General features: G+C 65.8%; 53 protein-coding genes (2 of these 53 only partly in view). 27 read left to right on the top strand and 26 right to left on the bottom strand.

Annotation, left to right across the window (positions count from 1 at the left end; translation table 11 throughout):
* A protein-coding gene (locus ACIBJI_RS04270; protein ID WP_397082975.1) for a carbon-nitrogen hydrolase family protein crosses the window boundary here: on the top strand, positions 1-529 show its 3' portion. The gene continues 326 nt to the left of window position 1, outside the view; the window shows 529 of its 855 coding nt (coding positions 327-855); its start codon lies beyond the left edge, outside the window; the stop codon is at positions 527-529.
* An 11-nt stretch (positions 530-540) separates the two neighbouring features.
* Positions 541-1164, top strand: coding sequence for a phosphoribosyltransferase family protein (locus ACIBJI_RS04275; protein WP_364344213.1), 624 nt, complete (start codon positions 541-543; stop codon positions 1162-1164).
* 42 nt (positions 1165-1206) lie between these two features.
* On the opposite strand, the gene ACIBJI_RS04280 is transcribed toward ACIBJI_RS04275, so the two are convergent.
* Genes ACIBJI_RS04280 through ACIBJI_RS04295 form a run of 4 tightly spaced genes read right to left on the bottom strand, consistent with a single transcriptional unit; the run spans position 1207 to position 4490 of the window.
* Positions 1207-2079 carry an ESX secretion-associated protein EspG gene (locus ACIBJI_RS04280; RefSeq protein ID WP_364344210.1) on the bottom strand — a complete coding sequence of 291 codons (873 nt, stop codon included), beginning with the start codon at positions 2077-2079 and terminating at the stop codon, positions 1207-1209.
* Positions 2061-3350 carry a hypothetical protein gene (locus ACIBJI_RS04285; RefSeq protein ID WP_364344207.1) on the bottom strand — a complete coding sequence of 430 codons (1290 nt, stop codon included), beginning with the start codon at positions 3348-3350 and terminating at the stop codon, positions 2061-2063. The genes ACIBJI_RS04280 and ACIBJI_RS04285 overlap by 19 nt, the downstream gene beginning before the upstream one ends.
* Positions 3343-3720, bottom strand: a complete 378-nt coding sequence (locus tag ACIBJI_RS04290) for a hypothetical protein (protein ID WP_397082977.1) — start codon at positions 3718-3720, stop codon at positions 3343-3345. The genes ACIBJI_RS04285 and ACIBJI_RS04290 overlap by 8 nt, the downstream gene beginning before the upstream one ends.
* A gap of 47 nt (positions 3721-3767) precedes the next feature.
* A complete protein-coding gene (locus ACIBJI_RS04295; protein ID WP_364344201.1) occupies positions 3768-4490 on the bottom strand; it encodes an alpha/beta fold hydrolase in 723 nt (240 codons plus the stop codon).
* A 130-nt stretch (positions 4491-4620) separates the two neighbouring features.
* Here ACIBJI_RS04295 and ACIBJI_RS04300 point away from each other — a divergent pair, with 130 nt between their 5' ends.
* On the top strand, positions 4621-5538 hold the full coding sequence (locus ACIBJI_RS04300; RefSeq protein WP_396957155.1) for an SMP-30/gluconolactonase/LRE family protein: 918 nt from the start codon (positions 4621-4623) through the stop codon (positions 5536-5538).
* Between the two features lie 9 nt (positions 5539-5547).
* Here ACIBJI_RS04300 and ACIBJI_RS04305 read toward each other — a convergent pair whose 3' ends face one another.
* Together ACIBJI_RS04305 and ACIBJI_RS04310 are read right to left on the bottom strand one after the other, a co-directional pair.
* Positions 5548-5877, bottom strand: a complete 330-nt coding sequence (locus ACIBJI_RS04305; RefSeq protein WP_364344195.1) for an MmcQ/YjbR family DNA-binding protein — start codon at positions 5875-5877, stop codon at positions 5548-5550.
* A gap of 57 nt (positions 5878-5934) precedes the next feature.
* Positions 5935-6894 carry a helix-turn-helix transcriptional regulator gene (locus tag ACIBJI_RS04310; RefSeq protein ID WP_397082979.1) on the bottom strand — a complete coding sequence of 320 codons (960 nt, stop codon included), beginning with the start codon at positions 6892-6894 and terminating at the stop codon, positions 5935-5937.
* A gap of 89 nt (positions 6895-6983) precedes the next feature.
* On the opposite strand from ACIBJI_RS04310, the gene ACIBJI_RS04315 reads away from it, so the two are divergent.
* Positions 6984-8120, top strand: a complete 1137-nt coding sequence (locus ACIBJI_RS04315) for an epoxide hydrolase (protein WP_364344189.1) — start codon at positions 6984-6986, stop codon at positions 8118-8120.
* 4 nt (positions 8121-8124) lie between these two features.
* Here the strand turns inward: ACIBJI_RS04315 and ACIBJI_RS04320 are convergent, their stop codons facing one another.
* On the bottom strand, positions 8125-8877 hold the full coding sequence (locus tag ACIBJI_RS04320) for a hypothetical protein (protein ID WP_397082981.1): 753 nt from the start codon (positions 8875-8877) through the stop codon (positions 8125-8127).
* 198 nt (positions 8878-9075) lie between these two features.
* On the opposite strand from ACIBJI_RS04320, the gene ACIBJI_RS04325 reads away from it, so the two are divergent.
* Both ACIBJI_RS04325 and ACIBJI_RS04330 read left to right on the top strand, forming a co-directional pair.
* Complete coding sequence (locus ACIBJI_RS04325; protein WP_397082983.1) at positions 9076-10248, top strand: acyl-CoA dehydrogenase family protein; 1173 nt, start codon at positions 9076-9078, stop codon at positions 10246-10248.
* A 9-nt stretch (positions 10249-10257) separates the two neighbouring features.
* Complete coding sequence (locus ACIBJI_RS04330) at positions 10258-11403, top strand: acyl-CoA dehydrogenase family protein (protein ID WP_397082985.1); 1146 nt, start codon at positions 10258-10260, stop codon at positions 11401-11403.
* A 50-nt stretch (positions 11404-11453) separates the two neighbouring features.
* On the opposite strand, the gene ACIBJI_RS04335 is transcribed toward ACIBJI_RS04330, so the two are convergent.
* A complete protein-coding gene (locus ACIBJI_RS04335) occupies positions 11454-11930 on the bottom strand; it encodes a hypothetical protein (protein WP_397082987.1) in 477 nt (158 codons plus the stop codon).
* Positions 11931-12158: 228 nt separating this feature from the next.
* On the opposite strand from ACIBJI_RS04335, the gene ACIBJI_RS04340 reads away from it, so the two are divergent.
* Both ACIBJI_RS04340 and ACIBJI_RS04345 read left to right on the top strand, forming a co-directional pair.
* Positions 12159-12500, top strand: a complete 342-nt coding sequence (locus ACIBJI_RS04340) for a hypothetical protein (RefSeq protein ID WP_364344174.1) — start codon at positions 12159-12161, stop codon at positions 12498-12500.
* Between the two features lie 65 nt (positions 12501-12565).
* On the top strand, positions 12566-13399 hold the full coding sequence (locus ACIBJI_RS04345) for a GNAT family N-acetyltransferase (RefSeq protein ID WP_364344171.1): 834 nt from the start codon (positions 12566-12568) through the stop codon (positions 13397-13399).
* 47 nt (positions 13400-13446) lie between these two features.
* Here the strand turns inward: ACIBJI_RS04345 and ACIBJI_RS04350 are convergent, their stop codons facing one another.
* From ACIBJI_RS04350 to ACIBJI_RS04365, 4 genes are all read right to left on the bottom strand, one after another.
* The gene (locus ACIBJI_RS04350; protein ID WP_364344168.1) at positions 13447-14364 is read right to left on the bottom strand and encodes a hydroxymethylglutaryl-CoA lyase; all 918 of its coding nucleotides are present in this window, start codon (positions 14362-14364) and stop codon (positions 13447-13449) included.
* A 222-nt stretch (positions 14365-14586) separates the two neighbouring features.
* Complete coding sequence (locus tag ACIBJI_RS04355; RefSeq protein ID WP_364344162.1) at positions 14587-15795, bottom strand: CaiB/BaiF CoA-transferase family protein; 1209 nt, start codon at positions 15793-15795, stop codon at positions 14587-14589.
* 135 nt (positions 15796-15930) lie between these two features.
* Complete coding sequence (locus tag ACIBJI_RS04360; RefSeq protein WP_364344159.1) at positions 15931-16860, bottom strand: TauD/TfdA family dioxygenase; 930 nt, start codon at positions 16858-16860, stop codon at positions 15931-15933.
* A gap of 296 nt (positions 16861-17156) precedes the next feature.
* The gene (locus ACIBJI_RS04365) at positions 17157-17927 is read right to left on the bottom strand and encodes a deoxyribonuclease IV (RefSeq protein ID WP_397082989.1); all 771 of its coding nucleotides are present in this window, start codon (positions 17925-17927) and stop codon (positions 17157-17159) included.
* A gap of 130 nt (positions 17928-18057) precedes the next feature.
* Here ACIBJI_RS04365 and ACIBJI_RS04370 point away from each other — a divergent pair, with 130 nt between their 5' ends.
* From ACIBJI_RS04370 to ACIBJI_RS04390, 5 genes are all read left to right on the top strand, one after another.
* Positions 18058-19215, top strand: coding sequence for a serine/threonine-protein kinase (locus ACIBJI_RS04370; RefSeq protein WP_364344153.1), 1158 nt, complete (start codon positions 18058-18060; stop codon positions 19213-19215).
* 173 nt (positions 19216-19388) lie between these two features.
* Positions 19389-21218: a protein kinase gene (locus ACIBJI_RS04375; RefSeq protein ID WP_397082991.1), complete on the top strand. Its 1830-nt coding sequence runs from the start codon at positions 19389-19391 to the stop codon at positions 21216-21218.
* Positions 21194-21463: an isocitrate lyase/phosphoenolpyruvate mutase family protein gene (locus ACIBJI_RS04380; protein WP_397082993.1), complete on the top strand. Its 270-nt coding sequence runs from the start codon at positions 21194-21196 to the stop codon at positions 21461-21463. The genes ACIBJI_RS04375 and ACIBJI_RS04380 overlap by 25 nt, the downstream gene beginning before the upstream one ends.
* A gap of 294 nt (positions 21464-21757) precedes the next feature.
* Positions 21758-23113, top strand: coding sequence for a cytochrome P450 (locus tag ACIBJI_RS04385; protein WP_364344144.1), 1356 nt, complete (start codon positions 21758-21760; stop codon positions 23111-23113).
* 80 nt (positions 23114-23193) lie between these two features.
* Positions 23194-23775: a TerD family protein gene (locus tag ACIBJI_RS04390; RefSeq protein ID WP_364344141.1), complete on the top strand. Its 582-nt coding sequence runs from the start codon at positions 23194-23196 to the stop codon at positions 23773-23775.
* Positions 23776-23821: 46 nt separating this feature from the next.
* On the opposite strand, the gene ACIBJI_RS04395 is transcribed toward ACIBJI_RS04390, so the two are convergent.
* The 9 genes from ACIBJI_RS04395 to ACIBJI_RS04435 form a co-directional block, all read right to left on the bottom strand.
* Positions 23822-24307 carry a glutathione peroxidase gene (locus tag ACIBJI_RS04395; RefSeq protein WP_364344138.1) on the bottom strand — a complete coding sequence of 162 codons (486 nt, stop codon included), beginning with the start codon at positions 24305-24307 and terminating at the stop codon, positions 23822-23824.
* Positions 24304-25530, bottom strand: coding sequence for a cytochrome P450 (locus ACIBJI_RS04400; protein ID WP_364344135.1), 1227 nt, complete (start codon positions 25528-25530; stop codon positions 24304-24306). Before ACIBJI_RS04400 ends, ACIBJI_RS04395 begins: the two co-directional genes overlap by 4 nt.
* A 26-nt stretch (positions 25531-25556) precedes the next feature.
* Positions 25557-27152, bottom strand: coding sequence for a succinic semialdehyde dehydrogenase (locus tag ACIBJI_RS04405; protein WP_396957140.1), 1596 nt, complete (start codon positions 27150-27152; stop codon positions 25557-25559).
* Positions 27153-27252: 100 nt separating this feature from the next.
* A complete protein-coding gene (locus tag ACIBJI_RS04410; RefSeq protein WP_364344129.1) occupies positions 27253-28860 on the bottom strand; it encodes an acyl-CoA synthetase in 1608 nt (535 codons plus the stop codon).
* A 12-nt stretch (positions 28861-28872) separates the two neighbouring features.
* The gene (locus ACIBJI_RS04415) at positions 28873-30117 is read right to left on the bottom strand and encodes a hypothetical protein (protein ID WP_397082996.1); all 1245 of its coding nucleotides are present in this window, start codon (positions 30115-30117) and stop codon (positions 28873-28875) included.
* Positions 30111-30662 carry a nuclear transport factor 2 family protein gene (locus ACIBJI_RS04420; protein ID WP_364344123.1) on the bottom strand — a complete coding sequence of 184 codons (552 nt, stop codon included), beginning with the start codon at positions 30660-30662 and terminating at the stop codon, positions 30111-30113. The genes ACIBJI_RS04415 and ACIBJI_RS04420 overlap by 7 nt, the downstream gene beginning before the upstream one ends.
* On the bottom strand, positions 30662-30877 hold the full coding sequence (locus ACIBJI_RS04425) for a ferredoxin (protein WP_396957135.1): 216 nt from the start codon (positions 30875-30877) through the stop codon (positions 30662-30664). Before ACIBJI_RS04425 ends, ACIBJI_RS04420 begins: the two co-directional genes overlap by 1 nt.
* Positions 30874-31680: an SDR family oxidoreductase gene (locus ACIBJI_RS04430; RefSeq protein WP_364344117.1), complete on the bottom strand. Its 807-nt coding sequence runs from the start codon at positions 31678-31680 to the stop codon at positions 30874-30876. Before ACIBJI_RS04430 ends, ACIBJI_RS04425 begins: the two co-directional genes overlap by 4 nt.
* A complete protein-coding gene (locus ACIBJI_RS04435; RefSeq protein ID WP_364344114.1) occupies positions 31680-32885 on the bottom strand; it encodes a cytochrome P450 in 1206 nt (401 codons plus the stop codon). Before ACIBJI_RS04435 ends, ACIBJI_RS04430 begins: the two co-directional genes overlap by 1 nt.
* A gap of 290 nt (positions 32886-33175) precedes the next feature.
* Between ACIBJI_RS04435 and ACIBJI_RS04440 the strand changes: the two genes are divergently transcribed.
* From ACIBJI_RS04440 to ACIBJI_RS04485, 10 genes are all read left to right on the top strand, one after another.
* Positions 33176-34699 carry an aldehyde dehydrogenase gene (locus ACIBJI_RS04440; protein ID WP_364344111.1) on the top strand — a complete coding sequence of 508 codons (1524 nt, stop codon included), beginning with the start codon at positions 33176-33178 and terminating at the stop codon, positions 34697-34699.
* Between the two features lie 18 nt (positions 34700-34717).
* Positions 34718-35470, top strand: coding sequence for an SDR family oxidoreductase (locus ACIBJI_RS04445; protein WP_364344108.1), 753 nt, complete (start codon positions 34718-34720; stop codon positions 35468-35470).
* A complete protein-coding gene (locus tag ACIBJI_RS04450) occupies positions 35467-36369 on the top strand; it encodes an NAD(P)-dependent oxidoreductase (RefSeq protein WP_364344105.1) in 903 nt (300 codons plus the stop codon). Before ACIBJI_RS04445 ends, ACIBJI_RS04450 begins: the two co-directional genes overlap by 4 nt.
* 97 nt (positions 36370-36466) lie before the next feature.
* Positions 36467-36856 carry a carboxymuconolactone decarboxylase family protein gene (locus ACIBJI_RS04455; protein ID WP_364344599.1) on the top strand — a complete coding sequence of 130 codons (390 nt, stop codon included), beginning with the start codon at positions 36467-36469 and terminating at the stop codon, positions 36854-36856.
* A gap of 12 nt (positions 36857-36868) precedes the next feature.
* The gene (locus ACIBJI_RS04460) at positions 36869-38335 is read left to right on the top strand and encodes an FAD-dependent oxidoreductase (RefSeq protein ID WP_396957133.1); all 1467 of its coding nucleotides are present in this window, start codon (positions 36869-36871) and stop codon (positions 38333-38335) included.
* A gap of 11 nt (positions 38336-38346) precedes the next feature.
* The gene (locus tag ACIBJI_RS04465; protein ID WP_364344099.1) at positions 38347-38925 is read left to right on the top strand and encodes a TetR family transcriptional regulator; all 579 of its coding nucleotides are present in this window, start codon (positions 38347-38349) and stop codon (positions 38923-38925) included.
* A 78-nt stretch (positions 38926-39003) separates the two neighbouring features.
* Positions 39004-39822, top strand: coding sequence for an alpha/beta hydrolase (locus tag ACIBJI_RS04470; protein ID WP_364344096.1), 819 nt, complete (start codon positions 39004-39006; stop codon positions 39820-39822).
* Between the two features lie 54 nt (positions 39823-39876).
* Positions 39877-40302, top strand: coding sequence for an acyl-CoA thioesterase (locus ACIBJI_RS04475; protein WP_364344093.1), 426 nt, complete (start codon positions 39877-39879; stop codon positions 40300-40302).
* A gap of 81 nt (positions 40303-40383) precedes the next feature.
* Positions 40384-41160 carry an ABC transporter ATP-binding protein gene (locus tag ACIBJI_RS04480; protein WP_364344090.1) on the top strand — a complete coding sequence of 259 codons (777 nt, stop codon included), beginning with the start codon at positions 40384-40386 and terminating at the stop codon, positions 41158-41160.
* Positions 41161-41254: 94 nt separating this feature from the next.
* Positions 41255-43771 (top strand): FtsX-like permease family protein, encoded by a 2517-nt coding sequence (locus tag ACIBJI_RS04485; protein WP_364344596.1) that lies wholly within the window; start codon positions 41255-41257, stop codon positions 43769-43771.
* A gap of 215 nt (positions 43772-43986) precedes the next feature.
* On the opposite strand, the gene ACIBJI_RS04490 is transcribed toward ACIBJI_RS04485, so the two are convergent.
* On the bottom strand, positions 43987-44328 hold the full coding sequence (locus tag ACIBJI_RS04490) for an ADP-ribosylglycohydrolase family protein (RefSeq protein WP_396957127.1): 342 nt from the start codon (positions 44326-44328) through the stop codon (positions 43987-43989).
* Positions 44329-44545: 217 nt separating this feature from the next.
* Here ACIBJI_RS04490 and ACIBJI_RS04495 point away from each other — a divergent pair, with 217 nt between their 5' ends.
* On the top strand, positions 44546-45373 hold the full coding sequence (locus ACIBJI_RS04495) for a phosphatase PAP2 family protein (RefSeq protein WP_364344081.1): 828 nt from the start codon (positions 44546-44548) through the stop codon (positions 45371-45373).
* A gap of 1 nt (position 45374) precedes the next feature.
* Here ACIBJI_RS04495 and ACIBJI_RS04500 read toward each other — a convergent pair whose 3' ends face one another.
* The 4 genes from ACIBJI_RS04500 to ACIBJI_RS04515 form a co-directional block, all read right to left on the bottom strand.
* Positions 45375-46535: a VWA domain-containing protein gene (locus ACIBJI_RS04500; RefSeq protein ID WP_364344078.1), complete on the bottom strand. Its 1161-nt coding sequence runs from the start codon at positions 46533-46535 to the stop codon at positions 45375-45377.
* Positions 46536-46635: 100 nt separating this feature from the next.
* Complete coding sequence (locus tag ACIBJI_RS04505; protein ID WP_396957347.1) at positions 46636-49086, bottom strand: DUF5682 family protein; 2451 nt, start codon at positions 49084-49086, stop codon at positions 46636-46638.
* A gap of 84 nt (positions 49087-49170) precedes the next feature.
* Positions 49171-50253 carry an AAA family ATPase gene (locus ACIBJI_RS04510; protein ID WP_364344590.1) on the bottom strand — a complete coding sequence of 361 codons (1083 nt, stop codon included), beginning with the start codon at positions 50251-50253 and terminating at the stop codon, positions 49171-49173.
* A 14-nt stretch (positions 50254-50267) separates the two neighbouring features.
* The gene (locus tag ACIBJI_RS04515) at positions 50268-53117 is read right to left on the bottom strand and encodes a DUF5691 domain-containing protein (protein ID WP_364344075.1); all 2850 of its coding nucleotides are present in this window, start codon (positions 53115-53117) and stop codon (positions 50268-50270) included.
* A gap of 475 nt (positions 53118-53592) precedes the next feature.
* Here ACIBJI_RS04515 and ACIBJI_RS04520 point away from each other — a divergent pair, with 475 nt between their 5' ends.
* From ACIBJI_RS04520 to ACIBJI_RS04530, 3 genes are all read left to right on the top strand, one after another.
* Positions 53593-56019: an AAA family ATPase gene (locus tag ACIBJI_RS04520; protein ID WP_364344072.1), complete on the top strand. Its 2427-nt coding sequence runs from the start codon at positions 53593-53595 to the stop codon at positions 56017-56019.
* A 40-nt stretch (positions 56020-56059) separates the two neighbouring features.
* Entirely contained in the window at positions 56060-56566 is a 507-nt protein-coding gene (locus tag ACIBJI_RS04525) for a hypothetical protein (RefSeq protein ID WP_364344587.1), read from the top strand.
* Between the two features lie 253 nt (positions 56567-56819).
* On the top strand, positions 56820-56990 hold the start of the coding sequence (locus ACIBJI_RS04530; RefSeq protein WP_364344069.1) for a YchJ family protein. It continues 216 nt past the right edge of the window; the window shows 171 of its 387 coding nt (coding positions 1-171); it begins with the start codon at positions 56820-56822; its stop codon lies beyond the right edge, outside the window.

The raw sequence follows: 56990 nt of genomic DNA on the forward strand, positions 1-56990 counted from the left end.
GATCCGCAATACCCTCGTCGTGCTCGGACCCGATGCGAACCTGGTGACGAAGTACCGCAAGGTGCATCTCTACGACGCGTTCGGACATCTCGAATCCGATGTCGTCGAGCCGGGTGCGATCGAGGCCCCGGCCACCTTCACGGTCGGTGCTGTGACATTCGGCATGCAGACCTGTTTCGATCTTCGGTTCCCGGAAGGCTGCCGTCGCGTCGCGGCTGCGGGCGCGCAGGTGCTTGTGCTGCCGGCGCAGTGGATTCCCGGTCCGGCGAAGGTTGATCAGTGGACGACGTTGCTGCGTGCACGTGCCATCGAAAACACCGTCTACGTGGCCGCTGCCGATCAATGCGCCCCGCGTGGTGCTGGGGCGTCGATGATCATCGGCCCGACCGGTGCCGTCCTCGCCGAACTCGGTGACGAACCCGGCGTGCTCACCGCCGATATCGACCTCGAACAGCTCGCCACGGTTCGCCGCACCAATCCCAGCCTGGCATTGCGGCGATTCGCGATCACCGAGCGCGCACCGGAGTAGCGTTGATTCGGATGATCTACTCCGATCGGACAGCGGCCGGTCGCGCGCTGGGTTCGGAACTCGGCCACCTGCGTGCGATGCAACCGCTGGTGCTCGGACTGCCCCGCGGCGGGGTTCCGGTGGCGGCCGCGGTGCGCGAGGTCATCGGGGGCGATCTCGACATCCTGTTGGTCCGCAAGCTCGGTGTGCCGTGGCAGCCGGAGTTGGCTATGGGGGCCATCGGTGAGGAAGGTATCCGGGTCCTCAATGAGGATGTGTTGTCGCACACCGGGATAACGCCGCGTCAGGTCGCTGAGATCGAGGATCTGGAACGGGCCGAACTCGAGCGCCGACGTGAGGTGTGGCGCGGTGATGCCAAACCGATCCCGATCTCCGGCCGCACAACGGTGATCGTGGACGACGGCATGGCGACCGGGGCGACGGTGGCCGTCGCATGCCGGGTCGCCCAACTGCACCAACCGACGCGGATCGTCGTTGCGGTGCCGGTGTCGTCCTCCGAGGCGCTGCGCCGGGTGGCCGCAGAGGCGGATGAAGTGGTCTGCCCATGGGTGCCGCGTTCGCTCGGCGGCGTCGGAATGGCGTACCGCGACTTCCATCAGTTGGAGGACGACGAGGTCACCGCGCTACTCGCGTGAGGTGCCCGCCGTCTCGTCGACCGCACACGCTTTTGGTCACCTTCACCAACGCTCGGCCAAGGTGAGGGTGCGTTCGGCCGCGGTAACCATCGGCCGCAGTTGTGCGGTGAACCGCTGTGCGGTGACCGGCACGATATCGACATCGACCCCGGTGCGCACCGAGTACCTGCCGTCGCCGATCACGTCGATCCAACACAGCACCCCGAATGGATGCAGCTCGCCGTCGGCTCGGCGCACCGACACCACGATCTGGCCGATGCCGTCGCGGGATTGCCTGAGCAGCTTGCGAATTCGGGTCGGCGTGGTGGGTCCGGCCACCGGTACGGTCACCAGATCCCGACTGTCCTCGCTGACCCGGGCCAGCGGTGCGGTCAATTGCGGTGTGGTGCCGGGCGTATTCTCCGGCAGTACCGAAATCACCCGTGCGGAAAGATTTTTCACGCGATCGACGAACAGTCGGATATCGCTGCCGCGATCTGTGGTCGCGCCCGCGCGTTGCGCCGCGACCACCGCGATATCCCCGGCGATAGCACCGAGTACGCGCACCGGACGCGATTGCGCCGCGATGCTCGGCTGGTCGACTACGGGACCGGTCTGTTCGACCAAACCCGTCGCCGCGACCGTGCCGTCCTGCCCGACATCGACTCCGGTCGACGGCTCTGCGGTACCGCGCTCGCCGAAGACCTCGATGCGCACGGTGGGGCGAGCCAGCACCCGCAATGCGCCTTCCAGATCGGCGTCGAGGGTCTCCTCGCACCAACGGTTCAACGCGGGGAGTTGGGCGGTGCGCTCCGCGGTATCGCGAGCCGAGAGGCGTACGGCGAGTGGGTAGGGGATGCGGTCGCCATCGGTGCGGGCCCAGGCCATGGCGAACTGGTCCGGGGTCAGCGTCCAGTTCACTCCAGTTCGGTCCATTCGCCGACGACCGGGGGTGTCGTCGGATCCATATCGCCGATCAGCTCACCGCCGTCATCGGCCGGTTCCAGGAAGGTCAGATCGTCGTCGAAGAAGTGGTATTCGTCGTCGTACTCGTCCTCTTCGCGGGCTGCGCGGGCGGCGGCGGCACTGGTGCTCATGCCGGAGCGCGGGCTGTCGCCCGCGACCATGGCGCCGCCCATGAGTCCGCCGACCGCTCCCGCGCCGACGCCGTTGATCGCATCGCCACTCGCATCGCGTTTGCGCTCATCGCGTTTGCGCTCGTCGTCGGTGTTCGAGATGCCGGGAACCGTCGGAGCGACCATCGAGGTGGATGCGGCGGTGGTCACCGGTGTGGCGGTACCCGGTCGCACCGAGCGATCCGGTGTGGTCGTCGATGTGGTGGCTGCAACCGGGCTGGTCGATGTTGGGGAATCCGCCGTCGGCACAACGGGTTTCGCGGCAGCAGGTGCGGTGTCGGTGGCGGTGCTCACCGGAGTGACGGTGGTCGGGGCGCTCGCCGGTTGCGTCGTCGCCGGCTCGACGGTGGTGTGCGATGTAGTCGGCACCGGCGCGGTCGCCGAAACCGTTGGGGTGGTGAGGGTTTGCGTACCAGTGTCGAGAACGGTCGTGGTGGATACCTGAGCGACCGGTGTGGTGTCGGATGACTGCGGCACATCGGCGGTCACCGCATCCGGGAAGGCGGGCACACCGGAACCGGTCGAGATGAACACATTCGTGTAGATGCCGTCCATCGCCTGCACGACATCCTGGCGGGTGCCGTCGGCGGATTTCTGGGTGGTGGTGTTCTCGGTCGCCCTCGTCGGATCCAGCAGTGCACCAGCCAGATCCGTTGTTTCGCTGGACGGTTCGACCACGGCCGCGCGAAGTGCCTCGGCGGCATCGCCCGCCTGGCCGAGCCGCTGACCGACGGCGGCCATGATATCGGCGAGTTGCTGTCCGTGCCGCTCGAATTCGCGCACCGCAGCGGCCGCGGAGTCCGCCGCGGCACCGCGCCAACCGTCGGCCATCGCGACCCGAATCTCGCTGTGCGCCTGCGCTACGGCGGTGGCGAGTCCGGTCGAACTGCCTTGCCACGCCTGCTGTCCGGCCGCGAGGACAACCGGATTCATCAGCTGGACACCGTCGTGGATTTCCCGATGCGACAGATTGTCGAAGATTTCGACGGTCTGCGCGTAGTTGGGGTCGGTGTAGCTGGGGTCGGCATACCGAATGGGGGTCTTCTCACCGGAGTGCGGCATCTTACGCATGCGCGGCTCCCGCCACCTCGACCTGACCGACCGCGACTGCCAGATCCGTATCGGCCCGGGTGTATGCCGCTGCGGCCGCGCGGAAGGTCTGCGCGAGCGCCCTTGCGGCGTCGGCATACGCGCGCAATCGGATGATCGCGCCGTCGGCCTTGTCTTCGAAGCCACACCGCAGCGCCGCACCGGAATCGAAGCCGCCGAAGCCGGGAAGCGATGTGGCACCGCTCAATACGGCGATCTGGGCCTCGACCTCATCGGCAAGCTGTTCATAGCGCACGGCGCACTGCTCATGCGCACCCTCGGCGACCAGTACCCCATCGATCCAGAGCTGGCCATCGTCGATCGCTTGATTCAGCGCTGTCACGTCCGACATTTCGCCGCCCCCTTCCTCATCGTGCTGCCCGCGCAGCCGTGATCAACTCACCGGTGCGTCAACCCCACGACGACACCCTGCATCCAGTCCGCGATGTCGGCGGCGACCCGCGCTTGTACCGGCTCGTGCAACAGGTCGTGCCCGGCGTCGGCGTACTCACGCAAACTTACCCAATCGTGGCGACGAATCCAGCCCCTCATCGCATCGATCGGCGCCCTGCGGTCCTCGATACCGTGCACGGCGAGGATGGGCAGGGTGCTCGGCAACGGCGTGCCGGGTGCGCCGGGCGCGCCGCCGCCGAGCGCGCGCTTGGGCACTCCGGACAGCACCAGCCCGACCAGCTCGCTCGGGGGCAGGCTCGGCCACAGCGGGTACTTGGCCTCCAATCCGTGCAAGTCGTCGGCCGCGCTGGTTTGATCCGGCACCGCCGCGCCCAGAATTCCCAAGGCGGTGACCGCCCCGAGTGAGTGGCCCATCAGGATCAGCGGCGTACCCGGTAATTCCGCGCGGACCAGTTCGATCAACCGCATCGCATCGGCTACCAGTTCCACCAGCGTGCCGGGATTATTCGGATCGCCCTCGCTCAACCCGTGCCCCGAGGTGTCCAGCGCCCACACTTCGATCCCGGCCGAGGTCGGGATGCGAGCGAAGCGGTGGTAGTGGCCGCTGTGCTGGCCCATGCCGGGCAAGAGCACCGCCACCGCAACCGGGTGCTCGACCGGCCATCGCCGATAGTGCATACGCCCGCGCGCGCCATCGAAGAAAGGCATCTGTGAATACTGTCAAACTCGTCGACATACAGTCGAGTTCTTGACATAACTATGTCTACTTCGCGATGCATAACCGGCATGGGTGGCTAGACTTCCGGCCGAGGTTCCGGCAGGAGGGTCGAGGTTCGCTTTGAGAAAGCTCTATCGTCCGGACGCACGAGTGTGGGCGGTCGCCGCGCTCGCGCTGAGTTGCGCCGGTATCGGTGCGCCGTCCGCCATCGCCGAATCCGAGCAGGGCGCGGTCGCTGTATGCGCGTCGGCCCAGGCCGCGACCGCCGTGCCCGCGGGGCTGCCGGTGCTCGACTGGTCGGAGAACGTGGGGTACGACGCGCAGGGCAACCTATGGGTTTCGCGGCTGTACCGCAATGAGGTGCAGCGCTACGACAACGCGGGCCGGTTGACCGCGACAGTGCCGGTCGAATTTCCGGGCGCGATTCGGCTCGGGCCGGACGGACTGCTCTACGTCGTCTTCGGCGATTCACCGACAAGTGTGCTGCGCCCGGGCGGCGTGGTGCGCTTCGATCCCAACGATCCAAGGCCTGCGGTCTTCGCCTCCGGATTCACCATGCCCAACGGTGCCGCATTCGATGCGCTGGGCAATCTGTATGTCGCCTCCAGCCTCGGCGTGATCCGGATTCGTCCGGACGGCGGTGTCGACGCGGACTGGACCGCGTGGGCGAAGTACACCGGCGCCAATGGCATTGTGGTGCGGGATAATTCGATCTACCTGAGCATGAACGGCAATACGCTCGGCCGGATCGTGCGCTTCCCGATCGACGACCCGGGCCGCGTCACCGTGCTCGCCGACTTGACGGTGTCACCCGGAATACCGGATTTCGCAGACGATTTCGTCATCGATGACGCCGGTGTGCTCTACGTGACCACCCTGACCGGTCAGCTGATTCGGGTCGATCCTGGCACGAACACCGCATGCGCCGTGCTGACCGGCGAACCGATGACATCGGTGGTCGCCGTGCCAGGTCGTTCCGACGAACTCCTTGCCGGTACCGAGAGCGGTGCGATCCTGCGGATTCGCTTGCCGCGCTGAGCGAATCGGTCACTGCTCGATGAGGTCCGGTGGTGCTGCCTGCCGCCAGGAATCCAGCAGGATGTCGTACAGTTCGTCGATATCTTCCACGGCGCAGAGCCGGGCGCGGACCCAGGAGGAGGATGCCTCGTGCGGGGGAACCCAGAACTTGTCCGGTTCGGCGGCAATGAGTTCTTCGCGATCGTGTTTGGGGCAGCGGATGGCGAACGATGTCTGATCGCCGGGGATGGTGACGAACATTTTGCCCGCCACATCGAAGGTGGGATGGTTCCAGCGTTCCTTCTCCACGGTCTTGGGAAAGGACAACGCGATGCGGCGCACGTCGTCGGCGTCGAGCACGGTTCAGCCTCCGGTTCTGAAATCGGACTCCTATCGTGCACATCGCTTCGTCGGCCATCAAGTGACGGCATCGGTTATGCGGGACGCGATCGTACGCAACCGGTCCACCAGGGCGGGCGGCTCGTGGACTCGGAAGTCCGCGCCGAGGTCGATCAGGCGAGATGCCAACCAGGTCGGGTCGTCGTCGCGGGTGGCGTCCAGGCGGCAGGACTTGTCGTCGATGGCGGCGATATCGCCCGGGGAGTCGCCGAGACGGCCCGCCACCCGGCCGATCGGGGCGTGGATCGTGACACGGACGCGGAAGGACGGTGTGCCCCAATTGGTTCGGCGGCCTGCCACATAGGCGGCCGGATCCGCAGCGGGCAGTGCGCGCGGGCTGTAGCGGGCGCCGGTGGGCTGCGGTCGGTCGATGCGATCGACGCGGAAGATGCGCCAGTCCTCGCGGTCCACATCGTGGCCGACGAGGTACCAGCGGCGCCGTGACGGCACCAACCCGACCGGCTCGATATGCCGACGGGTTTCGGCACCGGATTCGCCCCGATACGCGAAACGTACCCGCTCCCTGTTGGCTACGGCTGCGGCCAGTGCGGTCAGCACCTCGGGATCGACGGCGGGAGCGTCGTCGGTGTGCGGCACCAGGGCGGTGCCGAGTACCCGTACCCGGCGGCGCAATTTCGCGGGCAGCACCTGCTCCAGCTTGGCGAGCGCGCGGACCGAGGCCTCCTCGATGCCGACGAGGGCCGATCCGGCAGCGACGCGCAGCCCGACCGCGATGGCGACCGCCTCTTCGTCATCGACCAAGAGCGGCGGCATCGCGGCACCGGCCACCAGGCGGTAGCCGCCCGTCGCACCCATCGTCGCCTCGACCGGATAGCCGAGTTCACGCAGCCGATCGATATCGCGGCGCACGGTTCGATCGGTGACGCCGAGTCGATCGGCGAGTTCGCTGCCCGGCCATTCCCGTGGTGTCTGCAATAGAGAGAGCAGGCGCAGCAGGCGGGCGGGTGTGTCGTTCATGATTTTCAGAATTCCAGATAAGTAGGACATAGATGGTCCTACTTGCCTCCTAACGTGGTTGCTGTCCCCGAGAGCTAGGAGTCATCCCGATGAACCAGATTCGCCCCTTCCGCATCGATGTTCCGCAGGCCGATATCGACGATCTCATCGACCGGCTGGCCCGCACCCGCTGGTCGGTGCAGCTGCCGGGCAAGGGCTGGGAGCGCGGGGTTCCGGTCGACTATCTGCGGGAGCTGGCCGAGTACTGGCGAACCGGATTCGACTGGCGGGCCCAGGAGGCGGCATTGAACGAGTTCCCGCAGTTCATCACCGAAATCGACGGCCTGGACGTGCACTTCCTGCATGTGCGTTCGCCCGAGCCGGATGCGCTGCCGCTGATCCTGACCCACGGCTGGCCCAACTCGTTCGTCGAATTCACCAAAACCATTGACCTGCTGGCCGATCCACGCGCCCACGGGCTCGATCCGGCGCAGGCATTCCATGTGGTGGTCCCGTCGGTGCCCGGTTTCGCATTCTCCGAAGGGCCCAAGGAGACCGGGATGACCGTGCGTCGGGTCGCCGAGATGTGGGTGGAGCTAATGGACCGGCTCGGCTACCGGCGCTATGGCACCCAGGGCGGGGATCTCGGGGCCTACGTCGCACCCGAAATCGCCCGTATCGCACCGGATCGCGTGGTCGGTGTGCATATCGATGGCGGTATCGGCATGCCGACCGAGGCCGATGTGCCGACGATGACGCCGGAGGAACGCGCGGAATGGGATCAGATGCAGGGCTGGATGTCCGGCGGGGTGAACCACCACGTGCTATTGCATGCCGCGCCACAGACTTTCGCGCACGCCTGGACCGATTCCCCGGTGGGCCTGCTCGCCTGGCTGATGCAGAAATTCAACGAGTTCACCCCGCTGGCCGACCTGGCCGAGGACGTCATGGACCGAGATCATCTGCTGACCAATATCAGCCTGTACTGGTTCACCAACACTGCGGGGACCTCGTCCTGGCCGATGTACAACGGCCTCGGCGATGGCGGATTCGCCTGGCCCACCGGCCAAAAGGCGGTGCCGACGGGCGTCTACGCGGGCGGCTCCGCACTCATGCTGCGCCTGGCCGAGCGCGACAACACGATTGCGCACTGGCCCGAGGGCAATACCGGAAACCATTTCGTGCCGATGGAACTGCCGGATATGCACGTCGCCGATATCCGAGCGTTCTTCGGCAAGGTAGCTTGAGCGCTCAGTTGTTCTGGTGCGCGATCTCGTCCTGCGAGACGGCGCCCGCGCGGTTCGGGTCGGCCGGTGCCACGGGTTGTGGCGCCGGCTCCTGGGTCGCGGCGGGCTGTGCCGGTGCCGGTGCGGGCGGCAGCACCGGAAGGTCCGGAACGTAGAACATCCCGACCGTCGGCGTCATCACACAGTGCGCGAACGGGTAGTCGATCATGCCCCACATCGAGGCGATGACTGTGCCGGGACCGCTGGTCACGGTCTTGGACAGCGTCGGCATGTTGTATTCGGTGCGGTCGTCGAGGGTGGTGAGGCCGCTCGCGCCGGTATTGACGTTCAGCCAGGCCACCACGAGACCGGAGGACAGCGGGGCGCCCGAATGCGCGGGCGTCGCGCTGAACCGCAGGGTGCCGGGCAGCGGATCCGCGGCGCCATTGGGGTTGGAGCCGTCGGTGGAGGCCGCCGCGATAATCGTGGTGACCGGGCCGACGCTGCCGCAGCCGAAGGTCGGCGCGGCATAGGCGAACGGTGTGAAGGCGGCCGAGACGTTGCGCAGTTCGGCGATATCCACCATCTTGGTGAACTGGTTCAGCGCGCCGACGCCCGCCTGGGCGGCCGGATCGGATCCGGCGTCGGTGCTGAGCTGTTCGAGTCCGGCGTCGACGGGGGATGGCTCGGCGACTGCCGTGCCGGTGAGGGCGAGGACCGCTCCGATGCCGAGAGATGTCACTGCGGCGGCCGCGCGTGCGATGGATCTGCCGTTCACTCGTTCTCCTCGATACCGAACACCGGGATAGTGCAGCAACGTACCAGCTCGTCGCTTACGCCGCCCAGGGACTCCCGACCAACCGCTGAGGCCCGACGCCCGACACATACCCGACCTACCCCTGTGACCCACTCGACAGCGGGAGATTACCGGGGGGTAGGTTTGACTCGGTTGTACGAGACACACCGGGAGATGTGTATGAAACTAAGTCTGACGCCCGACGAGGTGGGCTTCCGCGACGAGCTGCGGAACTTCTACCGGACCGAGATCCCCGCCGACATCCGTGACCGCGTCAAATACGGCCACGAACTGTCCCGCGAGGACATCGTCACTTCGCACAAGATCCTCAACGACCATGGTCTGGCCGTGCCGAACTGGCCGGTCGAGTGGGGCGGTAAGGACTGGACGCCGATTCAGCGTCATATCTGGCAGGACGAAATGCAGCTGGCCTCGGTGCCCGAGCCGCTGACGTTCAATGCCCAGATGGTCGGTCCGGTGATCGCGCAGTTCGGCTCACAGGAGATCAAGCAGCGCTTCCTGCCGCCGACGGCCGCGCTGGATATCTGGTGGTGCCAGGGCTTCTCCGAGCCCGACGCCGGATCCGATCTGGCCTCCTTGCGCACCACCGCGGTGCGCGACGGTGACTCCTACATCGTCAACGGGCAGAAGATCTGGACCACCCTCGGCCAGTACGCGGACTGGATTTTCTGCCTGGTCCGCACCGATCCGAACGCACCGAAGAAGCAGGCGGGCATCTCCTTCCTACTGTTCGATGTGAAGTCTCCCGGCGTCACCATCCGCCCGATCAAGCTCATCGACGGCGGCTACGAGGTCAACGAGGTCTTCTTCGAGAACGTGCGGGTACCCGCCGATCAGCTGGTCGGCGAGGAGAACCAGGGCTGGACCTACGCGAAATTCCTGCTCGGCAACGAGCGCACCGGCATTACCGGAGTCGGGCGCACCAAGGTCAAGCTCGGTGTCGCGAAGGATTACGCGCGCCAGACCAAGTCGGGTTCGGGCACCCTGCTCGAGGATCCGGTCTTCGCCGCGCGCATCGCCGAACTGGAGAATGAACTGCTCGCACTGGAACTGACCCAGCTGCGCGTGGTCTCCAACTCCTCGGACGGTAAACCGAATCCGGCCTCGTCGGTGCTCAAGCTGCGCGGTTCCGAACTGCAGCAGGCCGCGACCGAGCTGCTGCTCGATATCGCGGGACAGGACGCCCTCCCGGTCGATGCCGCCGATATCGCCTCGCCCGGTTGGGCACAGCGCAGCGGTCCCAGCTATCTGAATTACCGCAAGACCACCATCTACGGAGGCTCCAGCGAGGTGCAGCGCACCATCATCGCCTCCACGATCCTCGGATTGTGAGGCGCAGCCATGGATTTCGAACTCACCGATGAACAGGTCATGTTGCGCGACACGGTTCGCGACTTGCTGGCCCGCAACTACGATCCCGAGACCCGCCTGAAGGTCACCGACACCGAACTCGGCTGGAGCCGCGATGTCTGGAACCAGCTGGCCGAACTCGGCGTGCTCGGCCTGAGCTTCACCGAGGAGGACGGCGGCGTCGGCGCCGGTCCCGTCGAGACGATGGTCGTACTCGAGGAGATCGGGCGTCGGCTCGCACCCGAACCGCTGCTGGATGCGGTGCTGGTGCCGGGCGGGCTGGTAGCGCGGGTCGGCAGTGCCGAACAGCGGCAGCGGATTCTGCCCGAGGTGACGGGCGGCACCAAGCTGCTGGCGTTCGCGCACGCCGAGCCGGGTGTGCGCTGGCCGTCCACCGAACTCGCGACCACCGCTGTGCAGCAGGGGGATTCGTGGGTGCTGACGGGTCTGAAGAATCCGGTTCCGCACGGCGACAGCGCCGATGAGCTGGTCGTCAGCGCGGTGCTGCCGACCGGTGGTATCGGACTGTTCCTGGTGGATGCGGCCGGGGTGCAGCGCAAGTCGTACCGGACGCTGGACGGTCAGCGTGGCGCGCAGATCGAATTCGACAAGGTCGCGGGCGAATTGCTCGGTGACAATAGCGACGCCGCCGAGGCGGTGCAGGTCACGATCGGACACGCCCAAGCCGCGCTGTGCGCGGAATCCATCGGCGCGATGGAAGAGGCGCTGCGGCTGACGACCGATTATCTGAAGACGCGCAAGCAGTTCGGCGTCACTCTGTCGAAGTTCCAGACGCTGACCCAGCGGGCGGCGAATATGTATGTCTCGCTGGAACTGGCGCGCAGCATGAGCCTCTACGCGAACGCGTCGCTGGCCGACGCTGAATCTCTCGGCCACTCCGCAAGCTCCGTGGACGCGGTGGTTGCCTCGCGGGCGCGGCTGCAGGTCGGCCGGTCGGCTCGGCATATCGGCCAGGAGGCGATCCAGATGCACGGCGGCATCGGCGTCACCGCGGAATACCCGGTGAGCCATTACGTCGCTCGGCTCACCGCGATCGAGCGCACGCTCGGTGGTGGGTTGGAGCATCTGCGGGTGCTCAGCGCACAGGTCGGTGACTACGACCTGCCGGAGCTGTAGGGCTCGGTAGTTCGAACGGCGGCGCGTGCGAGGTACGCGCCGCCGTTTTGCTATTCGTCGTCGCTCAGGCCCGGCGAGGTGGCCGTCGGCACGCGGCGCGTCGTGGTCGGCGGATCTTCGGTGGGCTGGTCGACGGTGGTCGGACGCGGCTGGGTGTTGGGCAGCTCGAACTCGGTGTTGAAGCCGGGCGGCGGTACGGCTGCTGGAGTGGAGGTCCGCGACCCTCGGGTCGTGGATTCCGGCAAGGCCGTCGGCGGCACGGTGAAATCGACCGGCTTGCGCGGCTGTCCCGGCGCTACCTTCCAACTCGGCGAGGGCGGGATGATCACCTTCGGTGCCGCCGAGGTGGTGGTGCCGTAGCGCACGGCCGGGACCGCGTCGTTGGCGTCGTTGGCGGACTTGATCGGTGGGGGCGCGACGTAGGTGTCGTCCTTGCCGAGTCCGCAGGCTCCGATGAGAACGAGTCCGAGCGAGACCGCGCCCGCGGCGATCACCGGACCGGCGATCTTGGCCCTACTGCTCTCCATCGGTAACACTCCTCGTCGTTCGAGTGGGGCTCACAATAATCGAGGCCGGTCGCCCCGGCCAGATGAGGGAAACACGTTGGGCGCGCGGCAGTGCCAGCGCAGATTAAACAGCGGTGATTCAGATATCGAATTGGTCTCTTCGGCGTGTCGCGGGCACGTGTCGTGGTCGAACCACGTCTCGGGGCCGTAGCGTGTGATCAAAGTTACGCGTGAGACGCCAGTACCTAGATGAGAGACGCGCGGTGCAAATCGGGCGACGGCAATACTCTGATCGGCGTCATCGAGGAGTTGATGATGGGAGCTTACTCGACAACTCCGTTGCGAGCCTCCGCCGCGGCCGACGAATCGGCCGCCCCGGAAACCTCGCAGCAAGTCGTGTCGAACCCGCCGGGGCGCACCCTGTCCACGATTTTGTCGCGGATAACGGCCTGGCTGATTTTCATCGGCGGCATTGTCGGAGCCGTGCTCGGCATCGCCGGACTGCACGTCGAAATCACCGTCGCCGGACTGATTCTGGCGTGCACCGCCGGTCTGGTGCTGCTGAAGCTACGCGCGGACCGAACGAGCTGAACCGTGCCCGCGGCTGCGGGAAAATTGCGAGCGCACGGGGCTTTCGGGCTCTAGCGTGATTCGGTATGAGGATCGAGATCACCGCCGACGCCGCGCGGTTCCGGTCGCTGACCGAACCGTTTCTGCTGCGTGATCCGTTGCGGCACACGGTGATCGCCACCGGCATCGCCAACCACCTGACCGGCATGCAGGTAGACGCCGACCACTCGCGGTTCCTATCGGTCCACGACGAGGACGCGACGGTGATCGGTGTCGCCATGCGCGCGGCCGGACGCGGGATGTATCTCGGTGAGCTGCCCGTGGGAAGTGTTGTGCCCGTTGCCGATGCGCTGGCCGAGGTCGCCGCGGACGCGGACGGGGTCGAGGGCGCGACCGACGACGCCGCCGAATTCGCCGAGCACTGGGGCAAGCGGTACGGTGTCGGCTATCGGGAGGCGTACTCGACCCGCCTCTACCAGCTCGCGGACCTGAACTTTCCGATTGTCGCCGGATCAGCCCGCCGCGCAACCGATTCCGACGTCGGCCTGTGCGTCGATTGGGCCGAAGCCATGCGCCGCGAATCCGGTATGCCGCCGCCGAGCCTGACTGCCATCGCCATCCGGAACCGCATCTCGACCGGCCGCTGGTGGCTCTGGGAGCTCGACGGTAAACCCGTCTCCCTTGCCGCACACCAGGTTCCGGTCTTCGGATGGTCCCGAATCGGCCCCGTCTACACCCCACCCGGCCACCGGGGCCACGGCTACGCCAGCATCCTCACCGCTCACGTATCCCGCACCCTGCGGTGGCAAAACCTGAACGTCTGCCTCTTCGCCGACACCGCCAACCCCACCGCGAACCACATCTACCGAACCATCGGCTTCGAACCCGTCCGCGATTTCACGCACTACCAATTCACCTAGGCCACAATCGCTCCCTGCTCGCCGCGCGCCGAACTTTCCGCGTTTCTTTAGATTTCGACGGGGGCTGGGGTGACCCATTCGAAGGCGGTGGCTTTGGAGCGGGTGCCTTCGGCGGTGCGGGAGCGGTTGGGTTCGTTCAGGTCGGTGAGTAGGGATTCGGTGAGGGTAACCAGAGTGGCCAGGGCTGGTGGGGTGAACCAGTTGGGGCGGGTGGCGAAGAGGATGTCTTCGGTGGCGGTGTTGCCGCTGGCGCCGGGGGCGAAGGGGCAGCCGCCGAGGCCGCCGAGGGAGCCGTCGACCATGGTGGCTCCGGCCTGTAGGGCGGCAAGGGTATTGGCCACGCCCATGCCCCAGGTGTCGTGACCGTGGAAGACGATGCGGCGGTGTGGGGTTCGGCCGCGCACCGCCGAGATCAGCTCGGATACCTGGGTCGGGTGGGCCTGGCCGAGGGTATCGGCGATGACGATGTCGCAAGCGCCCTCGGTGCGCGGATCGTTGGCAATTGCCAGAACTCGCTCGGGATCAACGGGACCGTCGAAGGGGCAGGTGAAGCTGGTGGCAAGGCAGAGTTGGATTTCGCCGCCCGCCTCCCGCGCCAACCGAACCGCATCCGGCATGGCGGCGACACTGTCCTCGGTGCTGCGGCCGATATTGGCCTTATTGTGCGCGTCCGATGCGGAGAAGCAGTACTGGAAGTTGCGTACGCCCGCGGCGGCGGCCTTCTCCACATGGCGCGGCGTGGCCACCCAAACCCAACAGCGCTGCAGCTCTTCGGGGCTCAACGCGGCAATGAGATCCATGGTGTTGGCCATCGGCGGCACCAGATCGGGACGCGCCATCGAACCGATCTCCAGTGCGGGCACGCCGACGGCGAACAGCTGGCGCACGATATCCACCTTTCGCTCAACCGGCAGCACCTTTCCGGTCAACTGCAGCCCGTCGCGCAATGTCACATCGCGCAGCATCACTCCTCCTCCTGCGCATCCCGGACCGGCGGCGCCTGACGCACATGCGGCGGCACGCACATCACGCCACCGCAAGGCTTTTCGTTCGAAGCGGGGGTGGGATGCACTGTCGGACGCACGTGTCCGGGCGCACTCACTTCGCGCACACTGCGCCCCGGCGGTCGACGCCTGCCGTATACCCGTCGCGTCATACCGCCTCCACTTCATCGATACCGGCGCGCATCACGCCTCCAACCCGGCGATATCGGCATCGCTCATTCCGAGCAGTTCCGACAGCACCTCGCGCGTGTGCTCACCCAGGTCCGGACCGACATTGCGGATCGGCAGGGACTTTTCACCGATCACCGGCACGATGCCGGGAAAGCCGACCGTCTTCGGTTGCGGCGCACCGACATCCACCGGGAACGGCTGAATCATATTGCGCGCCTTGTACTGCGCGTCGACGACGATGTCTGCGGCAGTGTAGATGGGACCGCACGGAATGGCGGCCGCCTCCAATATTTTCAGCGCCTGGTCGCGGGTATGCCGCACGGTCCATTCGGCAATGGACGCGTCGAGCCGTTCGCGATTGCGCCAGCGTCCGGCGTTGTCCTGCAGTTCCGGATCGGCGGCCAGATCGGGACGGCCGATCACCTCCATATAGCGCTGGAAGATGGCATCACCGTTGCCGCCGATAATGATGCTCGTACCGTCGCTGGTCGGGTAGGCATTACTCGGCGCGATGCCCTCCATCCGCCCGCCGACCCGCTCGCGGTTGATGCCGTAGGCAAGATAGTCGGGCACGAGCGATTCCATCACCGACAGGATCGCCTCGTTCAACGCCACATCGATGACACGTTCCCCCAGCGGAATCGATGCGTTGGTGCGCTCCCGCTGGAACAACGCCATCACCGTGCCGAACGCCGCATAAATCCCCGCGATCGAATCACCGATGGACACACCGACCCGCACCGGCGGCCGATCCGGATCCCCGACCAGTTCACGCAGTCCGCCGACCGCCTCGGCGACCGCCGCGAACCCGGGCCGTGCGGCCAGTGGTCCGGTCTGGCCGTAAGCGGAGATCCGCGTGATCACCAGTTCCGGATTGACCTCGTTCAGCACATCCGGGCCGAGGCCCCACTTCTCCAGCATCCCCGGCCGGAAATTCTCCAACAGCACATCGCAATGCCGGAGCAGATCCAGCACGATGCTCCGGCCCGCTTCGGTGCGCAGATCCAGCGTGATCGACTTCTTGTTCCGGTTGATAGTGCGGTACAGCATCGAGGTATCGCCGCCGTAGAGCCGCCAGTTGCGTAGCTCGTCCCCGGCCTTCGGCCGCTCCACTTTGATCACCTCGGCACCGAAATCGCCGAGGATGCGACCAGCGGTCGGCGCGGCGATGTAATTGCCGAGTTCCAGGACGCGAACCCCGTCCAGCGGGCTGATACTCATGGGCATCAGTCTGTACCATCGCGCCGCCCGGCAGCGGCCCGACCTGGTACCTCGGCGAATGCGGGTAAAGCACCCGCACGGCCCCTCAACTGCCGCAGCACAATCGGAGGTACTGCGGCAGCCGTGCGATCGTCGTCACACTTCGAGCGGGGAAACTTCCTCGATGATCGAGTAGTGCTCGGCATTGCCATGGTGCGAGGTGCTCTTGACTCCGTCGACACCGACCGGGATATCCCCGGCGAGGGTGATCCGGGTCAGCTTGCGCGGCTGGTCGTCGTAGTCGTCGACGGCGTAGTGCTGGGTGGCGCGGTTATCCCAAATAGCGACGTCACCGGGCTGCCAGTTCCAGCGGGTGGTGTTCTCCAGCCGGGTCACCCGGTCTTGGAACAGGCGGAACAGCGCCTGGGACTCGCTGGTGGAGACCCCTACGAAACGCTTGACGAAGTGCCCGACCAGCAGTGCGCGTTCCCCGGTCTCCGGGTGCACCCGCACCACCGGATGCTCGGTCTCGTAGTAGTCGGACTGGAATTCGGCGCGGTAGGCATCGGTATTCGGGCCGCGCCGGTCGACGTCGGTTGCCGCGTAGTCATAGAGGTTGGTGTGCACCGCCCGCAGGCTCTCGGCCAGGCGCTTGAGCGGCTCCGGCAGCGAATCGTAGCCGGCGACGGTGGAGGCCCACGTGGTCGAGCCGCCGTAAGTAGGCAGGGTGACCGCGCGCAGGATGGAGGCCTTCGGGATCCGGTCGACGAAGGTGACGTCGGTGTGCCAGCTGTTGGCGCGGCCGTACTCCGAGTCGATGGCCAGGCTCTTGACACCGTGCGAGGTGACCGTCGGATGCGGGGTGGTCGGGGTACCGAGCAACTGCGCGAACTCGTACTGCCCGTCCTCGGTCAAATGATCCTGACCACGGAAGAAGATGACCTTGTGCTCGAGCAGCGCGCGCCGGATCACCGCGACGGTTGCCGCGTCCACATCGCCGCCGAGCCGGACATTGTCGACTTGGGCGCCGATGCGAGCGCCGGTTTTGGTCACGGTGGCGGTTGTCTGGGCGTAGTCGACCGTCATGAGATCACCTTCGCTGGTTGAAATCGGTTGATGCGCCATCGAGCACACCACCGAAACCTGCACCCCAACCAGGGTTTCCATCGCCCTGATCCCAACATGGCACCCCGCCGAACGTAGTCATGTGGCGGCTGCGCGCGTGGGCAGAGCCGCCATTCGACTCCCCTTTATGCGCTGTCCGCTCGGGTTGATGATTCAGCGTTCGGCAGGCTTGTGGCGGTCGCATGCGTCTGCGCGCGCCTTCTGATCTACGTCTTTCTTGCGCACACCCCGAATGGGGGTGGGGACGGGCGGGGCGATCAGCCGACGTGCTCGCGCAGGTACGCCAGGTCCTCGGCGACACCCTCGGCGGGCGTCTCCAGGATCACCGGAGCATCCGCCGTCCGGCACACCTCGGCCAGCAGCTGCGGATCGATCGTGCCGTCCGCGAAGTTGGCATGACGGTCTGCGCCCGAATTGAATTCGTCGCGGGAGGAGTTCAGGTGCACCAGGTCTATCCGGCCGGTGATGGCCTTGATCCGCTCGACGACGCCGACCAGATCCTCACCGCCCGCCCAGGCGTGGCAGGTGTCCAGGCAGAAGCCCGCGCCGAAATCGCCGACCGCGTCCCAGAGCCGGGCGATCGAATCGAAATGCCGGGCCATGGCGTGGTTACCGCCCGCGGTGTTCTCGATCAGGATCGGCACCGCGAAGCCGCCCTTGTCCTGCTGACGCTCGAACAGCTTGCGCCAGTTATCGATTCCGGTTTCCAGTTCGCCATCGGAGCGCACATGTCCGCCGTGCACCACCAGACCGAACGCACCGATATCGGCGGCGGCCTTCGCTTGCTGCGCAACCGCATTGCGCGACGGCATGCGCAAGCGATTGTTCAGGCTGGCCACATTGATCTGATAGGACGAGTGCACCACCACATCGATCGGACTGGCGAGGATCTCCTCGGTCCGCGGATGCGGGGTCGGTTTATCCCAACTCTGCGGGTCGACGACGAACAGTTGGATGACATCGGCGCCGAGTTTTTCACCGAAGCCGATCGGATCGCTGTCGAGCCGGACGTGTGCTCCAATGCGCATGGGGCCGAGCCTAACGACTGCCACCGACAACGTCTTCGCCCACCGCAACGAACATGTTGCGTCCGGGCCGTGCGAACAGATACATCGGTAGGATCCAGGTGCTCGACCCGATACGGGGGGTGAATCCACTGTGCTGCGAACTGGCGATGTTTTCGCTGGGTACACGATCAAACGCGTGCTCGGCCAAGGCGGTATGGGCACCGTGTACCTGGCCCGGCATCCGCGTCTGCCGCGCCTGACCGCGCTGAAATTGCTGAAGCGCGAACTGTATACCGATGCCCAGATCCGGCGCCGCTTCGAGCGCGAGGCCGATCTGGTCGCCCAGCTCGACCATCCGAATATCGTCACCGTCTACGACCGCGGCGCCGAGGATCAACAGTTGTGGATCTCGATGCAATTCGTGCCGGGCGCGGATGCCTCCTGCGCGGATGTCAACGTGCTCGCCCCCGGCCGCGCGGTGCAGATCATCGTCGATACCGCTGCCGCACTGGATTTCGCACACGGCAACGGCGTACTGCACCGGGACGTGAAACCGGCCAATATCCTGCTGGCCAAGGCCCCGATCGGACAGCCGGAACGGGTGCTGCTCACCGACTTCGGTATCGCGGGCATGCGCGACGGTGAATCCACGCTGAGTTCGGCCGGAACCATTACCGCCACACTGGCCTACGCCGCGCCGGAACAACTGACCGGGACGCCGGACTACCTGGCAGACCAGTACTCACTGGCCTGCTCGCTGTTCTGGATGCTGACCGGTGCCGCGCCCTTCCAGGGGGCGAATCCCATGGCCGTCATCAATGGGCATCTGTATGGGGCGATACCGTCGCTGCGTCGATATCGCCCCGACGTACCACCCGCGCTGGACGCGGTGCTGGCGCGGGCCATGGCCAAACGGCCCGCGGACCGGTTCGTCAGCTGCACCGAATTCGCGCAGGCCGCCCGTCGGGCGCTGCTGTCGTCGATGTCGCACCCGCATCAGGGGAACGGGTATCACGGTCCGTCGATGGGGCCCGGCACCGAGCATCCTCGCGAGGCCGGTGCGGCCCGAAACCCGGTGCCCTCTGCAAACGCGGTGCCTCCCAACACTTCCGGGCAAGTCGGCAGTGGCAGAACCGCGCGGCCGCCCGAGCCGACAAACCGCTCCGCCGCTGAGCCATCGAGAACATCTCAGCCGCGCCTGCCGCTGCCACCGCGCCGCTCACCGCGACCCGGCACCATCGCCCTGCCCGATATCCCACGTCGCCCCGGCAGAACGCCGCCCGGACCCGCGCCGCGCCCGCCGCCATAGCCGAAGACGATCGGATATCGCCTGCGATACCTATAAGTCGACGATAACCAGGGCTTAAGCGAATCCTGCTAAGGTTTCGATGTTTTCCGTGGTCAGAAGGTCCTGATCGCGCATTCTTATGCTGTACGCCTGTTCATCGGTGGGTCCCGGTGGCGGCGGGAAGTGGAGCAGACATGCTGGCCAGCGGTGACGTATTCGCCGGTTATGTCATCGATCGGCAACTGGGTCGCGGTGGCATGGGTTCGGTGTACCTGGCGAAACATCCGCGACTGCCGCGGATGACGGCGCTGAAGCTGCTGAATCGGGAGATGTTCTTCGATAAGGAGGTGCGGGCGCGGTTCGAACGGGAGGCGGATCTGGTCGCCCAGCTCGATCACCCGAATATCGTCACCGTCTATGACCGCGGCCTCGACGACGAGCAGTTGTGGATCTCGATGCAGTACATCGATGGCATCGATGCCGCGTCGGTCGATCCCAAGTCACTGCCGCCGGAGCGGGCAGTCCAGATCATCAAGGAGACCGCCGACGCGCTCGACTACGCGCACGGCATGGGTGTCCTGCACCGCGATGTGAAGCCCGCGAACATCCTGCTGGCCCGCTCCGGTGGCGGCCGCGGTGAGCGGGTCTACCTGACCGACTTCGGCATCGCGCGGCTGCGCGACGACACCGGTCACCTCACCCAGACCGGCACCTTCACCGCCACCCTCGCCTACGCCTCGCCCGAACAACTCACCGGCGCATCGCTGGATCACCGATCGGATCAGTACTCGCTGGCGTGCTCGCTGTTCTGGCTGTTCACCGGGTCCGGTCCGTTCGCTGCGACCAATCCGGCGGCGGTGATCCAGGGACATCTGCAGGCCGCGCCGCCGGCGCTGAGCAGTGTTCGCCCCGGCTTGCCCTACCAGTTGGACGCGGTGATGGCCAAGGCCATGGCCAAGCGGCCCGACGATCGGTTCGCCTCCTGCTCGGAATTCGCGCAGGCCGCCAAGCACGCACTGACCAATCCGAGCGTTCCGTCGATGCCGGTGGTCGGTGGACCGCGTCCGGGCACCGGTCCGGCGATTCCGGTGACAGGTGTGCCACGGCCGGTTACCGGCCAGCCGATACCGGTGACGAACGGGCCGTACCCGCAGACCGCCGGACCGTATCCGCAGACCAGCGGGCCGTATCCGCAGACAAGTGCACCGCACACTGTGCAGCCGCAGCCATTGGCGCCGACGACCGTCAATCCCGCATCGCAGGGCATCCCACATCCGCAGCCGGTGCAGACCGCGCCGACCCAACAGCAACCGCATCCGAGCAATCCGTACAACCAGCAGCCGCTCGGCTTCGCGACGCGGCCGCCGATGGGTGGACCGCGCCCGCCCGCGCCGCCGCAACGCAAATCGAATGTGGGGCTGATCGTCGCGCTGTGCGTCGGTCTGGTGATCCTGTTGGTGATCGTGGTCGCGATCATCGGTGCGCTGTCGAGTAGCGGTTCGTCGAACTCCGGCGGCAGTAGTACGACGACCTCGTCGAGTTCGTCCTATGGTGGCAGCGGCTCGGTGGATGCGACGGCGGCCGCGATCAGCAAAGAGTTCCCGCGCATGGTGCCCGCCAGCGAATCCGATTCGGTCGGCTACAACGGCGCGAAATGCAATGCTCACAAGACCGGCGACCTGACCCTGCCCACGCCGGGCACGCCGGACTTCGGCGCCTGGGCCGCGCAGTGGGATTGCTACGGCGGCGGTGACAACGACGACCCGTTCTACACGATCTACGTCTACAAGAACGCCTCCGACGTGCAGAAGGCGCTGAGCAACCTACCGTCGGACGCCACCAAGTCGACCGATACCAATGGCGGCAAGACCTACACCAACTACAAGTTCGTCAACGACGGGCCCAAGATCGTTACCGCGTTCACCGGCGACAGCAAGCGCGCCCAATTCCTCATGTACGCAGATGGTTTGGCGGGCGCTCAGGACAAGGTCCTGCGCTGGTGGCGTTCGGCCCCGCTGAACTGACAGCCGAACCGGGCGCGAGACTCGACGGTCCACTCAACGTGGTCATGGGTTTGACCGGCCATGCACTGTCCCTCGATGACCTGCGCGAGCGCGGCGTACGCCGAGTCACTGTCGGCGGCAGCATCTTCCGCGCCATGTATCGCCAATTGCTCGATACCGCACACGAATTGGCCGATCGTGGCACCTTCACCTACGCCGCCGAGCAACTCACCCAGAACGACCTCAACAACCTCTTCCGCCGCTGATCAGCGCTCCAGGTAGGGCGTTTGCGCTGATTCGTCGGCTCACGCACATCGCGCGGCATTCGAGGGGAACCGGCGGGCGTGAATTACGGCGAGTTCGATCGCCGGTAGAACCGACGCCCATGAGCCCCGCACTGCATATCACCCGGGCATTTATTTGCGGCAGCGCGTTCCCAGGCACAGGGCGCGGAGAGCATCCGAATTCGGGCGCGGAACCTTGCCTGCCCTACGTCACTCGTAGTACTGTCCAGACACATGTCCATCATGTGTGTGGACGGATATCCCAGGAGGATTTTCATGACCCTGGTCAAGCCGCTGCGGGTTTCTGGAGGCGAGCACGAGCACGGGCATCTCGAGGAATTCCGCGTGGATCCACTGGCTTTGATGCGGCGGGTGCGGGCGGAATGCGGGGATGTCGGGGCATTCGATCTCGCGGGGCGGCATGTGATTCTGCTGTCCGGCGCCGAGGCCAATGAGTTCTTCTTCCGGTCGGGCGACGAGGATCTCGATCAGGCCGCCGCCTATCCCTTCATGAAGCCGATTTTCGGCGAGGGCGTGGTGTTCGACGCCAGTCCGGAGCGGCGCAAGGAGATGCTGCACAATCAGGCGCTGCGCGCGGAGCAAATGCGCGGACACGCGGCGACCATCGGGCGCGAGGTCGAGCGCATGCTCGCGAACTGGGGCGATGAGGGCCAGATCGATCTGCTCGACTTCTTCGCCGAGCTGACCATCTACACCTCATCGGCTTGCCTGATCGGCAAACGCTTCCGCGATGAACTCGACGACCGCTTCGCCCACCTCTACCACGATCTGGAGCGCGGCACCGACGCGCTGGCCTATGTGGACCCGTACGCGCCGATCGAAAGCTTCCGCCGTCGCGATGCCGCCCGTGCCGAACTGGTCGAATTGGTGCAGGGCATCATGGACGGCCGCGCCGTGAATCCGCCGGCGAACAAGGAAGATCGGGACATGCTCGACATCCTGATCTCGATCAAGGATGAGCAGGGGCAGCCGCGATTCAGCGCGAGCGAAATCACCGGAATGTTCATCTCGATGATGTTCGCGGGCCATCACACCACCTCTGGCACCGCGGCCTGGACGGTTATCGAATTGCTCAGGCATCCTGCGGAATTGCGTCGGGTGGTCGATGAACTCGACGAGCTGTACGCCGACGGTTCCGATATCAGTTTCGGTGCGCTGCGCCAGATTCCGAATCTGGAGGCAGTGCTGAAGGAGACCTTGCGGCTGCATCCACCGCTGATCATTCTGATGCGGGTGGCGCAGGGTGAATTCGAGGTGTGCGGTCATCGCATCGCACCGGGCGATCTCGTGGCGGCGACTCCGGCCATCTCCAACCGGATTCCAGAGGACTTCCCGAATCCGGATCTCTTCGACCCGAAACGCTATATCGATCCGAATCAGGCGGATATCGTCAACCGCTGGACCTGGATTCCCTTCGGTGCGGGCCGTCACCGCTGTGTCGGTGCGGCCTTCGCGCTCATGCAGCTCAAAGCGATTTTCTCGATACTGCTGCGGGACTGGGAATTCGAGATGGCACAACCGTCCGACAGCTACCGCAACGACCACAGCAAGATGGTGGTGCAGCTGCAACAGCCGTGTGCGGTCCGCTACCGCAGGCGGCGAAAGGCATAGGCGAACACCCAGTTACGGGAGCGTGCGCGGGAAGATTCTGTGCCCCATGGACTTGGCGAATTCGCTTGTAATGTGAAGACATGATCACGCTCAAGAAGGAAGATGGTGCCGCGGATCTCAACGGCATCACCAAGCTGACGGTCGGGGTGAGTTGGGACCCGTCGGGGGGCACCAGCGGCGGCGCGCTCGGAATGCTGCGCCGCAAGCGCGGTGTGGATCTGGATCTGATCGCCATCCTCATGCAAGGCGCCGAGCCGGTGCGTTTCGCCGGTCTGGACTCGCTCGACCCGCTGGGCAACGGTTCGGTCCAGCACACCGGCGACGAACAGACCGGCGCCGCCTCCGGAGACGACGAATCGGTGCATGTCACCTTCGCGAATGTGCCCGAGGCCATCGACGCGATCATTTTCGTGGCCGCGGCTTTCAAGAAGGGCTCATCGTTCGAGAAGGCCAACAACATCTCGTTCAAGATCTACGACGCGTCCGGCGGCGGTACCGAGCAGGTGGCCGATATCTGGCCGTCGCTGCTCGGCACGGACAACGCCAATGCGGTGGCCAAGGCGTTCCGCAACGGCGGAAGTTGGCAGCTCGAGGTGCTCAACCGCAAGGGCAAGATCAAGCAGGGCGATAAGCAGGCCCTACTGCACTTCGCCATGGCGTGAGCATGCGCGCCGGAGCTCTGGCGAGGAGCTCCGGCCGCTGCTGGTGCTACAGAACGGCTTCGACGGCCGAAACGACCGCGGCGTCGTCGGGTGTGGTGCGCGGCCGGAACCGGCCGACCACCGCACCTTCGCGATCGATCAGGAATTTCTCGAAGTTCCACTGGATATCACCGGCAGTGCCCTCGCCATCCGCGGTCTCTACCAGTGCCTGGTAGAGCGGATGCCGGTCCTCGCCGTTGACATCGGTCTTCTCCAGCAGCGGAAAGTCGACGCCATAGGTGGTCGAGCAGAATTCCGCGATTTCCTCGGCGGTACCCGGCTCCTGGCCCATGAACTGGTTGCACGGCACCCCGACCACGCTGAAACCGCGTTCGCCGTAAATTTTCTGAAGTTCGACGAGCCCGGTGTACTGCGGTGTCAGCCCACACTTAGAGGCCACATTGACCAGCAGTACCGCCTTGTCTCCGACCAATTCGCCCAGTGTTGCCGGGGCGCCGGAGAGGGTACGTAGGGGAATGTTGCGGATATTCATTCGTATCGCACCTGCCAGTTCTTGATTCCGTTGATCCACCCCGATCGCAACCGTACCGGATCGGCGACCTGGCTGATCTCGGGCATCTCATCGGCGATCGCATTGAACATCAGGTCGATCTCCAGTCGCGCCAGATTCGCCCCGACGCAATAATGCGCACCGGTGCCGCCGAATCCGACGTGCGGATTCGGATCGCGCAATACGTCGAAGGTGAACGGATTTTCGAAGGCGTCCTCGTCGAAGTTGGCCGAACTGTAGAAGATTCCCAACCGTTGGCCCTGCTTGATCTGCTGTCCGCCGAGTTCGGTGTCCTGGGCGGCGGTGCGCTGGAAGGCATTCACCGGGGTCGCCCAGCGCACGATCTCATCGGGTGCGGTGCGCGGCCGCTGCGCCCGGTACAGCTCCCACTGCTGCGGATGGTCCACGAAGGCCTTCATGCCGTGGGTGATGGCATTGCGGGTGGTCTCATTGCCCGCGATGGCGAGCAGGATGACGAAGAAGCCGAATTCGTCCGAACCGAGTCCTTCGCCGTCGACATCGGCATGCACCAATTGGCTGACGATATCGTCGACCGGACAGGCGCGCCGCTCTTCGGCCATGTTCCAGGCATAGCCGAGGATTTCGGCGAAGGCGGTGGTGGCGTCGCCGTATTCCGGATCGTCGTAGTTCAGCGTCTGGTTGGACCATTCGAACAGCTTGTGGCGGTCGTCATTCGGTACGCCGAGCAGTTCCGCGATGGCCTGCAGCGGCAGTTCGCAGGCCACCTGCTGGACGAAATCGCCGCCGCCGCTTCGCTTGGCCTCGTGCACGATTCGCGCCGCGCGTTCGGCGAGCGTGGCGCGCAGGCCCTCCACCGCACGCGGGGTGAAGCCCTTGGAGACGATCCGGCGGATCTTGGCATGCTTGGGCGCATCCATATTGACCAGCAGCGCACCGGTGAGTTCGATCTGCTCCGGAGTGACATCGTCGGGCAGCCGGATGATCGCGCCCTTCTGTGCCGAGGAGTAGATTTCCGGGCTGCGCGAAATCTCCTTCACGTCTTCGTGTTTGCTGACCACCCAGTAGCCGCCGTCACGAAAGCCGCCCGAGGTCGCATCCGGCTGCGCGCACCACCACACCGGCGCCGTGCGGCGCAGGGTTGCGAATTCCTCGACCGGCATGCGGTTTTCCCACAGCCCCGGGTCGGTGAAATCGAAGCCTGCCGGGAACGCGGGCGCTGCCATAGCTACCTCCTGGGGTGAAAAGTGTTTCAGCGCAGCCTGAGTCGGCGCATGAGTCGTAGCGTCGTCAGCGTCGTCTTCAGTTGCTTCTCGTAGGGCAGGCCCGCGCGGGCCGCCATGACCTGGCGCTTCTGCACGCCGATATTCACGGTGTCGGTGTATTTGAGCAGGCCCTGATCGCCATGCCTGGTGCCGACGCCGGATTGTTTGACGCCGCCGGACGGGGTGCCCTTGGCGGCGTAGGTGGTCACGAAGCCGTCGTTGATATTGATATTCCCGGCCTCGAGCTGCGCGCCGATGCGGTTGGCGCGGGCCAGGTCTCGGCTCCAGACGCTGGCATTCAAACCGTAGGTGGTGTCGTTGGCGAGCCGGATGGCCTCCTGCTCGTCGGTGAACCGGTAGACGCTCACCACCGGACCGAAGGTTTCCGCGGTCGCGTGCGTCATCTCCGGGGTGACATCGGTCAGCACGGTGGGTTCATAGAATGCCGGGCCGATATCCGCTCGCGCTTTGCCACCGGTCAGTACTGTCGCGCCCTTCGCCCGGGCGTCCTCGACATGCGCCGCGACTCGCTCCATATGTTGCACCGATACCAACGAACCGAATTCTGGTGTGAAGTCGTAAGCCGCGCCGATCTCGGCGTTCAATTCCTCCGCGGCTGTGACCAATCGGCGCACGAACTCGTCATACAACTTGTCCTGCACATAGATCCGCTCGATGTGCATACATGCCTGGCCGGAATTCGCGAAGACCGCGAATGACGCACCGGGAATCACCTCGTCGAGATTCGCGTCGTCCAGCACGATCATCGGGTTCTTGCCGCCGAGTTCGAGGCTGCAGCCGATCAGATTGCGGCCCGCGCCTTCGCCGACCACCCGTCCGGTCGCGGTGGAGCCGGTGAACATGACGAAGTCGGCATTGTCGATCAAGGCCGGCCCCACATCGGGACCCTCACCGCAGACGACCTGGAACAGCCCCTTCGGCAGACCCGCCCGATACAGCAGCTCCACCCCGAATAGCGCGCACAGCGCGGTCTTGTTATCGGGCTTGAGTACGACGCCGTTGCCCGCCATCAGCGCGGGCATCGAATCCGACAGTGCGATGGCGAATGGGAAATTCCACGGCGCGATGACCGCGACGACGCCCTTGGGGCGGTGTTCCTCGGTCGAGGTGGTGATCAGTGGCACCGGGCCGCCGCGCCGCTTGGGCGCGAGCGCCCGGCGTGCGGTCTTCAGGTAGTGGCTGATGACCATCGGGACATCGCAGGATTCCTCGAAGGCCATGCGGCGGGTCTTACCGCAGCCGATCTGGATCAGGTCGGCAATGGTTTCGTATTCGGCGAGTATCAGGTCGTGTGCGCGTTGGAAGACCTCGAGGCGGCGCTGCAGCGGCCAGGCGGCCCACTCCTTCTGGGCCGCGCGTGCGGTCGCATAGGCGGCGGCGACGTCCTCGGGCGTCGATTGCGGTAGTTCGCCGACCACGGCGCCGGTGTAGACCTCGACCATCGAATACGCAGCGGCGGTGCCGGAGGCCGCGATCATTTCGGTGAGCCTGCCGATCAACGTTTCGGTGATCCGGGCGGGCAGCGCCGGTGCGGAATCCTTCTTTGCTTCGGTTGTATTCATCGGACCTTCTCCGTGCTGACGGCATATGCCCCCAAATTAGAACACGTTCTCATCACGACTGTCAGCGGCTTGATGGGGGATGACCTGGTCGAATGCATATTCAGTCCGCCTGATGATCCGGTGCGCGGCTCGCCGCGAACTCGCGTGCCCAGCGGTAGTCGGGCTTGCCGCTCGGGGCGCGCGTAACGACGTCGGCGAGCCAGATCTGCCTCGGCACCTTGTACCCCGCGAGGTGCTTGCGCACGTGGCGCTCCAGCGCGGCGAAATCCACCTCGGCACCCGCTACGGATATGACCGCGGCCACCTGCTGGCCCCAACGCTCGTGCGGTACCCCGATCACTACCGCGTCATAGACGGACTCATGCGCCTTGACCACACTCTCGACCTCTTCGACGAAGACCTTCTCGCCGCCGGTGTTGACGACCATATTGCCGCGCCCGATCAGTGTCACCGAGCCGTCCGGCTCGACCCTGGCGCGATCGTCGGTCACCACGATCCGGGCACCGTCGACCGTCTTGAACAGTCGCTCGGTCTTCTCCGGATCCTTGTAATAGCCGATCGGCACCGCGCCGGTCTTGGCCAGCCAGCCCTCGGCACCGGGTTCGACCGGTCGTCCCGCATCATCGACCACTATCGCGCCGCGCCCGCTCTGCACCCGCGGACCGCGGCCTGGATTGTCGTCCTTCTGCGCGAAACCGATACCGCCGAAACCGGTTTCGGAGGAGCCGATGGAATCGGAGATGATCGTCGACGGAAACAATTCCAGCAGTGCGTTTTTCACCGGCTGCGACAGCAGCGCGGCACCGGAGCCGATGGCGACGAGCGAGGAGGCGTCGACCGGTGCGGCACGGTAGGCATCGATCAGTGGACGTGCCATGGCATCGCCGGTGATCACCATGATCTGTGGGCGGCGCTGTTCGACCACCTGCCACACTCGCCGCGCATCGAATTTGGGCTCGAAGATCACGGCATTGCCGGACCACAGGGCGGTGAAGGACGGCATCATGGCGGCGGCGTGGATGAGCGGCGGGAGCACGAACCAGGTGCTCGGTTCGCCCTGCGCGCCGACACGGGACTGTTGATATTCGTCGGAAACCGGTTCATTCGTGTAGAAGTCGATGCCGCCGCCGAGAACCCGCCACATATCCTCTTGCCGCCACATGACGCCCTTGGGTCGGCCGGTGGTGCCGCCGGTGTACATCATGAACAGGTCGTCGGGGCTGCGGTCTATGACGCGGCGGGTGGGGGAGCCGCTGAGCAGTGCCTGCTCGAACGAGGCGGACAGGTCTGCCGGGGCGATGGTGTCGGCGGGTGGCCGATCGACGATCAGCACCCGGATCGACGGCGTTTCGGCGAGTGCTTCCAGCGCCGTGTCTGTGTATTTCTCATGGCACACAAGCACTTCGAGATCCGCGTTGTCATAGAGGTAGCGCAGTTCTTCGACGCCGTAGCGGTAGTTGATATTGATCGGCACTGCCCGCGCCTTGAAACAGGCAATGAGGGTGGTCATGGTCTCGATGCCGTTGTGCATCTGGAAACCCACGTGCGTACCGTGGCCGACGCCGATCGAGCCGAGATGATCGGCGAGCCGATTCGCGCGGGCCTCGAGTTCGGCGTAGGTGAGTGCGAGATCGCCCTCGATCAGCGCGGTGCGCTGCGGCATCGCGTCGACCGCGTGCTCGAAGAGGTCGGCGAAGTTGTGGGACATGGCAATTCACTCTCAGTGAATGACGGTGAGCGGTAGCGGGATGCCGCGGTCGGTGAAGGTGAAGGCGGCGCCGGTGCTGATCCGGGTAATGGCCACCTCGGTCGCCTCCTTGAACGGCGCTGCGGCGAGAGCTATCTCAGCGGTCCAGCCGTGTTCGTCAGCGGCGGCGGACCTGACGCCGAATCGCGGGTTCACGCCGCGCACCATGGCTTCCAGTGGTGCGAGATGCTCGGGATCAATCAGCGTTGGCCAGGTGCGGTCAGTGCTGGCATCGCTGTGCCACGGCACCCGCAACTGCACCGCATCGTCGGCGACGGAGACGTCGATTTTGCTGTACGGCAAGGGATTCCACGCCGGATGCAAACGCAATACCGCTGCCAACGCGGTTGGATCGTCACCGAGCCCGAGTGCGTTGCGAATCCGCTCGGAGGTTATTCCGGCGATGCCCGTGAATTGTTTGCGGCCGATATCTGTTGCGGTGTCGGCAGATCGAGCGCGCACAGCAGTCATGAAACCGATGGTGAGCAGGTGGTGTTGCAGGCAGACCTCGTCGGCCATCCGCACCAACGCCGATTTGGAGAAGTCCGCGAAGCGCAGATCACTGAGCAGCGGACCCGCGTAATCGCTTTGGCCCGGATCGTCCTTATCGATCGGGGCCAACTCCAGCAATGCGGCTCGGGAATTGGCGACCACCTCGGCATTCGGCGGTGTGGGCGGTGGAATATGTGTCGGGTCGATGATGACGGTCCACGCGCACACCGGCTTTCGGTCCGCTGGCTGACGCGGCGGCCGGTGGATCGGCCGAACCTGGGCATGCGGATTGGTGGCGAGGGCGGTCGCATCGAAGGTCGGATCCTCGATGTCGTGGCACATGGAGACCACGAACTCCTCGCCGAGCGGCTCCACATCCGCCAGCGCGCCGCAGTGGTCCAGCCAGAACTCGCCGTGATCGCGATCCTCGACGCGGAACCGGAAGTCCATGAACTGCGGCGGCGCACCGATATCGAGTTGCAGACCTTTGAAGATCGTCGGCACGTCATCGCCGTCGAAATCGAGCGCGCGGCGCATGCGGCGGGTGTAGACCGGACTGGCCAGCTGCCACTCCTCGATGGCGACCGCCGCCATGCCCTCGCGCCCGAATGCGCCGATGGAGTGCGCCATTCCGGACCGGTCGATCAGATGACCGCACAGCAGCAGTTCGGGCACCAGCGTCGCCAGCTGGGCCCGCGACAATCGGTCGAAGCTCGATATCACCACAGTGGAACCGGTGCTTCGCCGATCCGATACCAGCCCGGCAGCGTCTTACCGGAGACCGAACGCTGGATGCGCTTGTGCATCCCCGCCGTCAGCGCATTGTTCTGGATCATCTCCACGAACAACTGCGAGACATTGCCGAAGTCGAAAAAGTCACGCTGCCAGGTCCATTGGTAGTTGCCGCCGTAGCGGAACCAGCTGCCGCCGATACCCTCCGGACTGTAGTTGCGGCCATCGGGTCGCTTGTTATCGCTGATCTGTTTCCAGAACCCGATGACATCGCCGCTGCGCTCATCGATGACGAACTGTTGGTACGGATAGGACCAGCCCTCCAGCCCCTCCATCTCCTGACCGAGGGCGAGTTCCCGGATCTCGGCCCGCCCGACCGCCATGAATTCCTGTGTCGGTCCGTAGTTCCAGCCGTAGGTCGCGTCCTCGGTGTACATCTCGGCGAGCGGTTTCCAATCGCCCTTTTCCTCGCAGCGCTGGTTCTCCAGCACCCAGCGCCGGACCATCTCGTCGAGTTCGGCGCGGTCGAAATCTGGCATTACCGTGTTCCTTTCGCGGGGTCGTCGTCCCGGATCGATAGCGCTTGGGTGGGGCAGTAGCGCACCGCGCGTTCGATATCGGCGCGGTCTTCGGGACCCGGTGTCGGGTCGAGGATTTCGACCTTGCCGCGCTTGGGCACGGTGAAGGCCGAGGGTGCTTCGTCCTGGCAGACGGCATGCCCCTGACACAGATCCAGATCGGCGATGATCCTCAAGGTCGGCTCCCGTCCTCGGCATTCGGTAATGGACGCAGCGGGGCCTCGGGCTGGACCTCGATCAGCACGAGATGTGCCCCGCGCGGTGCGCAGACCACGGCAATGACCGCAGCGGCCAGATCGCCGGCACGCAGCATGTACGGATGACGGGCGAAACCCCAGGTCTTCCAGTCCTCCAGCATCGGCCCGACTACCTCGGGCGTGGAGTTCATGCCCATGCCGGTCAACGTCGGACCCGGGCGCACGAGTGACGCGCGAACCCCGCTGCCCTCCAGCTCCATTCGCATCTGCTGGACCATTGCCTCGAGCCCGGCCTTAGCCGCGCTGTAGGCGCCGGTGCGCGGGCGCGGTTCCTCGGCGCAGTCGGAGCTGATCAAGACGAAATCACCGCGCTGCCTGCGCATCATCCCCGGCAGTACCCGGTGCACCAACCGGTGCGCACCGACCAGATGCACCTGTACCTGCTGCAGGAACCGTTCCGGTTCCATCTCGTGCACCAGCGAGAATTCGATATCGCCCGCACCGGAGACCAGGATTTCGGTGGGTCCGAGGGTGTCTTCGGCCATGGTGACGAATTCGTCGATGGATGCGGGGTCGGTGACATCGAGCTGATGGGCGAAGGCCTCGCCGCCGTTGGCGCGGATCTTGGCCGCCAGCGCCTCGCATTGATCCACCCGGCGTGCCCCGAGCGCGACGGGATGCCCGAGTTCGGCCAGCGCCTCGGCCGTCGCGGCGCCGATACCGGAGGACGCCCCGGCCACAATCGCCGGTCGACGCATCGGATTCGGTTCGAACCGTGGCATTATTTGGCCTCCACGATGATGGGCAGGTTGGCGAACCCGCGGACATTGCTCGAGTGCACGCGCTTGATCCCGGCGTGGACGACGTCGTAAGACCGCACGCGCGAGGTGAATTCGCGCAGCGCGACGGTGGCTTCCAACCGGGCGAGGTGTGCGCCCAGGCAGAAGTGCACGCCCGCACCGAAACTGGCCATTGCGGCCTTATCGGTGCGTTCGATGCGGTAGCTGTCGCCGTCGGTGAAGACCTCCGGGTCCCGATTGGCCGAACCGATCAGCAGCAGCACCTTCGCGCCCTTCGGGATGGTCCGGCCGTGCTGGTCGATATCCACCGCGGCACAGCGCGCGACCATCTGGCTGGAGGTGTCGTAGCGCAGCGTCTCCTCGACCCAGTCGGTGACAAGCTCGGGTTCCGCGACGACCTTGGCGTATTCGCCCGGATTGCGCGCACTCCAATACAGCGCATTGCCGAGGAGTTTGGTGGTGGTCTCGTTACCGGCCACCACCATCAGGAACATGAAGCCGATGATCTCCTCATCGGACAGGGAGTCTCCGTCGATTTCGGCATCCAGCAGCGCCGAGGTGAGATCCATTGTCGGAGCGCGTCTTCGCGCGGCGACCAGATCCGCGTAATAGGTGAGCAGCGTGATCGATGCCTGCGCGGCGGCCATCGGGACATCCAAAACGCCGTCCTCGCGGTGCAGCACCAGATCAGCCAACCTGCGGATCTCCGCACGGTCGGCCTCGGGCACGCCCATTAGTTCGGAGATGACATCCATCGGGAGTTTGCCAGCGACCTCGTCGATCCAGTCGAACTCGCCGGTCGCGAGTGCCGGTTCGAGGTAGGAGAGTGTCAGTGCCCTGATCCGGTCTTCCATCTCGGCCACCCGCTTGGGGGTGAAGCCCTTGTAGACGAGTCGGCGCATGCGCATGTGCCGCGGATCGTCCATGGCCAGGAACGACATCACCCGACTCGCGTGCGGGCCCCAGGCCGCCGGATCCAGCGAGACCCCGTTGGCGCTGGACAGGCGGACGCTGTCGCGGAAGGCCGCGGTCACATCCGCGTGCCGCGACAGCGCCCAGAAATCCAGATCGGCGTTGTGATAGAGCGGCGCCTCGGTGCGCAGCCGCTCATAGGTGGGGTAAGGGTCCTCGTGGAACGCGTAGTCGTAAGGGTCGAAGGTCAGGGGCTCCAGTGAGGCGGCCGTCATCGCGATAACCCGGAATTCGAGAACCGGTTCTCATCAATGACCGGTGCCGCGGCATTGATGGGAGACACATAGCTGGACATGTGTCTGGACGGTACCAGCGGCGCGCCGGAATCGACAGGGGTTTCCTGAACAATCTGTGTAGGGATGAGGCTCGGGCCGAACAATGGCTGGTAGTTCTTCTCGGGTGCCCTCAGGCTAGCTTGCGAGCGCAGTTCTGAAACGGGTTCTTGCGCATGGGAGCGAAGCGAGACTATATTCCGTACACCTGTCCAGACAGTATCGGAGCCTTTATGAATGCAGCATCGCGCAGCGATTCGGTGAGCGGCGGTGATCGGGCGACGGGTGGGCGCAGCATCCTGCCCGCCGACGGTTCGCGCCTGCTGATCGGCGGCAAACTGGTCACCGGTGGGGACGGCGTCTTCGCGACGGTGAACCCGGCGACCGAAGCCGTCATCGGTCAGGCCGCGAATGCGAACGGCGCGGATATGGACGCGGCCATCGCGGCCGCGCGCACCGCCTTCGACGATACGGACTGGTCGCGTGATCACCTCTTCCGCGCCCGCTGCCTCGAACAGTTGCACACCGCATTGCAGGCAAATGTGGACGAACTGCGCGAGATCACCGTCGCCGAGGCGGGCGCACCGACCATGCTGACCAGGGGGCCGCAACTCGAAGGCCCGGTCGCGGACCTGTCCTTTTCCGCATCGCTGGCCGAAACCTACAGCTGGGAAACCGATCTCGGCACCGCGACCCCCATGGGCATCAAAAGTCATCGGGTGCTGCGCCGGGAGGCGGTCGGCGTGGTGGGTGCCATTACGCCGTGGAACTTCCCGCACCAGATCAATTTCGCCAAACTGGGTCCCGCGCTCGCGGCCGGAAATACCGTGGTGCTCAAGCCCGCCCCGGATACCCCGTGGTGTGCGGCGGCCGTCGGCGCGATCATTGCCGAGCAGACCGATATTCCGCCCGGCGTCGTCAATATCGTGACCTCCACCGATCACGGTCTCGGCGCGCAGCTCACCACCGATCCGCGCGTCGACATGATCAGCTTCACCGGTTCGACCCAGACCGGTAGATCGGTAATGACGGGCGCGGCGACGACTTTGAAGAAGACCTTCCTCGAACTCGGCGGCAAATCGGCATTCATCGTGCTCGACGATGCGAATATCGCGGGAGCCTGTTCGGTGGCGGCGTTCTCGGTGGCCGTGCACGCGGGACAGGGATGTGCCCTCACGACCCGACTGCTGGTGCCGCGCGCGGCATACGACGAAGCCATCCAGGCCGCGGCCGCCACTCTGTCGAGCATTGTGCCCGGTGATCCGGCCGATGCGCGCACCGTCTGCGGACCGCTGATCTCCGAACGCCAGCGGGCCAGGGTGGAGCGGTATCTGGAGATCGCGCGCGCCGAAGGCGGCCGGATCGTAGTCGGCGGCGGCCGACCACCGGGCCGCGAGCGCGGGTACTTCATCGAACCCACCCTGATCGCGGATGTGCCGAATACCGCGACGGTCGCTCGCGAGGAAATCTTCGGCCCCGTGCTGGTGGTGATACCGCACGACGGGGACGACGATGCGATCCGGATCGCCAACGACTCACCGTACGGGCTCTCCGGCTCGGTATGGGGCACCGACCCGGACCGAATTCGGCACGTCACCAATGGCGTTCGGACCGGCACGATCGGCGTCAACGGCGGCATCTGGTACTCCGCCGACGCACCGTTCGGCGGCTACAAACAATCCGGCATCGGCCGGGAAATGGGCGTCGCCGGGTTCGAGGAATATCTGGAAACCAAGCTCGTCGCGACCGCCGGATAATTATTAGGAGCTGATTTCATGACTCGATTCCCGGGAAAGACCGCCATCGTCACCGGCGCCGCCCAAGGCATCGGCGCCACATACGCCAAGGCGCTGGCCAACGAAGGCGCCAATGTCGTTGTCGCCGATCTGAATGCCGAACGCGGTAAGGCCGTCGCGGCCGAGATCACCGCCGGCGGCGGCAGTGCCATCTTCGGCGAGGTCGATGTGGCCGATCCGGAATCGGCCACCGCCCTCGCCGAATTGACCGTCCGCGAATTCGGCGCGATCGACCATCTGGTGAACAATGCCGCCATCTACGGCGATATGAAACTCAACCTGCTGCTCAGCGTGCCATGGGACTACTACAAGAAGTTCATGAGCGTGAATATGGACGGCGCGCTGAATATGACTCGCGCGGTGTGGCAGCACATGGTCAAGGCGGGCGGCGGATCGATCGTCAACCAGTCCTCCACGGCCGCATGGACCTACTCCAGCTTCTACGGCCTGGCCAAGGTCGGTATCAACGGCCTGACCCAGCAACTCGCCTTCGAACTCGGCGGTTCCAACATCCGCATCAATGCCATCGCACCCGGCCCCATCGATACCGAAGCCACCAAAACCGTGACACCGAGCGTCATCGTCGACGATATGGTGAAACGGTTGCCGCTCAAGCGAATGGGAACACCGGATGATCTGGTCGGCGCCTGCCTGTATCTGCTCTCGGACGACGCGAGCTGGGTCACCGGGCAGATCTTCAATGTCGACGGCGGACAAGTGTTCCGGTCATGAGTGAGCGCAGCGAGCGAACTATCGGCACGGCTGGCGAATTGCCGGTCGGGTTCATCGGTTTGGGCAATATGGGCGCACCGATGGCCAAGAGTCTGCTGTCCTGGCCCGGCGGACTCACCGTCTGCGATATGCGCCCCGATGCGGTCGCGCCGCTGACCGAAGCCGGTGCGGCATCGGCGGTTTCGGCCGCCGAAATCGCCGAGAAGGCGGCCGTCATCTCGGTGACCGTTCTGGACGATGCGCAAGTGCGGGCCGTGGTCACCGGACCGGACGGGGTATTGCGAACGGCCGCCCCGGGCACCGTAATCGCCGTGCACTCCACCATCAGCGACCGGACCGCCGAACAGTTGGCGGGCGAATGTGCCGAATACGGCGTCGAATTGGTGGACGCACCGATCAGCGGTGGTGCGGCCGGGGCGACGCGCGGCAAGCTCGCGGTGATGGTCGGCGGCAGCGATACGGCGTTCGAGCGGGTGCGCGGACCGTTCGGCTGCTTCGCCGATCTGGTCGTGCACGCCGGACCGGTCGGCGCGGGCACCCGAATGAAGTTGGCGCGCAACCTCTTGCACTTCATCGCCTTCACCGCCGCCACCGAGGCGCAGCGGCTCGCCGAAGCCGCGGATTTGGATATCACCGTGCTGGGCAATGTCGTCCGGCACTCGGACGCCGTCACCGGCGGCCCCGGCGCGATCATGCTGCGCGACCGCACCGCGCCGATCGAACCGAATGATTTCTGGCTGCCGATCCTGAGCCATGTGCGTGATCTCGGCGAAAAGGATCTGAGCCTGGCCCTGGATCTCGGCGCGCGACTCGGCGTCGAACTGCCGCTGGCGGAACTGGCTCTCGACCGCCTCGGGCCCGGGCTCGGCGTGCCAAAGGAAAGGGAATCCAATGAGTGAAGCATCGCGTAGCGATTCGGTGGAGGGTGGCGGTCGGGTGACGGGTGGGCGTGCGAACGGATCAGCGGATTCCGTGCGTCAGCGCGGGCTGGCCAAGATGGCCGAGGTCTACGGCACCGAATTCCAGAACTACCCCAGCGACCATTTCGCCATGACGGCCGATCATCTCTTCGCCGAAATCTGGTCGCGTCCCGGACTCACCATCCGGGACCGGCGACTGATCCTGCTCGGCGCGCTCACCGCCCAGGGGGCGATGGATACGGCGGGTATCCAGATCGGCGCGGCCCTACGCAACGAGGAGCTGACCGAGGCGCAGCTGCACGAGATCGCGCTGTTCCTCTGCTATTACGTCGGCTGGCCAAGTGGCACCAAACTCGACCTGTTGGTGGGAACGATTGTCGCCCAACAGAAAAAGGCGGCGCGTAAGAAGTCCGAACAGGCAGGGGAGTCCGATTCGCCTGTGCTGTCCGAAGACGTGAGCAAGTGAGGAACGCGAAACATGTCTGATGCCGCAAAGATCCGGCCGCTGCGTGCCGACGCGATCGCCGCGTGGGATTTCGAGGCGGATGTCGTCGTCGCCGGATACGGCATCGCCGGTGTCTGCGCCGCTATCGAGGCCGCCCGTGCGGGTGCCGACGTGCTGATCCTGGAACGCACCGGCGGCTGGGGCGGCGCGGCGGCCATGGCGGGCGGATTCATCTACCTCGGTGGTGGCACGCCCTTGCAGCAGGCGCTCGGGTTCGAGGACACACCGGAGAATATGGAGACATTCCTGCAGGCCGCGCTGGGGCCGGGACAGGATCGGGCGAAGATCGCGGACTACTGCCACAACAGCGTCGAGCACTACAACTGGCTGATCTCCTGCGGTGTCCCGTTCAAGGAGGAGTTCTGGGGTGAGCCCGGCTGGGAGCCGCCGCACGACGAAGGTCTGATGTACTCCGGCGGCGAGAATGCCGCGCCGTTCAATGCGATCGCGAAACCCGCTCCGCGCGGCCATGTTCCGCAGATGGCGGATAAGAAGATCGGTGCCAAGAGCGGCGGCTACATGCTGATGAAGCCGCTCGCCGACACCGCCGAAAGTCTCGGTGTCGGTGTCGAATACGACATCAGGATCCGGCGGCTGGTGATCGACGAGAGCGATCGGGTGGTCGGCGTCATCGCGACGCGCTTCGGCAAGGAGGTCGCGGTCCGCGCCGAACGCGGGGTCGTGCTCGCCACCGGCAGTTTCGCCTACCACCAGCAGATGATCGAAGGCTATGCGCCGCGGCTGATCGGGCGGCCCGCCGCCGCCATCGAGGAGCACGACGGCATCGGCATCCTGGTCGCGCAGGCGCTGGGTGCGGAGTTGGCCCATATGGATGCCACCGAGGTGGCGTTCTTCGGTGATCCGCAGCTGTTGGCGCGCGGCATCCTGGTCAACGGGCGCGGTCAGCGCTATATCCCGGAGGACACCTATCCGGGGCGGATCGGGCAGGCGACGCTGATCCAGCAGGAGAATCAGGCATTTCTGGTCATCGATGAGCAGTCGCTCGAGGCGGCGCTGGCCACGGTGACATCCACGCCGTTCTTTCGGCAGCCGCCGACCTGGGCGGCCGAGACGGTCGCGGAGCTGGAGTCCGATATGGGTCTGCCGGAGCGCGCGTTGCAGGGCACCGTCGATTGCTACAACTTGCACGCCGCCGACGGCAAGGATCCGTTGCTCGGGAAGAAGCCCCAGTGGGTCAAGCCGATCGGCACCCCGGTCGCGGCGTTCGATATGCGGGGATTCACGGCGGGTTTCACCCTCGGCGGGCTGCGCACCGATCTGGATTCGCGGGTGCTGCACGTCTCCGGGGAACCGATTCCCGGTCTGTTCGCCGCGGGCCGCTGCACCTCCGGACTCTGTGCCGGCGGCTATGTCAGCGGTGCGTCCCTCGGTGACGGCAGCTTCTATGGCCGACGCGCCGGTCGTGCCGCCGCAAAGTAGGATCTAGACACATGTCCGAAGGTGAGTCCATCATCCTGGAGGCGACCCGGCGTCGCCTCACCGAGAAGCAGGCCGACACCGTCGACAAGCTGACCAGGGCCGCAGTGGAAGTGCTTGCGCGCGAAGGCTTCGCGGGGATGACCATCCGCATGGTCGCCGCAGCGGCCGGTGTCGGCACCGCCACGGCGTATACCTACTTCTCCTCCAAAGAACACCTCGTCGCCGAGATCTTCTGGCGTCGCCTGTTCGCCAGTTCGGCTCCCGTCAGCGAGGATCCGGACCCCACGGTCCGGGTCGTCGCCGAGCTGCGCAATATCGCCATGCTCGTCGCCGATGAGCAGGAACTCTCGGGCGCGGTGACCAGTGCCCTACTCGGCCGCGATCCCGATGTGGCCCATCTCCGCGCGCGGATCGGGATGGAGATCCGCAAACGACTGGTGCGCGCTCTCGGTCCCGACGCCGACCAGGACGTAGTCGAATCCCTGGAACTCCTCTACGCGGGCGCGCTCGTCCGCGCGGGTATGGGCTACGCCTCCTACTCCGAAATCGCCGACCGCATCGAGAAGTCGGCGCTGCTGATCCTGAAGTAGGGCGCTTACCTGTGAGGTAATCGACTTCATTATCCGGGCTCGCAATGATGGTGGGGCACCTCATGATTGGAGAAACCGATGCCCTACTTCGAATCGCACGACGGCACCGCACTGCACTACCAGGACTGGGGGTCCGGGCAGCCGGTGCTTTTCCTGGCCGGTGGCTGGTTGAGCAGCACCTCGTGGGAGTTGCAGATGCTGCCGCTGTCCAAGCAGGGGCTGCGGTGCCTGTCCTACGACCGGCGTGGACACGGCAAGTCGGACTGGGTCGGGCACGGCTACGACTACGACACGCTGGCCGCGGATCTGGCGGCATTCCTGGAACATCTCGATTTGCGCGAGGTCACCGTGGTCGCACATTCGATGGCGGGCGGTGAGATCGTCCGATACCTGACCCGGTACGGCAGCGATCGGATCAGCCGGGTCGCGCTGGTCTCGGTGACAATGCCGTATTTCGCGCAGGCCGAGGACAATCCGAACGGCGTGCCGAAGGCGGTTTTCGATGCGGTTGGTGCGGCGCGCGCCGCGGACCGGCCGCTGTGGATGGAGCAGAACGCGCAGGCATTCTTCGCGACACATTTGGGCAACCAGGTGTCCTCGGCGCGGATCGCCTGGATGGTCCAGAAGTGCATGGACTGTTCACTTCTGGCGGCGGACGAGATCATGAATACGATCTACAACGCCGACTTCCGCGACGAGTTGCGCGCACTCACCGTGCCCACGCTGGTCATCCACGGTGACGCCGACGCTTCGGCCCCCATCGACCTCTGCGGTCGGGTGATCAAGGACCTGATTCCCGGCAACACCTACAAGGAATACCCGGCTACCGGCCACGGCATCATGATCTCGCACGCCGCGCAACTCAATGCCGACATCCTCGATTTCGTCAAGGCATGAGGCTCGATGCGGTAGCGGCGGATTCTTGTCGTACCCCGCCGCTACCGTGAGCCCATGGGATTCGCGCTCTCGCTCACGGTGTCGCCCGAGGATATCGATGGCAACGGGCATATGAACCAGGCCGTTTATCTGCAATACGCGGAACGAGCGCGGTGGGCCTGCCTGCGGGAGGGCGGCTTATCCCAGGAGAAGCTGCTGGAGGCCGGAGTCGGGCCGATCTCGCTGCAGGTGACGCTCCAATTCAAACAGGAACTGTTCGTGGGCGACGAAGTCACTGTCACTTGCGATTTCGCCTGGGATGGCAAGACCCACCGGACCATCCAGGAGATCCGCAAGGCGGACGGCACGATCTCCGCCGAGATCGTCGGCGTGGGCGGTCTACTCGATCTCACCGAACGGCGCTTGGTGCCGGACGGCGCGCGCTACTTCCGCGACCTCGCGCAGGATCCCACGGTCTTCGGTCTGGGCCGGTCGGAGTAGTTCTAAGGGTTCATTGAGACCTCGAGAGTTGGGGGACGTCCCTGATGGCGCGGGCGCGCGATACCGGACAGACTGGATCCCATGACTTCGCACGCCCTAGGTGCCGACCTCGAGAATTCGGCAGCCGCCACTACTGTGGCGGCCCGCGCCATCGACCTGGTGAAGGTCTATGGACACGGAGATACGCAGGTCAGGGCACTGGATGGGGTATCGGCAGAGTTCGTGAAGGGGGAGTTCACCGCGATCATGGGGCCCTCCGGATCGGGCAAATCGACCCTGATGCACTGCCTGGCCGGCCTGGACAGTGCCAGCACCGGAACCGTGCGGATCGGTGATACCGATCTCGCCGAGCTTTCCGATAAGCAGATGACCAGGCTGCGCCGCGATCGCATCGGCTTCGTCTTCCAGGCGTTCAACCTGGTGCCGACGCTGACCGCGCAAGAGAACATCACCTTGCCGCTGGATATCGCGGGCCGCAAGCCTGACCAGGACTGGCTGGATACGGTCATCAAGCGGCTCGGGCTCACCGATCGACTCACACACCGGCCCAGCGAACTGTCCGGCGGGCAGCAGCAGCGCGTGGCCTGTGCGCGGGCGCTGGCAGGGAAGCCGGAGATCATCTTCGGTGACGAGCCGACCGGCAATCTCGACTCGCGCGCCTCGGAGGAGGTGCTCTCGATCCTGCGCGCGGCGGTGGACGAATTCGGGCAGACCGTCGTCATCGTCACCCATGAGCCGCATGCGGCGGGATATGCCGACCGGGTGGTGTTCCTCGCCGACGGTCGCATTGTCGACGAGTTGCGTGATCCGACCGCCGAATCGGTGCTCGACAAGATGAAGTCGCTGGAGCAGGTGTAGTGAGCGAGCGTCAGCGAGTGAACCAAAGACACAGCGCGCCTTCGCGCACGACGGAGCCGAGCGTCAGCGAGGCGCAGTCGTGAGCGGCAAACCGATGCGCAAGGTGGTCTTGCGCAATCTCGCCGCGCACAAGGTGCGCCTGGCATTGACCCTGCTATCGGTGGTGCTCGGAACCGCATTCATCGCTGGCTCATTCGTCTTCACCGACACGTTGCAGCGCACCTTCGACGGAATCTTCGCCAATCAGGCCAAGGGCGTCGATGTTCGAGTGAGTCCGCAAAAGCAACAGGCACAGGGCATCCCGCTCAGCATGGTCGATCAGATCTCGAAGATGGACGGGGTGCGGGCGGTCGCGCCGAGCGTCAACGGACCGTTGGTGCTGCTGTATCCGGATGGCAAAAAGGCCGTACAGACCGGTGGCGCACCGACTTTCGGTCAGTCCTATATTCCGCCGGATAAGGCGGTCGCCGAACCGGATAAGTTCGTTCACGGCGTTCCGCCCGCGCACGAGGGCGAAATCGCGCTCAATACCGGCGGTGCCGAACGCGCGGGTCTGCATGTCGGTGACAAGACCAAAGTGCTGGTTCCCTCACACGGTAACCCGATCGACGTCACCCTCACCGGAGTCTACGAAGTCCCTTCGGACACCGGCGGATTCATCGGCGTGCTGTTCGACGACACGCAGGCCCGCCAGCTGTTCACCGACGGTTCGCATGTCGCCTATGTCGATATCGCGGCCGCCGCCGGTACGCCCGGCGACGAACTGCGCGACAGCATCGCGAACGTACTGGTGGATTACAAGGTGCAGAACGGCGATCAGGTGCGCGCCGATCTGAAGAAGGAAGTCTCCAACGCGCTCAACTTCATCAATTACTTCCTGCTCGCCTTCGGGGCGATCGCACTGATCGTCGGCACCTTCATCATCTACAACACCTTCTCGATGATCGTGGCCCAGCGGCTGCGTGAGCTGGCGCTACTGCGCGCGGTCGGCGCGAGTCGGCAACAGGTGGGCCGATCCGTGGTCACGGAGGCACTGGTCATCGGATTGATCGGCAGCACAATCGGTTTGGCGTGCGGCATCGGTCTGGCCTTCGGGCTTTCGGCACTGCTCAACGCATTCGATCTCGGCCTGCCGACCGGATCGCTGACGGTGCTGCCGCGCACGGCGATCGTAGGACTGCTCGTCGGGCTGCTGGTGACGGTGGTCAGCGCCTATGCGCCCGCGCGTCGCGCCGCCAAGATTCCGCCGGTGGAGGCCATGCGCGAGGAGTTCGCCTCGACCGGTGAATCGCTGCGGCTGCGGACCGGAATCGGTATTGCGCTGGCCGTCGCGGGTGTGGTGCTCGTGGTGCTCGGTGCGCAGAAGACCGGCGGCCATGCCGCATTGACGGTCGGGATCGGCGCGCTCGGCCTGATCTTCGCGGTACTGCTGGCCGCACCCGCATTGTCGCGGCCGGTGGTGGGCGGTCTCGGGGTGCTGCTGCGGCCGTTCGGTCCTATTGGTCGGATGTCGCGCAATAATGCCGCGCGCAACCCACGGCGCACTGCCGCAACGGCTTTCGCGCTCACCCTCGGTCTGATGCTGGTGACCGCGATCGGCATGCTCGGCGCATCTGCGAAGGCCAGCGTGACCGTGCTCGTCGACAAGGGTGTGAAGGCCGACTACGTGCTGGCCGGACCGCAGCTGATCGGTGTGCCGCTCGGCGCGGGTGACGCGGTGCGCAAATCGGTGCCCGGGGTGGCGGATGTGGTCGGCTTGCGCGGTGTCACGTTCAAGGTGGGCGATGAGCAGCTGACCGGCACCGAATTCGACGGCTCGCCCGACAGCGTCCTCAACTACGACATGATCGAGGGCACCAACACGCTGGGTGACCGCGATGTCATGGTGTCGGAGAACGAGGCCGACAAGCGCGGCTGGAAGGTCGGCGATCAGGTCACCGTGACGAGCCTCGGGTTCAAGAAGATTCCGGTCAAGGTGGTCGGCATCTACAAGAAGACGCCGTTGCTCGGCCCCTTGGTGGTGTCGCCGGTCATGTACGACGAGGTGATGCCGGTCAACTTCCGGACCAACCTGTTCATGTTCGTCAAGGCCGAGCCCGGTGCCGACCTCACCCGGATGCGTACCGATCTGGAGAATGCGACCGAGCAGTTCGTCGTGGTCCAGGTGCAGGACCGCGAGGAGTTCAAGGGTGCGCAGGGCAAGCAGATCAATACGCTGCTCGCCATCCTGTACGGGCTGCTCGCGCTCGCGGTGGTGATCGCGATTCTCGGCATCGTCAATACTCTGGCGCTGTCGGTGGTGGAACGCCGTCGAGAGATCGGCATGTTGCGCGCGGTCGGCATGCAACGGGCGCAGGTGCGCCGAACCATCTATCTGGAATCCATGCTGATAGCGGTATTCGGTGCGATCGTCGGGATGCTGCTCGGTCTCGGCCTCGGTGTCGGCTTCCTGCGAACCCTGCGTGACCTGGGCATCGATGAGATCGCTATCCCGTGGAACCAACTGGTGCTGGTGCTCATCAGCTCGGCCGTGGTCGGTGTGCTGGCCGCGCTGTGGCCAGGTATTCGCGCCGCCCGTACGCCACCGCTGGCGGCTATCGCGGATCTGTAGGTCCTAGCCAGGGAACCTCGGGTGCGGGCATCCGTCCGCCCTCGTGCGCGGCCAGTTCGATGGCGGTGGCGAGGGCGGTCGAGGTCTCCGCGTGGTTGTTGTGCCGGGTGAATTCGGTGCGGGCAGGTCGAGTGCGGAACCGAGGTCAGCGCCTCGGGACAGACCCGCGATTATCGCGGCTAGGACCTCGAAATGCGTCGGCTTGTCGTATTCGCTCATCCGACCCGGCAATGGTGCCCCGCAGGCAGTCGGCCGCTCGGATTGCCCTGGGTGAGTGCCGCTGTGTCACAGCCGAATTCGAAGATCTGTCGGATGGTCCTCCGGCGGTCGAGACCGCAGGGTGCCGCGCGGACGACGGCCGCGCAGCCCTTGGAGTCATTGATGGGTGCGGTCCGGGTGCCGAGCGGGCCCGGTTCTCGCCGCTCGGCCGCTCGCCGTAGGGCGGAGATCGGGGCGTGGGTGTTGCCGCGATGGCTCATGAGTTCCTGCGACAGGATGCTCTGCGGTGCGTAGGGCTGGCGCGGGATGGTGTGCCGCGTACACCGCGCCCATGCCACCGCGGCTCAGTTCCCGTTCGATTACGTTCTCCGCGAATACATCACCACGGCGCAGCGAGCGGGCCCCTCCAACGCGTCGAGATCGCCGAGCAGCCTATCGGAGATGTGTCTGTCCGGTCACAGTGTGCTGAGTCTGGCTAACGAGTAATGCTACGGTAAGCGGAGGTAGTTACTCCGTTTAACATGTGGGGTTGGATGGGGAAGGAGGCCGCTGGCAATGGTGGCAGTGGGTCTCGGTGGTCCGAACGTGGATTTTTCGCCCGCGTTCGGCGGCATCGCCGAGAAGATGGGGGCGGCGGTGCACGGCCGCGGCGGCGAGGCGGTTCGACAGCTCGCATTGATCACCGTGCTTTATCTGGCCTATCGGGTGGGGCGGATGTTCACCGCCGACGACACCGTGCACGCGCTCGGCAATGCCAGGGCCATGCTCGGGCTCGAGGATAAGCTCGGGCTGCCGGAGGAGACCACAGTGCAGGCGGTATTCCTGCACCGGGGTTCTCTCGCGGTACCGGCCAATTTCTATTACGCCACCGCACATTTCACGGTGGCGGTCGCGGTGCTGTTGTGGCTGTGGGCCTTCCGGCCGGAGCACTACCGCTGGACCCGCAACCTGATGGTGGCATTGACCGGGGCCGCGCTCATGGTGCATGTACTGATACCGCTCGCACCGCCGCGCATGCTGCCCGACTACGGTTTCGTCGACCTCGCCGCAGTCCACGGCCAATCCGTCTATGGCTCACCGGATTCCGGCGGACTCTCGAACCAGTTCGCGGCCATGCCCTCGCTGCATGTGGGGTGGGCCCTGCTGCTGGCCTTCGCCATGGTCGCGGCGACCGGTAGTTCCTGGCGGTGGCTGGCATTGGCGCATCCGGTGCTCACCACCGTCGTCGTGGTCGGGACCGGCAATCACTACTGGCTCGACGCGATCGTCGCGGTGGTGCTGCTCGGGTTGGCGGCGCTGCTGCATCCGCTGGTGGTGCCCGCCTCGGCTACGGCGTGGGGCGCCATGGGGCCGGTGGGTCCGCAGCCGGTGCCGACGCGCTGAATCAGCTGGTTCCGGCATTTCGGTTGGCCCAGGCTTGGACATCGCCGCGGTCCAGGGCCAGCGCGAGCAGGTCGGGGAACTTGTCGGGGGTGCAGGCGAAGGCCGGTACGCCGAGGGCGGCCAGAGCGGCGGCATTGTCGTGGTCGAAGGCAGGAGCGCCGTCGTCGGAGAGGGCGAGCAGCACTACCACCTGCACTCCGGATTCCCGCATGGAGTTGACGCGGCGCAGCATCTCTTCACGGATACCGCCCTCGTAGAGATCGGAGATGAGGACGAACAGAGTGTCGGCCGGGCGGGTAATGAGCGACTGGGAGTAGGCGAGGGCGCGATTGATATCGGTGCCGCCGCCGAGTTGGGTGCCGAAGAGCACCTCGACCGGATCGGTGAGTTGTTCGGTCAGGTCGACGACCTCGGTATCGAAAACGACCAGAGATGTTTTCAGCGAGCGCATGGAGGCCAGGACCGCGCCGAAGACGGAGGCGTAGACCACACTCGAGGCCATCGAGCCGGATTGATCGATCGCGAGGACTACGTCCCGGCGCACCGCCTGCGCCTTGCGGCCGTAGCCGACCAGGCGTTCGGGCACCACGGTCCGATGTTCGGGGAGGTAGTTGGCCAGGTTCTTGCGGATGGTGCGGTCCCAGTCGATATCGCGCAGCCGAGGTCGGGTGACGCGGGCGGCGCGATTCAGTGCGCCGGAGACCGCGGCGACGGTGTGCGCGGCAACGCGCTGTTCGATTTCGCGGACCACCTTCTCGACCACCATTCGCGCTGTCGCCTTGGTGGTTTCGGGCATCACCCGATTAAGGCTCAGCAGGGTTCCGACCAGGTGCACGTCGGGTTCCACCGCTTCGAGGAGTTCCGGTTCCAGCAGGAGCTGGGTCAGATTGAGGCGATCCACGGCATCGCGCTGCATGACCTCGACAACGGTGGACGGGAAGTAGGTGCGGATATCGCCGAGCCAGCGGGCCACCTTCGGTGCGGAGCCGCCCAGTCCGGCGGAGCGTTTACCGGAGGTCTGATCATCGGTGTTGTAGAGCGCTCCGAGGGCTCGATCCATCGCCTCGTCGTCCGCGGCACCCAAGCCGCCCAGGGGTTGTTCGGCGGCGGTGCCGAGCACCAGACGCCAACGCCTGGACTGCGTTTCATCGATCGCGTTCATCCGGTCACTCCGAGGAGGTAGGTGACGGCAGGATGCCGCCACATCGTGGTTCGGGATTGATCGAGAGGCCCGAGCGCGGTGCCGAAGGAGCATGTCGGACTCATACCGGTACTCCCAGGATGTCCGCGACTGTGCGCATAGCGACGATCCCGCGTTCGACATCGAACGTCGTGTCCTCGCCGGTACGCGATGCGCCGGAGCCGGTGTCGCGCACCGCCTGGCCGATGGCGCGGCGCTCCCCGGATTCGAACGCGCCGAACGTGCGGCGCAGTAACGGCAGGATCTCGACGAACATATCGTCGCCGAGACCGCGCAGCCAATCGTCGATGAGCCGCAACAACTCTCGGTCGTGGACCAGCAGTAGCCCGCGACCGCCGAGGAACCCGTCGATCCAGGCCGCCTTGCCGGCGGCCGTATTGCCGATCGACAGTGCGGCCGAAAGCCTACGCGCGGACTCGGTTTCGTCGATGCGTCCGGCATCGGCGAGCAATCGGACGGCGCGGCCGACGAGGGCGCCGTGCACATCGTCACGGTCGGCCACGCGGTGCAGGGCGGCGAGCCATTCGCCGGTTGCCCAGTCGTTGTCGCGGGTGTGGATGGCGGTGTGCGCGGCATCGAGTTGAGTGCGCAGATGTTCGGCGGCGTCGGTATCGAGGCCGGTCACCGCGCCGGGCAGGCCCGCGCAGATTCGCACGAGCAGACCGTCCGCGACGTGGGCGAGTGCCTCGGTATCGGTGCCGCGGACGTCGCCGTAGCGCAGTGTGCGGGTCAGGCCGGGAAGGGCGGCGAGCAGGTGGGTTACGTCGTGGTCGAGTGCCGCCGCCGATTCCAGGCGGGTGATCAGACCGTCGGTGGCATCGCCGAGGTCGGCGAGCAGCGCGATCTCGAGCGCGTCGGTGAGATCGCCGACGGTACTGCCCTCGCGGCCAGCGGTATCGAGGATCTTGGCCTGCGCCGCGGTGCGGATGGTGGTGCCCCAGCGGGAGGCCTCGATAATCGAGACGGCGAATTCGGGTCGCCACCGCAGCGTCCAGGATTCGCGGAAGGTGCCGGTGCTGCGCACTTCGCCGGTTGTCGGTGTGCCCCAGTCGATTCCGAGCACGCGCAGCCGGTGCAGCAGTCGCGAACGCTCGACTTCGCGCTCCTTGCGCAGGTCGAGATCGAGGCTGCGGGACAAGGCTTCCTGCTTGAGCCGCAGTGTGCGGATCCGGGCACGCAGATCGGCATCCAGCGGGACTGTCGGCGTGCCATCGGGAACAGCGCCGAGCGCCTCACCGACCACCAGTTCGGAAGCGACGAGCCGCAGCATCGACTCATCACCGGCGCACATCACCGACCGCACTGCCTCGGTGACCTCCGACAGTCCGGCCAGTGGCCGTGCCCGCAGCACCGCGAGCGTGTCGGCGAGCCGGACGGCTTCGATGATGTGCGCGCTCGAGACCGGTAGATCGTGGGCGCGCAGCACTCCAGCCACCTTGGTCAGCCAGCGCGCGATCGGCTGCTCGGTCTCGGTGAACAGGTGGTGATACCAGCCCGGCGAGGCGATTCCGGCGCCGTATCCGGAGGTCGTCGCCAGCCGCGAATGCGTCCAGGGCACCCACGTCACCGTCGCCTTCACCTTCGGCAGCCCTTTGAGCAGCTTGGTATCCGCCGTCGCCGGCCCCAACTTCCCCGCCAACGCCGGCGCATGCCACGCCCCACACACCACCGCAACCCGCCGCGCCCCCTCTTTCAACACCTTCCGTATCGTCTGCCGCATATACGCTTCACGCCGCAAGGTGTGCGCGTCGATGCCGATGGGTTCGCGCTCAACGTCTTCGGGACCGATCGCTTCGTCGACAGTGTCGCCGGTCGGTGAGTTGGGCGACCCATCATGTGCGGTGGGCCGGGGTTCGCCGTTGGACATGAGCGTCTCGTCGTCAGCGCTACCCGTGGCTGAGCGATCACCCGCGCGGATGCCGCGCACTTCGTCCGGCTGGTGACCTGAAGCGTCGTCCGTTGGGGCCGTGGCAGGTCCGATCGCGAACATGCCTTGTCCGGCAGCGTCCCGCAGTGCGCCCATTGCCTCGGTGATCGCTTCGAAAGCGTCGGCGTCGGCCACGGATTCGACTACCGCGTCCCACCAGCGTTCGGCATCGTCGTAGCCGGCGGCAGCGGCCAATTCGGCGAGTGGGTCGATGCGGTCACCCGGTTCGTCCTCGGTGGCCAGGACGGTGCTCGCGGGCAGGTCGCAGAACCGCACCGGCACTGCGTGTTCCACCGCATATTGCAGCGCCTGCCATTCGGGGGAGAACACTGCGAACGGCCAGAAAGCGGCCTTGGCGGGCTGGTCCGGCACATAGGCCAGTAGCGCGACGGGCGGCGACATGCCCTCGGCTGCGACGTATCCGACCAAGGGGTCGGCATCGGCCGGGCCCTCGATCAGTATCGCGTCGGGACGAAACTGTTCCAGCGCGGCGCGCAGGGATCTGGCCGAACCCGGGCCGTGATGACGGATACCGAATACGTGGGTCACCGGACCACTCGAGGCGACGCTCTGCTGGACGTCCATATGGTCGTCGGTCGTGTTTGTCTTGCTCACCGTGTCACCCCCGGTTGAACATGCGCTGTGGTCGGATCAGGCGGCGCCTAGCCCTCATCCCGTGACCTCGCGGCAGGCGCGGTAGAAGTCGGACCACTCGGGGCGTTCACGCACAACGGCTTCCAGATATTCGGTCCAGATGACTGCGTCGGCCACCGGATCCTTGACGACAGAGCCGAGGACCGCGCCCGCTATATCGGACGCACGCAAGGTGCCGTCACCGAAGTGCGCCGACAGGGCAATCCCATTGGTGATCACCGAGATCGCCTCGGCGGTGGACAGGGTGCCGGAGGGCGTCTTGAGCTTGGTGCGGCCGTCGGCGGTCATACCGGAGCGCAGCTCGCGGAAGATGCGAACAACCCGCCGCACCTCCTCGGCCGCAGCCGGAACAGTTGGGAGTTCGAGCGCGGAGCCGAGCTGTTCGACGCGGCGGGCCACAATGGCGACCTCCTCGTCTTCACTGGCGGGCAGCGGCAGCACAACGGTATTGAAGCGGCGCCGCAAAGCGGAGGACAGGTCGTTGACGCCACGGTCGCGGTCATTGGCGGTGGCAATGACATTGAAGCCCTTGGCCGCCTGTACCTCCATCCCGAGTTCCGGCACCGGCAGCGTCTTCTCGGACAGCACGGTGATCAGCGCATCCTGCACATCGGACGGGATACGGGTGAGTTCCTCGATCCGCGCGATCGCACCGCGGCGCATCGCCGTCATTACCGGCGACGGCACCAGCGCACCCTCGCTCGGCCCCTCCGCGAGCAGTCGCGCATAGTTCCAGCCATAGCGGATCGCCTCTTCGGCAGTGCCGGACGTGCCCTGGACGAGCAGTGTCGAAGCACCGCTGATCGCGGCCGAAAGATGTTCCGATACCCAGGTTTTCGCGGTGCCCGGCACGCCGAGCAGCAGCAGCGCCCGATCGGTCGCCAGCGTCGCGACCGCCACCTCCATAAGCCGGCGCGGCCCGACGTACTTGGGGCTGATCACGGTGCCGTCGTCGAGCGTGCCACCGAGTAGATAAGTGACCACCGCCCACGGCGACAGTTGCCAAGACGGCGGTCGCGGCCGATCATCGATCGCGGTCAGTGCCCGCAACTCCTCGGCATAGGCCTGTTCGGCATGTGGACGCAACAGCTCCGGCATCGAATCGGTAGTGGTCACTGCAACTCCTCGAGCATCATCGAGCGGTGGTTGAGGTCATGGGCGAGCTGATCGAATGCTCGCTCCCAATTGGGATCGGTGCAGCGGCGCGCCACCGCGGTGGTCGTCCGCGCCGCGGTGACGGGCAGATGCACGGCCGCCGCGGACAGCAGCGACCGATGTGCGTTCGGGCCAGTGCCATGCGCTTCTGGGCGTTTGGCCGCGGCACGTGCGCGTTCGAACAACAACAGAATCAAGTGTTGGGCAAGAGGTTCCGGCCACGGATGGCCCATGGCGGGCAACAATGCCTCGAGCTCCGAGAGCCAAGCGCCGTCCAATTGGAGCAAATGTGTGGTGCGATCCGGCAGCGGCAGCAGTGCGAACAATTCGCGACGCCGCAGCATTGCCAGGTCGGTCGGCACGCCTGCATCGAACAGCGCCCGCGCCCAGGCCGGATCATGTTGTGCCAGTGTGGCATCCACCCAGCCGTCGAACAGCGGCTGCCGGAACCGGTCACTGATCTTGGCCCGAGTGGCCTTATCCGGTGCGCCTAGTTCCGACTCCCAGTGCGTCAGTGGTGTCGCCGCGACGAGTTGCCGCAGCCTACCGGCACGCAGATCCGGTGCTCCGTCCCAGCGATAGGTGAACTCAACGGTGCGGTCGTTGATGCCGTCCCTGCGGTCGGCATCGTCGAGTTCCTCCGGTATGCGGACAACCAGATTCGGATGCAGCAGCAGATGTTCGACCGTGACCCATGCGCTCGAGCGCCGAGTCACGCGCTGGGTGAATGCCGAATTCGGCAGCAGCGGCAGCAATCCGGCCGCGACTCGCCGCACATCCGATCGCCGATCGTCCAATGCCGTCTCGAGCAGTGGTTCGTCGTCGGCCGAAATCCCGTCGGCGAGTACGGCCAATAGCTCCGCTTTCAGCGGACCGGATTCCTTCGGCCAAGCCGCGGTCAGTGCTTCACGTGCGGCCTTGGCATCTCGGCCGCGCAGTTCGATGAGCCATTCGCGGCGCTCGGACGGTTGGCCGAACAGCCAGCTCTGCTCCGTCGGCGCATCGGAATGTCCTCGCGGCACCAGGTCGCGCCAGTCCGGATGTTGGTCGGCCAGCCAGCGGCCGCGGGTTCCGGCCAGGCGCAATAGCGGCTCGCGCAGGTCGGTATTCGCCTTCGCCTGTTCGAGCAGTAGCGCACACAGTGCATCCGGGGCGCGATAGTCGAAGGGTGCTGCGCCCGCGAACCATTCGGGCAGAAAGGGGGACCGGTCCCGCAACAGGCGGGCGAGACGGGATGCCGCGGCGCGGGGCAGGAGTCGCCGCGCGTCATCCACGGCGGGTTCGGGTTCGGCCGCCGTGCTGACGGATACGCCGCCGCGCGCGAAAGCGCCACGCAGCGCGGCAGATTCGAGCAGCAGCAGTGCGGGATCGGTGCGCAACCGGGTCGCGACGGCCGCCACCGGAGCCTCGAGCCGCGCGGGATCCGCTGCCCTACGCGCAGTGCCGAGCAGCGCCACCGAGGTCAGCTCCGCAGACACCGGCGCATTCGACGCCCCACGCGGGCCGAACTCGGCGCTACCGACGTCGACGACCTCACCCGCGGTGAATACCGAGATCGGCACCAATCCGGCCGCTCCCCATTCGGCCGCCAGCGTCACTGGATGCCCTCCGGACACGCCGAGCAGTCGCCACGGCTGCTCGGTGGCCGCAACAGGTAGTGCAGTGCCGTCGGATTCGGTGATATACCAGCCATTTTCGGTCCACACCGGCACGACATCGGTGAGCAGCAGCGGTCGCAATCGCAGCCACGGATCGCCCGCGAGCGCCTTGGCATGTTCGGCTAATGCGGCGGCGATCGTTCCGTCGGTGACCGGCAGCGTGGTGAATGGTTCGGCCGCGCGGTGCCGTTCGCCCCAGAGCGCCCGCAGCGGCGCGCCACCCGGGTAGTAGTGCAGATCCGCTTCGGCCATCATGCCAGGAAGTGGTACCTCCGCCGAGAAGCTCGGCGAACCGAAGGAATGCTCGAGCAGCAATGCCCAGCGTCGAGTCTGCCTGCCGTACAACCAGGTTCGGCGCGTATAGAGCCGCTCCTCCTCGCTGGTCCGGATCCCGAGTACCTGCCACTGGTCCCGAACTGCCGATTCGGCGCGCACGGATTCGGCTGACGTCGGATAGCCGATATGGGTACGGACGCTCGCCCGCAGCTCCGGTGACAATTCGTCGAGGCGGCGGTGCGCGGCGATCAGCAGATGCAGTCTCGCGTATTCGGCGAGTACGACATCTGGCCAATCCGCCCTGGTCACCAGGGTGGTCGGCAACTGGCGCAGCACGGCGGCGACGCCGGGGGCCTGCGCGTCGACCATTCGGGCCGCGATCGCCTCGAATGCCCGAAACGAGCGATCTGTCTGGGCCAATCCGGTCCGCACCTGATCGCCGAGCCAGATATCGAGTTCCTCCAGACCCTCCGTCACCCGCAGCCGCCGCTGTTCGGCGGTCGCCGGATTGGCAGTGCGGGCCTGCGGGTCGGCGGCGGGCTCGGCCGCGCGGACCGCGCGTGCGTTGATCCACTCCGCCGCGAAGTCCGCGATAGCGGCTTCGGCGACCGCACCGCCCGACCAGCCGAGTAAGAGCGACAAAGCGTGCTTGCACGGGAACTTGCGGCTGGGACACGAGCACTTGTATGCCGGACCCGCCAGATCCACGATCGTCTGATACGGCTTGGAGCCGCTGCCCTGGCACAGGCCCCACAATGCGGTGTCCGACTGCCCGGTGCCGTGCCACCGCCCGGCGAGCTTGCGCGCGGCCGATAGCGAGCTCGCATCCGGTGCGAGCGCGCTGACCTGTTCCTCGGTCCACAGCGCGGTCATGTGTTGGCTCCCGCCTGGTTCATCCGGCGGCCCCGGATCGACTGTATGTCATGTCTTCCCCCGTTACTAGGTTGTCGAATTTCTACCGCACCCCACCGACAAGTTGGGTGGTGAGCGGGTGTTTTTCCTGGAATACGCTGCGCGGACGGCAGATTCGGCAGCAAATGCGCCTTGCGCTGGTTGTCTGATTCTGGCATTCTGTCCTGTTCGGCTCCGACCGAGCCACCCGAATCGGGTGACACACCATCGAGCTGCCCGCCGGGGTTGGCGAGGGGTGGACATCGAGCGGGGCCCAGCCTGTTCGATGGCCATACCATCCCCGCGGGCAGATTCGCATTTCCGCTTCCCACCAGGCGAAACGGTGCCGCTGTGGGCGAATTCCACGCCATCGGGTAGCGTTTCGCTCAGCTTTCAACAGTGATACCCGTGCGGGGTTGGAGGACATGCCGCGGTTCGGTGGTGTAGGGGGTTACGCATGCGTACAGATCCCGGAACTGATACTGCGACGGTGCCGCGCCTGACCGAAGTGGTATCCAGGCGGCTCGCCGCGGATCCCGCGGTCACCCCCGATGTCGCGCATACCGTGCTCCGCGCCCTCGGTGGCGGCGAGTCCGATGATCTGACAACCGAATTCGACGGTTCCGGCATATTCCTGCGTGCGATCCGGGTGCGCGGCTTCCGCGGCATCGGACCCGAGGCAACACTGGAGCTGCCGCCCGGTCCCGGTCTCACATTGGTGGTGGGCCGCAACGGAAGTGGAAAGTCGAGCTTCGCCGAGGCCGCTGAACTGGTGCTCACCGGTAGTAATCGCCGCTGGGACGGCCGGTCCGCGGCGTGGCGCGAGGGTTGGCGGAATCTGCACGATGGTGGGTCGGCGCGCATCGAACTCGAATTGCTCACCGCCGGTGCCGATCCCGAACTCACCATCGCCAAAGAGTGGTCACCACAGGCCGATCTCGGCCAGGCGCATTGGACCGAGCAGCGATCCCGCACCGCGCCAACGGATTTCGACGGCCACCGCTGGGCTGGTCTGCTGGAGTTGTATCGCCCATTCCTGTCCTACAGCGAACTCGGCGCACTCGTCGACGGCAAACCGAGCGATCTGTTCGACGCGCTGCATCGGCTGCTCGGCCTCGACGAATTGACCGTGGCGCAGGAGCGGATTCGCACTCGCCGACTGGAACTCGAACGCGCCGTACGGGATTCGCGTCAGGAACGCATCGAACTGGTGACCGCGCTCGGTGCGGTGGCCGATGACCGTGCGGTGCGGATGGCGGCACTACTGCGCCCGGACCGTCCCGATCTCACGGCCATTGGTCGCGAAATACTCGGTACGGCAGAGAATCCGGTCGGGCCGGATGGGTTGCGGGCAATCGTGCGACTTGTTTTGCCGTCGGGTGCCGAGGTCGAGGCCATAGCCGCGCGCCTCGAAGGATGCCGCGCGGTGCTCGCTCGCGATTCGACCGCTGATGCCGAGGCCGATCTGCGGGTATTGGAGTTGCTGCGGCGGGCACGCGATCATGTCGGTGCCAGCGGACAATGCCCATGCCCGGTCTGTGGACGCGGGGAATTGGATGCGACGTGGCTGCGCGGTGCGCAAGCCTCGATCGCCGAGCTGACCTCCCGGGTCGACGCGCTCGCGACCGCGCGCGCCGCGCTGCGGCAGGCCGTCCGTGACGCCCGCGCGCTACCGGAACATATCCCGCCGGAACTGGATTTCGATCCACGCAATCCGCCCACCGTCGACACCACCGCGGTGCGTCGGGCCTGGACGGACTGGGCGGCGCTGACCGGCGCCGATTACTCGCCTGACCTGCCCGATCGCCTGCGTGGTGCGCATACGCGTCTGGTCGACGAACTCGAACTGCTGCAGCAGGGCACCCGCAAGGAACTGAACCGCCTCGACGAGGTGTGGTCGCCGCTGGTGCCACGCATCAGTGGCTGGCTGGCGGGGGCACGCGCTGTCGTCGCGAACGGCAGCGAACTGCGCACGCTCAAGCGCGCCGAGGATTGGCTCAAATCCGCGACGGCCGGATTGCGCGGGGAGCGGATGGCGCCGCTGGAGACCACGGCGCGCTGGGTGTGGCGCACGCTGCGTCAGCAGAGCAATGTCGAACTCGGTGCGATTCGATTGCAGGGCAATGCCGGAACCGCGCGTCGGGTGCTGCTCGATGTCACCGTCGACGAGGTGGATGGCGCCGCGCTCGGCGTGATGAGTCAGGGTGAGCTGCACGCCCTCGGACTTTCGCTGTTTCTGCCGCGAGCGACGGTGGAGGACAGTCCTTTTCGCTTCGTCATGATCGATGACCCGGTGCAGGCCATGGATCCGGCGAAGGTGGATGGACTGGCCAGGGTGTTAGAGGTCATGGCGTGGACGCGCCAGGTGATCGTCTTCACCCATGACGAGCGGCTGGCCGAGGCGGTGCGGCGCATGCAACTGGATGCCAGCGTGCTGGAAGTGCAGCGCCGCGAGCGCTCGGTGGTGGAAGTACGGGTCTCCAGCGACCCCATCCGCCGCTACCTCGACGACGCCCGCTCCCTCGTCCGCACCCCCCAACTTCCTCCGGCGATCGCCGACGAACTGGTGGCCACCTGCTGCCGCTCGGCCGTCGAAGCGGCCAGTCTGGCCCGAGCTCGACGCAATCTGCTTGCCGACGGCATGGACCATCGTGACGTCGAACGCCACATCGAAGGCGCGCAAACCACCCGCGCAATGGTCGCGCTCGCGGTAATGGGTATCGACGGCCGAGTAGACGACCTCAACAAACACCTTGCCCGGGAAGGCAAATGGGTCGTCGACGCCTTACGGGACGCCACCGCAGGAGCCCACGTACCCATCGGCCGCAGCATGCGCGACCTGATCGCGGACACCGAAAAGTTCGTCGGCTGGCTACGACGATGAACGAGGGCTGCGCATCGATAGCTAAGGGGTGGCGTTGAGCGTGGCGCATGATGACGTGGGCGCTGCGGGCGACGGTCGGCCTCGGCGGCCGAAGGTGGACGGGGCGCGGCGGCGAGGTGGCGCGCGCAAGCAAGGGGCGGCGCGCAAGCAAGGGGCGGCGCGGAAACCACATCCGCCGCGGCCGACAGTGGCCGAGCGGTTCGATGCGGTGGATCGGCTGCTCGACGGGTCGGTGACCGATGCCGACGGGCTGTGGTCGCGGGCGACGGTGTGGATTCTGCGGCTCGCGCTCGAACAGTCCGTCGACGAGCTGTGGTTGAAGGTGGCACCGGAATTGGCGCGCTGCCCGATGCGCGCACAACTGCTCGCCCTGCGCGTATTCGCGGGCGACGCCACCGCCGCGCAGGTCGCAACGGTATGGGCCGCCCTATCCCGCGCCGCCCACCACCACGATTACGAACTCGCCCCGAGCGTCACCGAATTACGCCGCTGGCGCGAACAGACCGTCGCGATCGCCACCGCACTAGCCAAAGCCGCCACCCGATGACCACACGCTGCGCGAGGGTGACCGCCCCGACCATCGATGGCGTCAATCCGCTCGACGATCGTTGCTAGACGATATGTCGGCGCTTCGGTATGGCCGCGCATGAGTCGCGCGGCGGCGCAAGGCATGTGGATCGAGATCAGGTGGAATCTGTGCAGGCGCCAAGCGAGTAGCCCCTCCACCAGTGCCACCTGATCTTGATAAGGCCCGGCCCCGGTGCACGCAGTGATCCGCGCGACGAGCAAGATTCGGAGTCATGGACCAGTCGCAGCCATGCCCGTGTAAGCGTGGGGAGCCGTTCGGCGCCTGTTGTGGACCGGTGCTAGCAGGGGAGCGGTCCGCGGCGACTGCCGAGGCGCTGATGCGCTCGCGCTACACCGCATTCGCGGTCGGCGATACCGAATATCTGCTGCGGTCCTGGCATCCG

It is taken from the genome of Nocardia sp. NPDC050408 (genome assembly GCF_044458905.1).
Classification (GTDB): domain Bacteria; phylum Actinomycetota; class Actinomycetes; order Mycobacteriales; family Mycobacteriaceae; genus Nocardia.

Excerpts from the sequence above, each read along its gene's own strand:
- ACIBJI_RS04275 (WP_364344213.1), top strand. The coding sequence starts at position 541 with ATGATCTACTCCGATCGGACAGCGGCCGGTCGCGCGCTGGGTTCGGAA.
- ACIBJI_RS04280 (WP_364344210.1), bottom strand. The coding sequence starts at position 2,079 with ATGGACCGAACTGGAGTGAACTGGACGCTGACCCCGGACCAGTTCGCC.
- ACIBJI_RS04285 (WP_364344207.1), bottom strand. The coding sequence starts at position 3,350 with ATGCGTAAGATGCCGCACTCCGGTGAGAAGACCCCCATTCGGTATGCC.
- ACIBJI_RS04290 (WP_397082977.1), bottom strand. The coding sequence starts at position 3,720 with ATGTCGGACGTGACAGCGCTGAATCAAGCGATCGACGATGGCCAGCTC.
- ACIBJI_RS04295 (WP_364344201.1), bottom strand. The coding sequence starts at position 4,490 with ATGCCTTTCTTCGATGGCGCGCGCGGGCGTATGCACTATCGGCGATGG.
- ACIBJI_RS04310 (WP_397082979.1), bottom strand. The coding sequence starts at position 6,894 with ATGAACGACACACCCGCCCGCCTGCTGCGCCTGCTCTCTCTATTGCAG.
- ACIBJI_RS04315 (WP_364344189.1), top strand. The coding sequence starts at position 6,984 with ATGAACCAGATTCGCCCCTTCCGCATCGATGTTCCGCAGGCCGATATC.
- ACIBJI_RS04325 (WP_397082983.1), top strand. The coding sequence starts at position 9,076 with ATGAAACTAAGTCTGACGCCCGACGAGGTGGGCTTCCGCGACGAGCTG.
- ACIBJI_RS04330 (WP_397082985.1), top strand. The coding sequence starts at position 10,258 with ATGGATTTCGAACTCACCGATGAACAGGTCATGTTGCGCGACACGGTT.
- ACIBJI_RS04335 (WP_397082987.1), bottom strand. The coding sequence starts at position 11,930 with ATGGAGAGCAGTAGGGCCAAGATCGCCGGTCCGGTGATCGCCGCGGGC.
- ACIBJI_RS04340 (WP_364344174.1), top strand. The coding sequence starts at position 12,159 with ATGAGAGACGCGCGGTGCAAATCGGGCGACGGCAATACTCTGATCGGC.
- ACIBJI_RS04345 (WP_364344171.1), top strand. The coding sequence starts at position 12,566 with ATGAGGATCGAGATCACCGCCGACGCCGCGCGGTTCCGGTCGCTGACC.
- ACIBJI_RS04350 (WP_364344168.1), bottom strand. The coding sequence starts at position 14,364 with ATGCTGCGCGATGTGACATTGCGCGACGGGCTGCAGTTGACCGGAAAG.
- ACIBJI_RS04355 (WP_364344162.1), bottom strand. The coding sequence starts at position 15,795 with ATGAGTATCAGCCCGCTGGACGGGGTTCGCGTCCTGGAACTCGGCAAT.
- ACIBJI_RS04360 (WP_364344159.1), bottom strand. The coding sequence starts at position 16,860 with ATGACGGTCGACTACGCCCAGACAACCGCCACCGTGACCAAAACCGGC.
- ACIBJI_RS04365 (WP_397082989.1), bottom strand. The coding sequence starts at position 17,927 with ATGCGCATTGGAGCACACGTCCGGCTCGACAGCGATCCGATCGGCTTC.
- ACIBJI_RS04375 (WP_397082991.1), top strand. The coding sequence starts at position 19,389 with ATGCTGGCCAGCGGTGACGTATTCGCCGGTTATGTCATCGATCGGCAA.
- ACIBJI_RS04385 (WP_364344144.1), top strand. The coding sequence starts at position 21,758 with ATGACCCTGGTCAAGCCGCTGCGGGTTTCTGGAGGCGAGCACGAGCAC.
- ACIBJI_RS04390 (WP_364344141.1), top strand. The coding sequence starts at position 23,194 with ATGATCACGCTCAAGAAGGAAGATGGTGCCGCGGATCTCAACGGCATC.
- ACIBJI_RS04395 (WP_364344138.1), bottom strand. The coding sequence starts at position 24,307 with ATGAATATCCGCAACATTCCCCTACGTACCCTCTCCGGCGCCCCGGCA.
- ACIBJI_RS04400 (WP_364344135.1), bottom strand. The coding sequence starts at position 25,530 with ATGGCAGCGCCCGCGTTCCCGGCAGGCTTCGATTTCACCGACCCGGGG.
- ACIBJI_RS04405 (WP_396957140.1), bottom strand. The coding sequence starts at position 27,152 with ATGAATACAACCGAAGCAAAGAAGGATTCCGCACCGGCGCTGCCCGCC.
- ACIBJI_RS04410 (WP_364344129.1), bottom strand. The coding sequence starts at position 28,860 with ATGTCCCACAACTTCGCCGACCTCTTCGAGCACGCGGTCGACGCGATG.
- ACIBJI_RS04420 (WP_364344123.1), bottom strand. The coding sequence starts at position 30,662 with ATGCCAGATTTCGACCGCGCCGAACTCGACGAGATGGTCCGGCGCTGG.
- ACIBJI_RS04430 (WP_364344117.1), bottom strand. The coding sequence starts at position 31,680 with ATGCCACGGTTCGAACCGAATCCGATGCGTCGACCGGCGATTGTGGCC.
- ACIBJI_RS04435 (WP_364344114.1), bottom strand. The coding sequence starts at position 32,885 with ATGACGGCCGCCTCACTGGAGCCCCTGACCTTCGACCCTTACGACTAC.
- ACIBJI_RS04440 (WP_364344111.1), top strand. The coding sequence starts at position 33,176 with ATGAATGCAGCATCGCGCAGCGATTCGGTGAGCGGCGGTGATCGGGCG.
- ACIBJI_RS04445 (WP_364344108.1), top strand. The coding sequence starts at position 34,718 with ATGACTCGATTCCCGGGAAAGACCGCCATCGTCACCGGCGCCGCCCAA.
- ACIBJI_RS04450 (WP_364344105.1), top strand. The coding sequence starts at position 35,467 with ATGAGTGAGCGCAGCGAGCGAACTATCGGCACGGCTGGCGAATTGCCG.
- ACIBJI_RS04455 (WP_364344599.1), top strand. The coding sequence starts at position 36,467 with ATGGCCGAGGTCTACGGCACCGAATTCCAGAACTACCCCAGCGACCAT.
- ACIBJI_RS04460 (WP_396957133.1), top strand. The coding sequence starts at position 36,869 with ATGTCTGATGCCGCAAAGATCCGGCCGCTGCGTGCCGACGCGATCGCC.
- ACIBJI_RS04465 (WP_364344099.1), top strand. The coding sequence starts at position 38,347 with ATGTCCGAAGGTGAGTCCATCATCCTGGAGGCGACCCGGCGTCGCCTC.
- ACIBJI_RS04470 (WP_364344096.1), top strand. The coding sequence starts at position 39,004 with ATGCCCTACTTCGAATCGCACGACGGCACCGCACTGCACTACCAGGAC.
- ACIBJI_RS04475 (WP_364344093.1), top strand. The coding sequence starts at position 39,877 with ATGGGATTCGCGCTCTCGCTCACGGTGTCGCCCGAGGATATCGATGGC.
- ACIBJI_RS04480 (WP_364344090.1), top strand. The coding sequence starts at position 40,384 with ATGACTTCGCACGCCCTAGGTGCCGACCTCGAGAATTCGGCAGCCGCC.
- ACIBJI_RS04485 (WP_364344596.1), top strand. The coding sequence starts at position 41,255 with ATGCGCAAGGTGGTCTTGCGCAATCTCGCCGCGCACAAGGTGCGCCTG.
- ACIBJI_RS04495 (WP_364344081.1), top strand. The coding sequence starts at position 44,546 with ATGGTGGCAGTGGGTCTCGGTGGTCCGAACGTGGATTTTTCGCCCGCG.
- ACIBJI_RS04500 (WP_364344078.1), bottom strand. The coding sequence starts at position 46,535 with ATGAACGCGATCGATGAAACGCAGTCCAGGCGTTGGCGTCTGGTGCTC.
- ACIBJI_RS04505 (WP_396957347.1), bottom strand. The coding sequence starts at position 49,086 with ATGGACGTCCAGCAGAGCGTCGCCTCGAGTGGTCCGGTGACCCACGTA.
- ACIBJI_RS04510 (WP_364344590.1), bottom strand. The coding sequence starts at position 50,253 with ATGCCGGAGCTGTTGCGTCCACATGCCGAACAGGCCTATGCCGAGGAG.
- ACIBJI_RS04515 (WP_364344075.1), bottom strand. The coding sequence starts at position 53,117 with ATGACCGCGCTGTGGACCGAGGAACAGGTCAGCGCGCTCGCACCGGAT.
- ACIBJI_RS04520 (WP_364344072.1), top strand. The coding sequence starts at position 53,593 with ATGCGTACAGATCCCGGAACTGATACTGCGACGGTGCCGCGCCTGACC.